This window comes from Flavobacterium sp. CG_23.5, from assembly GCF_017875765.1.
In the GTDB taxonomy this organism is placed as follows: Bacteria; Bacteroidota; Bacteroidia; order Flavobacteriales; family Flavobacteriaceae; genus Flavobacterium.
Genome location: NZ_JAGGNA010000001.1, coordinates 3555142 through 3612812, shown reverse-complemented (window position 1 = coordinate 3612812; position 57671 = coordinate 3555142). Strand labels below are relative to the sequence as shown.

The 57671-nt window shown below is 32.7% G+C and carries 59 protein-coding genes and 1 pseudogene (2 of these 60 only partly in view); 46 read left to right on the top strand and 14 right to left on the bottom strand.

Going from position 1 to position 57671, the window contains the following annotated elements; genetic code table 11:
- A protein-coding gene (locus tag H4V97_RS15540; RefSeq protein ID WP_209550205.1) for a metallophosphoesterase crosses the window boundary here: on the top strand, positions 1–890 show its 3' end. The gene continues 2239 nt to the left of window position 1, outside the view; the window shows 890 of its 3129 coding nt (coding positions 2240–3129); the start codon falls outside the window, past its left edge; the stop codon is at positions 888–890.
- A gap of 172 nt (positions 891–1062) precedes the next feature.
- Here the strand turns inward: H4V97_RS15540 and H4V97_RS15535 are convergent, their stop codons facing one another.
- Positions 1063–1374 carry a hypothetical protein gene (locus tag H4V97_RS15535; protein ID WP_209550204.1) on the bottom strand — a complete coding sequence of 104 codons (312 nt, stop codon included), beginning with the start codon at positions 1372–1374 and terminating at the stop codon, positions 1063–1065.
- Between the two features lie 94 nt (positions 1375–1468).
- Here H4V97_RS15535 and H4V97_RS15530 point away from each other — a divergent pair, with 94 nt between their 5' ends.
- The 3 genes from H4V97_RS15530 (at position 1469) to H4V97_RS15520 (ending at position 3968) form a co-directional block, all read left to right on the top strand.
- Positions 1469–1783 carry a transposase gene (locus tag H4V97_RS15530; RefSeq protein WP_196851622.1) on the top strand — a complete coding sequence of 105 codons (315 nt, stop codon included), beginning with the start codon at positions 1469–1471 and terminating at the stop codon, positions 1781–1783.
- The gene (locus H4V97_RS15525) at positions 1780–2865 is read left to right on the top strand and encodes a DDE-type integrase/transposase/recombinase (protein ID WP_209550203.1); all 1086 of its coding nucleotides are present in this window, start codon (positions 1780–1782) and stop codon (positions 2863–2865) included. Before H4V97_RS15530 ends, H4V97_RS15525 begins: the two co-directional genes overlap by 4 nt.
- A gap of 257 nt (positions 2866–3122) precedes the next feature.
- Complete coding sequence (locus H4V97_RS15520) at positions 3123–3968, top strand: RteC domain-containing protein (RefSeq protein ID WP_209550202.1); 846 nt, start codon at positions 3123–3125, stop codon at positions 3966–3968.
- A gap of 1052 nt (positions 3969–5020) precedes the next feature.
- Here H4V97_RS15520 and H4V97_RS15515 read toward each other — a convergent pair.
- Positions 5021–5662 (bottom strand): hypothetical protein, encoded by a 642-nt coding sequence (locus H4V97_RS15515; protein ID WP_209550201.1) that lies wholly within the window; start codon positions 5660–5662, stop codon positions 5021–5023.
- Between the two features lie 372 nt (positions 5663–6034).
- On the opposite strand from H4V97_RS15515, the gene H4V97_RS15510 reads away from it, so the two are divergent.
- Positions 6035–7702 (top strand): helix-turn-helix domain-containing protein, encoded by a 1668-nt coding sequence (locus tag H4V97_RS15510; protein ID WP_209550200.1) that lies wholly within the window; start codon positions 6035–6037, stop codon positions 7700–7702.
- 236 nt (positions 7703–7938) lie between these two features.
- Here the strand turns inward: H4V97_RS15510 and H4V97_RS15505 are convergent, their stop codons facing one another.
- Complete coding sequence (locus H4V97_RS15505; protein WP_209550199.1) at positions 7939–8205, bottom strand: hypothetical protein; 267 nt, start codon at positions 8203–8205, stop codon at positions 7939–7941.
- A gap of 121 nt (positions 8206–8326) precedes the next feature.
- Between H4V97_RS15505 and H4V97_RS15500 the strand changes: the two genes are divergently transcribed.
- The 18 genes from H4V97_RS15500 to H4V97_RS15415 all read left to right on the top strand — a co-directional run bounded on the left by H4V97_RS15500 (position 8327) and on the right by H4V97_RS15415 (position 30259).
- Positions 8327–8614 carry a helix-turn-helix domain-containing protein gene (locus tag H4V97_RS15500; RefSeq protein WP_209550198.1) on the top strand — a complete coding sequence of 96 codons (288 nt, stop codon included), beginning with the start codon at positions 8327–8329 and terminating at the stop codon, positions 8612–8614.
- 70 nt (positions 8615–8684) lie between these two features.
- Positions 8685–9515, top strand: coding sequence for a transcriptional regulator (locus H4V97_RS15495; protein ID WP_209550197.1), 831 nt, complete (start codon positions 8685–8687; stop codon positions 9513–9515).
- 205 nt (positions 9516–9720) lie between these two features.
- Complete coding sequence (locus H4V97_RS15490; protein ID WP_245345249.1) at positions 9721–10341, top strand: ATPase; 621 nt, start codon at positions 9721–9723, stop codon at positions 10339–10341.
- A gap of 136 nt (positions 10342–10477) precedes the next feature.
- A complete protein-coding gene (locus tag H4V97_RS15485; RefSeq protein WP_209550196.1) occupies positions 10478–11104 on the top strand; it encodes a hypothetical protein in 627 nt (208 codons plus the stop codon).
- A 498-nt stretch (positions 11105–11602) separates the two neighbouring features.
- Positions 11603–14335 carry a PAS domain S-box protein gene (locus H4V97_RS15480; RefSeq protein WP_209550195.1) on the top strand — a complete coding sequence of 911 codons (2733 nt, stop codon included), beginning with the start codon at positions 11603–11605 and terminating at the stop codon, positions 14333–14335.
- A complete protein-coding gene (locus H4V97_RS15475; protein ID WP_209550194.1) occupies positions 14332–14733 on the top strand; it encodes a response regulator in 402 nt (133 codons plus the stop codon). Before H4V97_RS15480 ends, H4V97_RS15475 begins: the two co-directional genes overlap by 4 nt.
- 136 nt (positions 14734–14869) lie before the next feature.
- On the top strand, positions 14870–15631 hold the full coding sequence (locus tag H4V97_RS15470) for a LytR/AlgR family response regulator transcription factor (protein WP_209550193.1): 762 nt from the start codon (positions 14870–14872) through the stop codon (positions 15629–15631).
- 104 nt (positions 15632–15735) lie between these two features.
- Positions 15736–16146 carry a response regulator gene (locus H4V97_RS15465; RefSeq protein ID WP_209550192.1) on the top strand — a complete coding sequence of 137 codons (411 nt, stop codon included), beginning with the start codon at positions 15736–15738 and terminating at the stop codon, positions 16144–16146.
- 766 nt (positions 16147–16912) lie between these two features.
- Positions 16913–17272 carry a hypothetical protein gene (locus H4V97_RS15460; protein ID WP_209550191.1) on the top strand — a complete coding sequence of 120 codons (360 nt, stop codon included), beginning with the start codon at positions 16913–16915 and terminating at the stop codon, positions 17270–17272.
- A gap of 241 nt (positions 17273–17513) precedes the next feature.
- Entirely contained in the window at positions 17514–20687 is a 3174-nt protein-coding gene (locus H4V97_RS15455; protein WP_209550190.1) for an Eco57I restriction-modification methylase domain-containing protein, read from the top strand.
- Positions 20688–20696: 9 nt separating this feature from the next.
- Positions 20697–22748 carry a hypothetical protein gene (locus tag H4V97_RS15910; RefSeq protein WP_245345248.1) on the top strand — a complete coding sequence of 684 codons (2052 nt, stop codon included), beginning with the start codon at positions 20697–20699 and terminating at the stop codon, positions 22746–22748.
- Between the two features lie 489 nt (positions 22749–23237).
- Positions 23238–23729: a hypothetical protein gene (locus H4V97_RS15445; RefSeq protein ID WP_209550189.1), complete on the top strand. Its 492-nt coding sequence runs from the start codon at positions 23238–23240 to the stop codon at positions 23727–23729.
- Between the two features lie 86 nt (positions 23730–23815).
- The gene (locus tag H4V97_RS15440; RefSeq protein ID WP_209550188.1) at positions 23816–24574 is read left to right on the top strand and encodes a metallophosphoesterase; all 759 of its coding nucleotides are present in this window, start codon (positions 23816–23818) and stop codon (positions 24572–24574) included.
- A 122-nt stretch (positions 24575–24696) separates the two neighbouring features.
- Positions 24697–25686, top strand: coding sequence for a MarR family transcriptional regulator (locus tag H4V97_RS15435; protein ID WP_209550187.1), 990 nt, complete (start codon positions 24697–24699; stop codon positions 25684–25686).
- Entirely contained in the window at positions 25680–26444 is a 765-nt protein-coding gene (locus tag H4V97_RS15430) for a hypothetical protein (RefSeq protein WP_209550186.1), read from the top strand. Before H4V97_RS15435 ends, H4V97_RS15430 begins: the two co-directional genes overlap by 7 nt.
- A 14-nt stretch (positions 26445–26458) precedes the next feature.
- Positions 26459–26761: a hypothetical protein gene (locus H4V97_RS15425; RefSeq protein ID WP_209550185.1), complete on the top strand. Its 303-nt coding sequence runs from the start codon at positions 26459–26461 to the stop codon at positions 26759–26761.
- 948 nt (positions 26762–27709) lie between these two features.
- Complete coding sequence (locus H4V97_RS15420) at positions 27710–28135, top strand: DUF6943 family protein (RefSeq protein ID WP_209550184.1); 426 nt, start codon at positions 27710–27712, stop codon at positions 28133–28135.
- A 309-nt stretch (positions 28136–28444) separates the two neighbouring features.
- Positions 28445–30259: a DNA/RNA non-specific endonuclease gene (locus H4V97_RS15415; protein ID WP_209550183.1), complete on the top strand. Its 1815-nt coding sequence runs from the start codon at positions 28445–28447 to the stop codon at positions 30257–30259.
- Positions 30260–30666: 407 nt separating this feature from the next.
- On the opposite strand, the gene H4V97_RS15410 is transcribed toward H4V97_RS15415, so the two are convergent.
- The 4 genes from H4V97_RS15410 to H4V97_RS15395 are packed head-to-tail and all read right to left on the bottom strand — an operon-like array spanning position 30667 to position 32331.
- Positions 30667–30846: a hypothetical protein gene (locus tag H4V97_RS15410; protein ID WP_209550182.1), complete on the bottom strand. Its 180-nt coding sequence runs from the start codon at positions 30844–30846 to the stop codon at positions 30667–30669.
- Positions 30833–31111: a hypothetical protein gene (locus H4V97_RS15405; RefSeq protein ID WP_209550181.1), complete on the bottom strand. Its 279-nt coding sequence runs from the start codon at positions 31109–31111 to the stop codon at positions 30833–30835. The genes H4V97_RS15410 and H4V97_RS15405 overlap by 14 nt, the downstream gene beginning before the upstream one ends.
- Before the next feature lie 7 nt (positions 31112–31118).
- Complete coding sequence (locus H4V97_RS15400; RefSeq protein ID WP_209550180.1) at positions 31119–31574, bottom strand: DUF5675 family protein; 456 nt, start codon at positions 31572–31574, stop codon at positions 31119–31121.
- A 1-nt stretch (position 31575) separates the two neighbouring features.
- Positions 31576–32331, bottom strand: coding sequence for a hypothetical protein (locus tag H4V97_RS15395; RefSeq protein ID WP_209550179.1), 756 nt, complete (start codon positions 32329–32331; stop codon positions 31576–31578).
- 1009 nt (positions 32332–33340) lie between these two features.
- Here H4V97_RS15395 and H4V97_RS15390 point away from each other — a divergent pair.
- From H4V97_RS15390 to H4V97_RS15370, 5 genes are all read left to right on the top strand, one after another.
- Positions 33341–34561: a site-specific integrase gene (locus tag H4V97_RS15390; RefSeq protein WP_209550178.1), complete on the top strand. Its 1221-nt coding sequence runs from the start codon at positions 33341–33343 to the stop codon at positions 34559–34561.
- A gap of 62 nt (positions 34562–34623) precedes the next feature.
- Entirely contained in the window at positions 34624–35622 is a 999-nt protein-coding gene (locus H4V97_RS15385) for a hypothetical protein (protein ID WP_209550177.1), read from the top strand.
- Positions 35623–35709: 87 nt separating this feature from the next.
- The gene (locus tag H4V97_RS15380; protein WP_209550176.1) at positions 35710–35970 is read left to right on the top strand and encodes a hypothetical protein; all 261 of its coding nucleotides are present in this window, start codon (positions 35710–35712) and stop codon (positions 35968–35970) included.
- A gap of 23 nt (positions 35971–35993) precedes the next feature.
- Positions 35994–36308 (top strand): transposase, encoded by a 315-nt coding sequence (locus H4V97_RS15375; RefSeq protein ID WP_196851622.1) that lies wholly within the window; start codon positions 35994–35996, stop codon positions 36306–36308.
- Entirely contained in the window at positions 36305–37390 is a 1086-nt protein-coding gene (locus tag H4V97_RS15370; RefSeq protein WP_196851621.1) for a DDE-type integrase/transposase/recombinase, read from the top strand. The genes H4V97_RS15375 and H4V97_RS15370 overlap by 4 nt, the downstream gene beginning before the upstream one ends.
- A 263-nt stretch (positions 37391–37653) precedes the next feature.
- Here H4V97_RS15370 and H4V97_RS15365 read toward each other — a convergent pair whose 3' ends face one another.
- Together H4V97_RS15365 and H4V97_RS15360 are read right to left on the bottom strand one after the other, a co-directional pair.
- Positions 37654–37836, bottom strand: a complete 183-nt coding sequence (locus H4V97_RS15365) for a hypothetical protein (protein WP_209550175.1) — start codon at positions 37834–37836, stop codon at positions 37654–37656.
- Between the two features lie 362 nt (positions 37837–38198).
- On the bottom strand, positions 38199–38987 hold the full coding sequence (locus H4V97_RS15360) for a hypothetical protein (protein WP_209550174.1): 789 nt from the start codon (positions 38985–38987) through the stop codon (positions 38199–38201).
- Between the two features lie 219 nt (positions 38988–39206).
- Between H4V97_RS15360 and H4V97_RS15355 the strand changes: the two genes are divergently transcribed.
- Both H4V97_RS15355 and H4V97_RS15350 read left to right on the top strand, forming a co-directional pair.
- A complete protein-coding gene (locus H4V97_RS15355) occupies positions 39207–39521 on the top strand; it encodes a transposase (RefSeq protein ID WP_196851622.1) in 315 nt (104 codons plus the stop codon).
- Positions 39518–40603, top strand: a complete 1086-nt coding sequence (locus H4V97_RS15350) for a DDE-type integrase/transposase/recombinase (protein WP_196851621.1) — start codon at positions 39518–39520, stop codon at positions 40601–40603. The genes H4V97_RS15355 and H4V97_RS15350 overlap by 4 nt, the downstream gene beginning before the upstream one ends.
- Before the next feature lie 263 nt (positions 40604–40866).
- On the opposite strand, the gene H4V97_RS15345 is transcribed toward H4V97_RS15350, so the two are convergent.
- Together H4V97_RS15345 and H4V97_RS15340 are read right to left on the bottom strand one after the other, a co-directional pair.
- A complete protein-coding gene (locus H4V97_RS15345; protein ID WP_209550175.1) occupies positions 40867–41049 on the bottom strand; it encodes a hypothetical protein in 183 nt (60 codons plus the stop codon).
- A 362-nt stretch (positions 41050–41411) separates the two neighbouring features.
- The gene (locus tag H4V97_RS15340; RefSeq protein ID WP_209550174.1) at positions 41412–42200 is read right to left on the bottom strand and encodes a hypothetical protein; all 789 of its coding nucleotides are present in this window, start codon (positions 42198–42200) and stop codon (positions 41412–41414) included.
- A 219-nt stretch (positions 42201–42419) separates the two neighbouring features.
- On the opposite strand from H4V97_RS15340, the gene H4V97_RS15335 reads away from it, so the two are divergent.
- Both H4V97_RS15335 and H4V97_RS15330 read left to right on the top strand, forming a co-directional pair.
- On the top strand, positions 42420–42734 hold the full coding sequence (locus H4V97_RS15335; protein WP_196851622.1) for a transposase: 315 nt from the start codon (positions 42420–42422) through the stop codon (positions 42732–42734).
- Complete coding sequence (locus H4V97_RS15330) at positions 42731–43816, top strand: DDE-type integrase/transposase/recombinase (protein WP_196851621.1); 1086 nt, start codon at positions 42731–42733, stop codon at positions 43814–43816. The genes H4V97_RS15335 and H4V97_RS15330 overlap by 4 nt, the downstream gene beginning before the upstream one ends.
- An 85-nt stretch (positions 43817–43901) precedes the next feature.
- On the opposite strand, the gene H4V97_RS15325 is transcribed toward H4V97_RS15330, so the two are convergent.
- From H4V97_RS15325 to H4V97_RS15960, 3 genes are all read right to left on the bottom strand, one after another.
- On the bottom strand, positions 43902–44360 hold the full coding sequence (locus tag H4V97_RS15325; RefSeq protein WP_209550173.1) for a hypothetical protein: 459 nt from the start codon (positions 44358–44360) through the stop codon (positions 43902–43904).
- On the bottom strand, positions 44354–44647 hold the full coding sequence (locus H4V97_RS15320; protein WP_209550172.1) for a hypothetical protein: 294 nt from the start codon (positions 44645–44647) through the stop codon (positions 44354–44356). The genes H4V97_RS15325 and H4V97_RS15320 overlap by 7 nt, the downstream gene beginning before the upstream one ends.
- Positions 44648–44860: 213 nt before the next feature.
- Positions 44861–44995: a hypothetical protein gene (locus H4V97_RS15960; RefSeq protein WP_262897381.1), complete on the bottom strand. Its 135-nt coding sequence runs from the start codon at positions 44993–44995 to the stop codon at positions 44861–44863.
- Between the two features lie 805 nt (positions 44996–45800).
- On the opposite strand from H4V97_RS15960, the gene H4V97_RS15315 reads away from it, so the two are divergent.
- The 14 genes and pseudogenes from H4V97_RS15315 to H4V97_RS15245 form a co-directional block, all read left to right on the top strand.
- Positions 45801–46295, top strand: coding sequence for a rhodanese-like domain-containing protein (locus tag H4V97_RS15315; protein WP_196849248.1), 495 nt, complete (start codon positions 45801–45803; stop codon positions 46293–46295).
- The gene (locus tag H4V97_RS15310; protein WP_196849247.1) at positions 46285–46887 is read left to right on the top strand and encodes a TIGR04282 family arsenosugar biosynthesis glycosyltransferase; all 603 of its coding nucleotides are present in this window, start codon (positions 46285–46287) and stop codon (positions 46885–46887) included. Before H4V97_RS15315 ends, H4V97_RS15310 begins: the two co-directional genes overlap by 11 nt.
- Before the next feature lie 135 nt (positions 46888–47022).
- Positions 47023–47802 carry a DUF1223 domain-containing protein gene (locus H4V97_RS15305; RefSeq protein ID WP_196849246.1) on the top strand — a complete coding sequence of 260 codons (780 nt, stop codon included), beginning with the start codon at positions 47023–47025 and terminating at the stop codon, positions 47800–47802.
- Between the two features lie 18 nt (positions 47803–47820).
- The gene (locus H4V97_RS15300; RefSeq protein ID WP_196849245.1) at positions 47821–48270 is read left to right on the top strand and encodes a YHS domain-containing (seleno)protein; all 450 of its coding nucleotides are present in this window, start codon (positions 47821–47823) and stop codon (positions 48268–48270) included.
- Between the two features lie 4 nt (positions 48271–48274).
- Positions 48275–49332, top strand: a pseudogene (locus H4V97_RS15295) (bifunctional methionine sulfoxide reductase B/A protein).
- 277 nt (positions 49333–49609) lie between these two features.
- On the top strand, positions 49610–50254 hold the full coding sequence (locus tag H4V97_RS15285; RefSeq protein ID WP_196849243.1) for a transporter: 645 nt from the start codon (positions 49610–49612) through the stop codon (positions 50252–50254).
- A 15-nt stretch (positions 50255–50269) separates the two neighbouring features.
- A complete protein-coding gene (locus tag H4V97_RS15280; RefSeq protein ID WP_196849242.1) occupies positions 50270–51142 on the top strand; it encodes a sterol desaturase family protein in 873 nt (290 codons plus the stop codon).
- Positions 51143–51208: 66 nt separating this feature from the next.
- Positions 51209–51964 carry a DUF547 domain-containing protein gene (locus tag H4V97_RS15275; RefSeq protein ID WP_196849241.1) on the top strand — a complete coding sequence of 252 codons (756 nt, stop codon included), beginning with the start codon at positions 51209–51211 and terminating at the stop codon, positions 51962–51964.
- Entirely contained in the window at positions 51957–52649 is a 693-nt protein-coding gene (locus H4V97_RS15270) for a TIGR04283 family arsenosugar biosynthesis glycosyltransferase (protein ID WP_196849240.1), read from the top strand. The genes H4V97_RS15275 and H4V97_RS15270 overlap by 8 nt, the downstream gene beginning before the upstream one ends.
- 64 nt (positions 52650–52713) lie before the next feature.
- Positions 52714–53469 carry a DUF6503 family protein gene (locus H4V97_RS15265; RefSeq protein WP_209550171.1) on the top strand — a complete coding sequence of 252 codons (756 nt, stop codon included), beginning with the start codon at positions 52714–52716 and terminating at the stop codon, positions 53467–53469.
- A gap of 82 nt (positions 53470–53551) precedes the next feature.
- A complete protein-coding gene (locus H4V97_RS15260) occupies positions 53552–54847 on the top strand; it encodes an NAD(P)/FAD-dependent oxidoreductase (RefSeq protein WP_196849238.1) in 1296 nt (431 codons plus the stop codon).
- A gap of 1 nt (position 54848) precedes the next feature.
- Positions 54849–56441 (top strand): 4Fe-4S binding protein, encoded by a 1593-nt coding sequence (locus tag H4V97_RS15255; protein WP_196849237.1) that lies wholly within the window; start codon positions 54849–54851, stop codon positions 56439–56441.
- A 72-nt stretch (positions 56442–56513) separates the two neighbouring features.
- Positions 56514–57203 carry a glycosyltransferase family 2 protein gene (locus tag H4V97_RS15250; RefSeq protein ID WP_196849236.1) on the top strand — a complete coding sequence of 230 codons (690 nt, stop codon included), beginning with the start codon at positions 56514–56516 and terminating at the stop codon, positions 57201–57203.
- A gap of 1 nt (position 57204) precedes the next feature.
- Positions 57205–57671 carry the 5' end (the start) of a cellulose synthase family protein gene (locus tag H4V97_RS15245; RefSeq protein WP_196849235.1) on the top strand. The gene runs 1015 nt beyond the window's last position, so only the first 467 of its 1482 coding nucleotides appear in the window; the start codon lies at positions 57205–57207; its stop codon lies off the right edge, out of view.

The window sequence follows — 57671 nt, the reverse complement described above, 5'->3', positions numbered from 1 at the left end:
TTTTGTTCACGCAAGAAAAACTAAATGTCGCATTTTCAGATTTTAATGACGATATTCGAGAGAACTATGTTAAAATAGATTCTGTTCTAGAATCAAAAAAAGAAAAATCACTAACATTTCATATTGATGAGAAAAGATCAAAAACAAAATTTGACGAAAAAAAATTAGATCAAATTTTTGATAGAACCTTGTCTAGAACCCCAATAGAAAAAGACATTCCTAAGAAATCAAATGATAATTTCACTGCATCACAGAATAATTTAGAAACCAAAAAGAATATTGATACTATCTTAAAATTAGCGAGTGTGGTACTTAAAAACTCTGAAGATATTGATGATTTTGAGGTAAAATTACAATCATACAAAAATATCTTAGAAAGTTCAATTTCATTTTTAATGCAATATCGAGATTCGTTGATCACATTTTATCTAAAGCATAAAAAAGAACCTGATTTTTTTCCAAAGAATATTGATTTCAATCTATTCATAACTGTTTTACCTGTTATGCACCAAAATGTTATGCACAAATGGATGGGAAGTCAAAAAATGAGACCAGTAATCGAGGACAAAATAAAGAATGATATACTCACTCTTAACATTTCTGAATATGAAAAATTTATGTCTGTTTTTTTATATGGTGATATTAAAGGAAATAATTACCCTGAAATTATTAAAGTATTTGTAAAAAAGTCAAGCTATAATTACATAAAGGATTTGTCATTCCTAAAAATAATGTCTTACTACCACTTAAGAAAAAATAGCCCTCAAGTTGATGAACTTTATTTAAAGCTGATGGCTGAGATAAAAATGAAATTAGGAAAATTAAAAAGTAAAAACAAAGGAGAATTTATTAAGCAGATTGTAGAAAACAAGAAAGGTAAATTAAAGTGATTTTGAAAATTAATTTAAGATTGTCCAGTAACAGTGATACCCCGTTGGCGCGGAATTGCATTCCGTGACTGTCCCTAAACATTAACCCGTAGGCGCAAAATAAATTTCCTCGTTTTCCAATTCATGGTGTCTATCCAAGACATTATTAATCAATCTGAATCTGTACATAAGTTTATAGTAGCTGTGGCTTTTTTTTACTCATAAAAAAAAGCCCTGTGAAATCAAATTTATTCTTGTCTGCACTCATATCTGCAATTCCTACCCACACATCGGCATCTAACTGATTGAATTTATACTGGCAATATTGGTATAGTTTTAAATCCAATTCATTCTTATTTGCACTTGTCATATGCGTCATCCCAAGGTTAAGTATGTCATTATACAATGACCCATCATGCAATTGTCTGTCTTTGCTGAAATCCTTTTTTGTAATTTTTACCCGATCCATAAAGCTTTTGATAGAACCATTATCAAACTGGAGCATAATTAATGCTACTTTTACCCTATGCTTTAGCGTGGTGTTTCAGCCCCTTAAATAATCGGACACAATTATAAATAGAAATCTATAATTTTGTACGATGGAAAAGAGAAAATTTACCAAAGAAGAGAAGCTAAAGATCATAAAGGAAGCTTCAGAACAAGGTGTTAAACCTACATTAGAGAAATATTCGGTATTTCCTGCGAGTTATTATTCATGGAAGAAGAAGATGGATACTATGGGCGAAGAGGGCTTTGCGCATGGAATGACCCCCGCACAGCTTAAACGAATCAGAGAACTGGAAAAAGAAAACAAGCTACTCAAAGAAATTGTTATTCAAAAAGAGCTTGAAGGCAAGTTAAAAGACGAATTGCTAAAAAAGAAATTTGCCTTGGAGAAAAAAAGGAACTCGTGAGAGGCTACATTTTTCAGGGCTTGAAGAAAGAAGTGGCATTTCAAATTTCAGCAATAACCAAACACCAGTATTATTATCAAAACAAGCGGACTAATCAAGGAAGAAGTCCCTCTACGACGACTTTTTACACTGACAAGTACGGGCAAAAATTTGAAGTTTCAAATGATGTGATTATTGAAGAAATAAAGCAAGCTCATCAAGATCTCGACACAGATTATGGTCATCGGAAAATGGAAACTAGTTTACAACTGATGGGTTACAATATTAATCATAAGAAAGTATATCGATTGATGAAAGGCGCACAATTATTGAAGGAACAACATCAAAAGCCTAGTAAAACCAGGGTAAAATACCGTAAGGTTTTTCCAAGTCAGCCCTTTGAAGTTTTGGAAATGGACATTAAATTTGTGTGGGTCGAGGAGTATAAAATGCATAGCTATGTGCTAACAACTATTGACACTTTTACCAGACTTGTTTTGCATTGGACGGTTGCCTATTCCATCAAAAAAGAAGATGTTAAAAGGGCATGGGAACATATTATAATAAATCATTTACAACCAAATAATTGCCTAGAAAAAGGGATTCATATTGAGGTTCGCAATGATAATGACAGTCGATTTTCGGCAAAAATGATTCAAAATTTCTTCAAAGATAACTACCTGAATCAAGTCTTTACACATCCATATACCCCACAGGAAAATGGACATATTGAGAGTTTTCATGCTATTTTAGCAAAAAAACTAAGACCTTTTCATTTTTGGACAATCGATGAATTGGAAGGTGTTTTGACCATTTTTTATGAGAAATACAATAATGAACGTCTACATTCCTCAGTTTGTAATTTACCTCCAAATATCTTTTTAGAATGCTGGAATAAAGGGCTAATCGAACAAAAAAGAGATGAAATAAAACGAAAAATAACATTCAAACTCAAAATCCCATACCAACAAATATCGGGCAATACGAGTCTGAAGTGCAGTTCCTTGCAAAATTTAGAGATTCCGCCTTTTTTTGTGGGTGAACTAAATTTTAGTGAAATCGAAATGACCAGGCCTGAAACATTTCTACAAACATCGGTGTAAAACTCGCCTTCGTTTGTTCCTTGCAAGACAAAGATATTGACTAATTGCGTATGTTTGTAAAACTTAAAATGTTAAAGTCCGATTATTAGGGGGCTAAACCAGTTGTCGTCCAATATTTCACTCAAATTACTAGTATGCAATTCGGGAATTTCACTATTCAATTCGGGAATACAACACTAGATAATTTGCACCGAATACAATCACCCTATAGATTTGTTTCTGATTCAATCAAGATCACACAATCTAAAAGTCCTGCAATGAAATTATTTTCTCAATCCCTCCAGTCGGAATTAGACCGACAATTAGAATTGATACCTGTAGAATGTCCACATACAGTTCATTATTACGAAGAGGCCATAAAAATCATGATTGCGGGTTTAGAAAAATTAAAAACCTTCTTTATAAAATACAAATTCCAAGATAAAAATGAAGAGATTGAATTTTTCCGAAATATCAAACCTATTTTTGCGGGAAAGCTCATTTACTATAACGAAATTTATAATATTGAAACCAATAAACCCTACGGTTCTAAAAAAACACTTCGTAAATACTACAACTCTGAATTGTTAAAATTAAAAAACTTCTTCGACGAAAATCAGGAATTTTACCGGTACTACCGCACAAATAATCGATGCCTTGACAAAAGGTATTTTATAAGAGGTAAGTATGATATTAAACTCACATTGGATAGTTTTTACTTTCAAGCAGATCAGAGTTTCTCAACTTCACATGACTATAAATTGGCAAAAATCATGGCCAATGATTTACTTAAAAACAGCTTGGAATCTGAAATTGTAAAACTAGAGAATAACACAGAGCAGATGCAGTCCGCTACTCTTCTATCAAAAAACCAAAAATGGACTGGCTCAAAAGTAGAGCTAATCGAATTAATTTATGCACTTCATACAGAAGGTGTTCTCAATAATGGGGCATCAGGACTAAAAGAAATCGCAAGCTTCTTCGAATCCGCTTTTGAAATTGATTTAGGTCAATTTCACCGGGTTTTTCTCGAAATCCGAAACAGAAAAACGGAAAGAACTAAATTCCTGAACACCCTCAAAAACAAACTCATCACCCGCATGGACGAAGCAGATGAGAATTAAAATCAAAAAACACTTCTAAGTTTTTCCACCCGCCCTGCTATTTTAATCTCTAAAATCACCAGTTTAGATTCGCCCTTAAATTAAAAACGTAAAAAAACAATGAAAAAACGGAGTGGCAGCAGTCCGCGAGTTGAGGCTGAAAGGCGAACAGCTCGGGCTGTGGAACAGAGTTTTGAGGTAGTTCTTAAGTTTTTAATTTTCAGGCTTGATCTTTTGTTTCCGTCCTCCTGAGCGCAGTCGTAGGATGTATCAAGACAAAAAAAGAGATTATCTTAATGAAAACTACTCGCTATCAGTAACCAAGATTCGTAAACCCGCCCTTAAATTCAAAACGTAAAAAACAACGAAAAAACGGAGTGGCAGCAGTCCGCGAGTTGAGCCTGAAAGGCGAACGGCTCGGGCTGTGGAACAGAGTTTTGAGGTAGTTATTAAGTTTTTAATTTTCAGGCTTGATTTTTTTGTTTATTTTTTGATCAAGCAAAAAAGAAAAGAATAACCTCAAGAAAACCACTCGCCATTCAATACCCTTAAACCCGTACTTAAATTAATAAAGTAAAAAACAACGAAGAAAAGGAATGACAGTGCTCCGCAAGTTGAGCTTGAAAGACGAACGGCTCACCGCACGTAATATTTGAAATTAAAAAGAGGACAGCCAGCGGTTGTCAGCTTAATTACAAAAGACAGTTTTTAAATTTTTAAGTTTCAAGCATGTGAGATCGAAGATTCATGAATACAAAAAAACAATAATAAACCGTGAATATTTTTTTGTTACTGTGACCCTGAGCGGAGTCGAAGGGTTCATCAAGGCAAATCGAAGATTCAGACACCCGAGCGAAGCGAACAGGCGAAGCAAACACCAATAAAAATAAAAGTCAAGTGAGCTAAAAAAGTAAAATCTAGAATCAGAGCCCATTCGTTATTGAAGATACAAATCAAAGATCCTGCGAACACCATTTGAAATAAAAATCTAACAAACTAAGAAAAGGCTGCCCTATCGGACAGCCCTTTAAACCTACTTATTTAAAAATAAAATTTATGTTATAAACCAACAGCTAATACCTTTTTGATGAACTTACTTCCCTAAAAAGTATAGTCCAATCAGGATCTTTATTCTTTGGGGGTGTTATTGACTCTTCATAAGTTTCAAACCGAACAACGGATGAATTCGTTAGCATAACTTCTTTATCCTTTTCCGAATATGTCTCATTAGTCAAAATACTCGCTTCATAATCGACTATAAAATCATATAGAATTTCATATTGTTCTTCCGTTTTTGAAAGAAACAGCAAGGAATTAATAAACCGACTAAAACTTAATTTGGCTTCTGCTGTTGCATCCCAATTAGCAATTGTCTCAGACAGACTATCCGCAAGAATGGACGATACTTTGCCTGAGGATAAAGAAGGCGTATCACTACTCTTCACTCCGCTGATTACGCTACCTTTTTGAAGGTTTTGAATAACCACATAAGACTTTTGCTTATATAGTCTTCTTCCTGCCTCATCATAAGGATTAGCGTTATTGGCTGGCATTGTACGACTACTTTTTGTGCTGTAATTAGGTTTGTGGGTTCTCTTTTCAAAACTATTGGGTATTTTGTCAATAGTTGATTCAGCATCGGTACTACAAGACTGCAGGACAAGCGAAATGGAATAGCACATTAAAATGGCTAGGAATAAAAATATTTTTTTCATTATTGTTAATGTTTTAAATGTTACTGATTACTTTTTTCATCAGTTCTTTTCACCCGGGGTAATGGGAACAGTGGCGATTTTGCTCATAACAAAACCAATTGAATTCAGGGCAAAACTAAATGTGTAGTCCGTAACAAACAACGCAACTGCTGTTCAATTCGGGAATTAAACATGTGTAATTCCCGAATTGACAACAGTCAATTCATAAACAATTCATACATAGCCAATAACTTAACATTCAAAAAATACATTTTGGGTCTCTCACGGTTACTATCCTTTATATTGAAGTTTTTTAGCTACATTTATTCCTGATAAATGCAGACATAACTGCGTTAATTTATTTTAAAACGCTATAATTTCCATTTTTAGAACATGAAAAAAAATTACTTAATCCTACTATTTCTTTTGTTTTTCATGGGCTTAAACGCTCAAAAAAAGTTTATAATTCCAGATAGTCTCTCAAATAAAGACTGCAACTACTTCAATGAAAAAATAAATTATAAGGAAAGTGATAGTATTAAAGAACGCTTATATGCACAGTCCTGGTTAGCTAAAGCTAAATCCGAAAAAAACTATAAGCAAATGGCTCTTGCCTATAAATCCTTAATCTATAAATTCGATAAAAAACTCCGATACCTGTATGCTGACAGTTCGGTTACTGCGGCTAAAAGAACAGCCAATCCAGAATTGATTGGATCCGCTTACATGACAAAAGGAATAGTGTATTATGATCATAAAGAGATGATGAAAGCACTGGATAATTACCTCATCGCAGAGGATTATATTTTTAAGACAAAAGACGAATATCTCATTTACAAATTAAAATACTGCAAAGCGCTGACTAAATATTACCTTGGATTTTATCACGAGGCAATAGCTTTATTCAAAGAGTGCGTTACTTATTTCAAAGAGCAAAATGATCACGCCTACGTCAATTCATTATATTCTTTGGGTCAGAGCTATAGCAGAGTTAATAAATATCAATTATGCAGTCAAATAAATCAAATAGGAATAAAAGCTGCAAACCAATTTGAAATTTTTAGAATGAAATCATACTTTCTATTTTCTGAAGGTGTAAACCAATCTTTTAAACACAACTATGTCGATGCTATAAAAAAATTATCAATGGCATTACCGGATCTTAAGAGTAATAAAGATTTTGCAAATGAAACGCTCGCCTATTTTTATATAGGTAAAAATTACTGGTCTCAAAACCAAAAAGAAAAAGCGGTATTCTATTTCAAAAAAGTAGATATAATTTTTCAACAACAAAACTATATAAGTCCCGAATTAAGGGAGGCTTATGAACTAATGATCGATTATTATTTAACTAAAAATGATACAAAAGCACATTTATACTATGTTAACAGACTACTAAAGGCAGATCAATTATTAGAACTCAATTACAAATACCTTTCAGGAAAAATAACTAAAGTATACGATACCGAAAAACTACTGCAAACGCAACGTAATTTAGAAAACTCCAATAATTCCATAACTGTAATTGCCATTAGTACAACAGCAATCTTGATATTAATAATTTCATTCCTTATTTACAGACATTTTAGATCTAAAAAATTATTCGATGAGCTGATGAACCGCCAACCGGAAACTTCCAAACAATTTGTACCAAACGTGAGTAAAGATTCCTTTCTTGATTTAAGCCCTGAAGTGGTTACAGCAATTCTAAAAAAATTAGAAAAATTTGAATCCAATAAAAAATATCTCGAAAAAGAGATGAACTTGTTCAAATTGGCTTCCTTATTAAATACAAATACCAAATATGCTTCAAAAATCATTGCAAAGTACCGTGACAAAGGAATCATAGAATATATCACTGATCTTAAGATTGATCATATCATAGAACTGCTTAAAAGTGAAAATAAGTACCGGAATTACACAAACAAAGCACTAGGAGACGAAGCTGGCTTTGGTTCTACTCAAAATTTCACAAGAGCATTTAAAACCCGTACGGGCATATCCCCTACCTACTTCAGTGAGAAATTAAACAAATCAGTTTCTATGGCAACTTTACAATAATATTTTTAAAATCATTTTGTTTGCACTCGAAACAAAATATAATATAAACCCTGGCTCAGATATCCCTTAAATTAAAAACGTTGGAAAACAACGATAAAAACAACGATAAAACGAAATGGTAGCAGTCCGCAAGGTGCCTTTGAAAGGCAACCGGCTCGGGCTGGAACATTAGAGATTTAGAGGAGGACTGCCCGTGGCTGTAAATTAAATTAAAACTCGTTTTTAAGTTTTAAATTTTAAGGGATTTTTTTGTTACCGACACCCTGAGCGAAGTCAAAGGGTTTATCAAGAAAAAAAGTAAAATTAAAATAAACACCGTCTTCGATTCGCCCTACTATTTTTATACCTGAAAATCGCGGCGCGGATTTTTTGCATTGGCCGGCGGGAGTGACCCCGGAGACGAGGAGGAACGACGAGCGGTTGGCGTCACGATAGAAAAAATTTGTCCGATGATTTTTGGGATAAAAATCGTCAAGCAGTGATTTTTTTGTTACTTTTTTCATCAAGGAAAAAAGTAAAACCTTCGATAATTCCACTTTTTTCTATCACAACTTGTGAACCCTTGTGATATAAAAACAACCAAAACCTACAATTTTACACCATAACAATTTAAAAACTCAAGTTATGGCAATCGAAATCCTTACCAAAGAAGACCTACAAGAATTCCATAAATCTCTTTTAGAGGATATAAGGGAATTACTTAAAGGCACAAATGAGCAACCCAAAAAGTGGTTGCGCTCAACCGAAGTCCGTCAACTGCTGAATATTTCAAATGGAACACTCCAAAATCTTCGCATCAACGGAACACTTTCCTATACAAAGGTTGGCGGTATCATATATTATGATAATTCTGCCATTGATAAATTATTAATTGGAAACAAGATCCATGCACAACCTACTCTTTTTAAGTAAACGATCATTGTGAGAGCAAAACCATCTTAAAAAGTCTTAATACTTAATACTCCAATCTTAATACTTCCGAATGAATTACATAAAACACCTAACCGGATTTTTTGATAAAGTGTCAAAAGACAAAATACTCAATCCAACACACGTTAGTTTATACATTGCATTATTCCAATTTTGGAATTGCAATCGATTCAAAAATCCAATAAGCATTTCTCGTGATGAGGTGATGCGAATCAGCAAAATTAGTTCCAAAGCAACTTATCACAAGTGCTTAAAAAACTTGCATGCTTTGGGCTACATCAATTACGAACCGTCATATAATCCATTCAAAGGAAGCCAGGTGTACCTATTTAATTTATCTGACGAATTAAAACCAATGCCCAAAAGCGAAAAAAATACCAGTTCAAATACTGAACCTGTTTTTAAACCAGTTGATGAACAAGTAGTGAACAAGTCCTGTACTAGCAGTGGTACAGGCACTGAACAAGCGATGGTACCTTATATAAACAATACAAACATTACAAACAAACCAAACATTTTAAATATTGTAAACTTGGATGAGCAAGCACAAAATTTTGAAAATGATAATTTATTCACAAAAGAAAAAATAGAAGAAGAAAAAAAGTTGCGCGAAAAAAAGAAGAATATCTCAACTCCGACAAATGACGAAGTCAAGGCGCATTTTCTCGAACAAAGCTTCCCGGAACTCGAAGCACAAAAATTCTTCAATTACTTTTCCAGCAACGGATGGCTGGTCGGTGGCAAAAGCCCAATGGTCGATTGGAAGGCAGCAACACAAAACTGGATGTTAAACGCACCTAAATTCATTCCAAATGTAGAACTTCCGCACAAGGCAAAACAGCTGACCACATCTACAGACAAAGACTACGGAGAGCCTCTGTAAATACTGAAATTTTTTAATGCATGCCCTTAAATAAAAAGGGTAAAAAAACAACGAAGAAGTATAGTGGCAGCAGTCCGCGAGTTGAGCCTGAACGGCGAACGGCTCGGGCTGCGGAACGGAACTTCAAGGTAGTTTTCACCCTTTTTATTTATCAGGCTTGATTTTTTTGTTTCTTTTTTTATCAAGAAAAAAAGAAAAGGAAATTATGAACGAAATAAAATACCAACACAATTATCCGGAAATAATCCTTTGGCTCGAAAAAAAAGGTGTCGAATTATACGGAAATCATTTTAAAATCTTAGAAAGCGACCATCCTATAATTTTCAAACTCATTGCCTATTTCCTAAAAGATGAACAAACTTGTTTTCAATTCAATATAAATCTTAATAAAGGAATTATGCTTTCGGGTCCAGTGGGTTGTGGCAAAACCTCTTTGATGAATATCATGAAACACCTCACTCCTATCGAACATAAATTTTATGTAAAGCCGTGCCGTGACATTAGTTTCGAATTTATCCAGGACGGTTATGAAATTATCCATAAATATAGCAAGGGCCGCCAATATCAATCCGAAGCCAAAACAATTTGCTTTGACGATTTAGGTATAGAAAACAATCTAAAATACTTTGGCAACGAATGCAATGTAATGGCAGAAATACTATTATCTCGTTATGATTTATTCACTTCCAAAAAACTACAAACCCACATAACCACCAACCTTTCTGCATCAGAAATCGAAACCCATTACGGTAATCGAGTCCGCAGCCGATTGCGCGAAATGGTGAATCTGATTGCTTACGATAAAACGATTAAAGACAAACGATAATGTCATCGAAAGCAATGTCTAGAAGTCACCGTCAGTTCAGTTTATCCCGAACTTGCTTCGGGAAGTATTTTTTGTGCAGTGAAACGAAACAAAAAATGTATCGAGAACAATCCATAACTCATAACCATAACTCAAAATGAAAAAAATCAACACCTTCTGGAACTGGTTCCAAGACAACCACCACGCCATAAAAAATATCGTCAACGAAACTCCTAAGAACCAAAAGCATATCGCTTTTTGGATAAACAAAAACCTCAACTACTATTGCAGGGAAATAGATTTTATAATTGTCTTTCCAAAGAACTTAACATCTAAATCCGAATTCATTATCACGGCCAATGGCAACCTCGACTATTTCAATCAGGTAATTACTTTAGTGGATAACGCTCCTCAATTAAAAACTTGGAAATTCACCGCCTTTATTCAGCCAACAGCTGAAGTTGATAAAATTATTGATGGTCTGGACGAGCCCTATATTTTTGAAGACCTCACGCTAAAAATCAGTGACCTCAAATTTTTGACATTGAATTATGATGAAAACACGGCTAAAACAGACATAATAATTTTTTTAAAAAACTATTATATTTATTGCGATAGTAAAACACTTCCCCAAGCCATTTTCATAATAATGCAAGACCTTCTGGGAGAAAAATCATTGTTTCAAAACATTAATTTTGTTCAACTGGCACAAATGCCTGAAAATGATGAAAATTTAATTCATATCTATGATTTACAATATTTTATTGACGAAATGATCAATTGAAAAGGTAGCACTATCGTAGAAAGTATTCAAAAATTATAGGTTACCAACTCCTAATTATGGTTAAATCGAAATGATGGGCAAAGCTATCAGTAGTTAAAATAGTGAACTCTTCATTGTAAAAAGAAAAATATGCTTTACATGATAATGAAAAAGAGCGCTTGGTCTTCATGATCACTCTAATTTAATTTCCAAAAAATTACATTTTTTAAATAAAATTTCAACGCCATACTTACATTTCAACACACTTATTCCTTAAAACCCCATAGTTATTACTTTTAACTTTCTCTTAAGGAAGGAGTAAGATAATTTTGTACTATTTAGGTTAATTTTCAACATTGCATAGTATTTTATTCGTTGACAAAAAAAAACTACTCTTGATATAAATAAATAGCTTTACTTATATTTGAATTTATTAATTCAATAAAAAAATTTAGTTTTAACTTCGTCAAAGTTGCTTAGAGTTTTAAAATCAATTATCAATACTGATAAACTTACATTATGATAACTAAAATAGCAATTTTAAAAAGTGCCTCTTTCGAAATTAGTTTGATTAATCAAGAATTAGATCGTACCGGTTTCAACTACACATGCGTAAATATAGAATCTATCGATGACTTCGAGAGTACATTGCAAATTTTCCACCCTAATATTATAATCGCTGGCTATTCTTTGCTCGACACCACTTGGAAAAAAGCTTTAAAATTTAGAAATAAACGCTATCCATTAATCCCAATTATTTTTTTTTCAGATAACATAGATGCGGAAAATGGTATTAAACTCATCAAAAAAGGCGTGTCGGATATCGTATTTAAACATAACATTTCTGCTCTAGATCAAAAAATTTCTCAAGCATTAAAAGAAGTTTCGCTAATAAAATCCAATGTCCTCTCCCAGCAAAGTGAAGAAGTTTTTAAGGATGAACTATGGCGAAATGAATCAAAATACCGTAGTTTAATCGAGAACAGTATGGACGCAATTCTCCTTACTGTAAAGGATGGACAAATACTTGAGGCCAATGCTGCGGCCTGTGGAATTTTTAAAATGACACAAGAAGAGATTTGCAAATCGGGAAGATTTGATATTGTTGACATTACAGATCCACGATTAGCAATACTTTTATCGGAACGCAATAATACGGGACGAGCGAAGGGCGAACTTACTTTTAAACGTAAAGATGGTAGTTGCTTTCCCGGCGAAGTGACCTCAGTGGTATTTAAGGATGTGAATGGCTGTGAAATGACTTCGATGACCATTAAGGATTTGTCTGAACATAAAAAAGCGGAACAACAATTAGCAAAAACAGCCTTAGAGTTACAAGAAGCCCTCAACGGTTTGCATAAAATATTGAACGCTTCAATGGATCTAATTTGTTCCATTGATGCAGAAGAAAGAATAGTACAGATAAATGCAGCCTCAAAAAGCATTTGGGGATATGAACCGCATGAATTAATAGGTAAAAAATATAGTGAATTTATACATCCGGAAGATCAAGAAACTATATTTAATATTGATCAGGATGTTAGAAATGGCAATCCCGTGAAAATATTCGAGACCAGAATTATCCATAAAAATGGAGCTATTGTTTACATTCTGTTGAGCGCTCAATGGGATGAAGTTGACAAATTGATTTATTGTACCGCTAAGGATATCACCGAGAAAAAAAAATTAGAAAAAGCGTACCTAGTAGAGAGACAGCGATTTCTAGACATATATGATCAGGCGCCCTCCGCAATGGGTATTATAAAAGGTCCTGATTATGTATATGAATTGGCAAATCCATTGTATTTAAAATTAATTGATAAAAAGGACATTATTGGTAAAACAATTATGGAAGTATTACCTGAATTAAAGAGTCAGGGAATTTTTGAACTTCTAGATTCCGTTTATAACACAGGAGAACCATTCATCTCCAACGAAATGCTGTTTAAATTCGATTTTCTAGGCAATGGAAACCTTGTAGATAAGTATCTGAATATTCTGTATCAAGCGCACAGAGATTCGGATGGTTCGATTGATGGTATTTTATTTTTTGCGGTAGACGTTACAGAACAAGTATTATCACGCATGAAAATTGAAGAAAGTGAAAAACTATATCGAGAATTGATAAGAGAATTGCCTGTGGCAGCATACTCTTGCGATGCCGAGGGGAAAATAACAATTTTTAATAAGGCAGCAGCTGCTTTATGGGGTAGAGAACCCGAAATAGGAAAGGATTTGTGGTGCGGTTCATGGAATATTTTAAGTAATGCTGGGCAAGAAATACCTTTAAATTTATGTCCTATGGCAATCGCAATGAAAGAAGGTAGGACCATGTCTGGTATGGAGATTATTATCGAACGAGAAAATGGAGAAAGACGTTATGTGCTTCCCCATGCCGTTCCCTATATCGATGCTGCTGGCAAGGTTACAGGCGCTGTAAATATGCTGACGGATATCACGGAAAGCAAAGAGGTACAGCAAGCATTGGAACTTCGTAACGAAGAACTCGCCTTTCAACACGACGATCAGGAAAAACAAGCCGTAGCATTAATCCTAGCTAACACGGACCTACTAAAAACGAACAAAGAATTAGACCGTTTTGTATATAGCGTCTCTCACGATTTACGTTCCCCCTTAACGTCAATTCAAGGACTCGTTTCAATCATCGAGGACGAAAGTAAAGAACCGGAAACGCTGGCGCACGTACAGATGATTAAAAGTAGTATCAACCGTCTCGATGAATTTATCAGAAAAATTTTAATTTATTCGCAAAACAACCGGACAGGTATAGAAGTAGAGACAATCACAGTAAAAAAAACTATTATGAATATTGTCGATTCACTTCAAAACATGGAGCAAGCTAAGGGGATAAATTTTGAAATTGACATTCATGAGGATACCACTTTTTCTTCGGATCAGTTACGTTTCAATACAATTCTGGAAAACCTTATTTCCAACGCAATTAAATACCATAAACCTATTGACACCGAAAGATTTATTAAAGTGATAGGAAAGGTAGATGAAGAAATGCTTCAACTCCAAATATCTGATAACGGAATAGGTATTGCAACAAAGTATCAGGATAAAATATTCGATATGTTTTTTCGAATATCCAGTAAATCAGAAGGTTCTGGAATTGGTTTATATATTGTAAAGGACACTGTCGAAAAATTAGAAGGATCCATTCAGGTTCATTCTCAAATTAATGATGGTACCACTTTTGATATCATTTTAAAAAATTTTACTTTATGACAGATATTAAATCAAAATTTCAAAGAGTGATGCTTATCGATGACAATACTATTGATCTGTATGTTACTTCCGCGATGATTAAAAAAAATAATTTTGGAGAGATTATTGACAAGTACACCTCTGCTAAAAAAGCGTTGAAGTTCTTAAAAAGAAATCAAGACAATTTTACAGAATTGCCACAAATAATTTTTGTAGATATCTATATGCCCCGAATGTCAGGATTTGAATTTATGGTAAAATACGATAAACTATCTTCTGATTTAAAAAAACATTGTAAAGTATATATTATTTCGTCTTCGATTGATGAAAACGATATTAAACGTGCCAACGATGATTTAAATGTTGTTGCATTTCAGGTCAAAACTATTACAAAAGAATTTTTGAATAACATTTCGTAAATAGTAATACGGAGTGTCATCCTAAAATATTTAGTCAGGAAAAAAGAATCGACTTCGCTTTCTTGCAATACACCCAAAATAATAAATAAGAACCAAGCGTTATTATAATATTCTCGAGATAAAATAAAACCAAAATATGATTCAAATCAATGCCATAATTATTTACGAGAATAAAGATACTTTAACACTTTTAGAAAAATTTGTTGAAGAAAACTTTATGATTATGAAAATAATTGGGGATGCGACTTCGGCAAATGAGGGAATAAACTTAATTAAATTAAAAAAACCGGAAGTTGTATTCCTAGACCTATCCTTCAACGACGATTCTTTTTTTGAAATGCTACATCAGTTAGAATTCAATAGTCCCAAATTGGTATTTATATCTGAACAGGAACATCATGCAGTCAAAGCATTCAAATACAATGCTATAGATTTTATATTAAAACCAATAGAATTCAATAACGTTATATTGGCAATTTATAAAGTGATTAAAATAATTCAAATGGAACGTAGTTTTCAGGATCAAAAAATCAACAACATCAATATTCTGAATGAGCAAAACCAGAGTAATGAATATATAGCCGTTTCATCATTAGATAAAATTGAATTGATTCGAATGTCCGAAATCATTTTTTGCAAAGCAGATGGAAAATATACGTGTTTTCATCTAATAGATGGTAAAATGATAATGTCAAGTAGAAATTTAGGAGAATACAGTGGGATTCTAGACAATAATTATTTTTTCAGAATTCATCATTCGTACATTATTAACCTTCGGCAGATTGCGAAAATCTCCAAAAAAGATGGGTACTTTTGTGAATTTTCAAACGGAATTATTTTGCCAGTAGCGAAAAGACGACAAGAGGAATTTAACAAATTTATAAAGCTGAAAGATTAGAAAACACAATAATAAAAAGTTCAAAAATTACAAGGTTTAATTAAGGTTCTCTCTAAAAAAAGGAATTTTAATTAGTGTTTTTAGTAAAAATAAAAATAAAAATTATGATAGCCGAATTACAACCAAAATTTAAAAAAGTGATGATCATTGATGACAACCTCACAGATCTCTATATTTCATCGCGCATCATTATTAAAAATAACTTTGGGAAAAAAGTTTTAGAATATTCCTCCGGAAAAGAAGCATTAAAATACCTTCAGGAAAATCAGGAAAATGTTCAATTACTACCAAAAGTAATTTTTATAGATATATATATGCCAGGAATGTCCGGATTTGAATTTTTGGAAGAATACAATAAACTTTCCCCCACTTTAAAAAAATACTGCAAGACATTCATTATATCATCAACTATCGATGATTATGATATTATACGCGCACGAACCAATCAAAACGTAGTTTTCTTTCATGTAAAACCAATTACAAAAGAATTCCTAACTCGTATTATTGCTGATTAGACCTCAGTTCGCAAATTATTTTTAAAAATAGGATTTTAAAACACAACGTTTTAGACTTAATTTCCTATTCCTATTGGTAAAGTCATTTTTCCTAAAAAAGCGCATAATTTACTCATTGCAATACTATACACATTTGACAGTGTATAATTGACTTTCCGTTACCCTTAAAACCGCAATTAGGAACCATTTATTCCCCTAAAGTTTCAGTTATTACTTCTCGTTTTACATTTCAAAAACAATCCTCGTAATTTGTTTTTAGTTACTATTAGTTAAGCAATATTACGCTCAAATTGCTTGCTCACTAAGAACTTAAAAAGAATTCTAAATATTGATTTCGGCGATAAATTAAATAAAATAAGAGATGCTAATTTGCGATCCAACTTTAACCTTCGGTATGAAAAAATCTAACACTTTCGCTATTCACAAATTAGTAATATTTCTCACAATAGCGCTTTTGTCTTCTACAAAATCTTTCACGGCCCCGTTCCTTTATTCCGAACCTCCTCCTCCTGGTTTAGTAGAGCCAACAGCGGTACCTATTGATTCCTATCTCGTGCCAATGATTATTATAGGGGTTTTATTTGCTGTTTATATATTTAAAAAAAATCATGGGAATTAACATTTTGATTTAAGGTTAAATTAGATATATGTGAGTTATTTTAAAAAAATTTGAATTAAATAAACTAAGGACTTTAAACCCATTTTTTTTTAAAAGCTTCTATACTTGGAAAAGCATATCTCTGTTCAAATTATAAAAAGAAATACTATGAAAAAAAAATTGACTATTTGGATGGATCACTCAATTGCGTATATCATGGTATGCAAACCCAATCATTTTGAAATTGAAACCATTGAATCAAAATTCAGAAATAAGGAAAAAAAACAAGTTTTAGATAACTTACAACAACAACAACAACTTTCCCTCTATTATAAAAATATAAGTGATATAATTAAAAATTACAACCAAGTTATACTCTTTGGTCCCACTAATGCAAAAATAGAACTTTTTGATATTTTGAGTGAAGATAATCGTTTCGTTAAAATTAAAATTGAAATCAAAAACAATGATAAAATAATAGAAAATCATAGACATAATTTTATCAAGGAGTATTTTTCAAAAACGTAATTTTTGAACCTTTATAACTTATCGCAATTTAAATAGCTCGAATTTAATTCAAGAATTTAGCTATTATTCCAAAGGCTGATACTTTATTGATTACGAAACAAGTTGTTGCAAATCAACAGTTCATTTTAGTAATTAATAATTGTAATTTAAAATTTCATAAACCTGTTCAAAACTCACGACAATCAACCCAATATTATTCAGAAAAAATCCCTAATTTCCACTTTTAATAAAAGTGTTCCAAATGTCATTATTCCAGCCTTCTGTTCTCAAAAAATATTTAAGTCAACAAAGTTCGGATCAAGTTCTGAAAGCATATAAAAAATACATCAAGTATTTCCACAATACCTCTATTCAGGAAAACATACGCAACAGTAAAGAGGAACAATTCCAGGAGGGATTTATGCGGGAATTATTTGTGGATATTTTGGGATATACCCTCAACCCTAGCCCAAGATTCAACCTCACAACCGAACTCAAAAACATAAAAGGTTCCAAGAAAGTAGATGGTGCCATCCTGAAAGACGGAAATGCATTGGCAGTTATTGAACTCAAAGGAACCAATACCAAAGATCTCGAAAGCATTCGCCAACAAGCATTTGATTACAAAGCCAACCAAACAGGTTGTATCTATGTCATTACATCCAATTTCGAGAAGTTAAGGTTATACATCAACAATGCCGTGGACTATGAAGAATTCAATCTCTTTACATTAACTCATGTTGAATTTGAAATATTCTACCTCTGTCTGGCCAAAGACAATATTCTTTCAAACAAACCGCTGAGTATAAAAGAAGCATCAATTGTAGAAGAGGAAAATATTACCAAAAAATTCTATGCCGATTATTCGCTCTTCAAACGCGAATTATATAGGGATTTAGTAAAACAAAACAGGAATAATGTGATGTTAATGGAGTTACCGGAGAAGACTTCTAAACTAATGCTTTTTAAAAAGTCACAAAAACTCATCGACCGTTTTCTTTTTATTCTCTTTGCCGAAGACCGTGGATTACTTGCGCCAAACTCTATCGCTACTATATTAAAAGAGTGGAAAGCATTGGGAGACTTGGATATGACTGTTCCTTTATATGATCGCTACAAACAATATTTCAATTATCTCGATACCGGTCGCAAAGGCACCGACAAAAAAGAAGAAATTTTTGCCTACAACGGCGGACTTTTTCTACCTGATACTATTTTGGACGCCATTATCATAGACGATGATCTACTCTATCGTCATACCAAAAAATTATCGACTTACGATTTTGAAAGCCAAGTTGACGTGAATATTTTGGGACACATTTTCGAGCATTCCCTAAACGAAATAGAAAGTGTCAATGCAGAGATTGAAGGCGCTGATTTCGACAAACAAAAATCCAAACGCAAGAAAGACGGTGTTTTCTATACCCCGAAATACATTACCAAATACATCGTAGATAACACCGTTGGTAAATTGTGTACAGAGAAAAAACTAGAACTCGGCATTATAGACGAGGAATATGCCAAGGGACGAAAAAACCGTCAGGCAACCATCATTATAAAACTGGATCAGCAGCTCAAGGACTACCGCGAATGGCTTTTAGACCTTACTATTTGTGACCCTGCTTGCGGCTCTGGTGCGTTCCTGAATCAAGCATTGGATTTCCTGATAAAAGAACACGGTTATGTAGATGAACTTACTAAACAACTTTTTGGTGGTGGATTCACCTTTCCGGATATCGAAAACCAAATCTTAGAACATAATATATACGGTGTAGATCTTAATGAGGAAAGTATAGAGATCGCGAAACTCTCTTTGTGGCTACGCACTGCCCAACCCAAACGAAAACTCACCAGCCTGAACAACAACATCAAGTGTGGCAACTCGCTGATTGAAAGCAAAACCGTTGCTGGCGACAAAGCCTTTAACTGGAAAGAAGAATTCCCTGAAGTATTTGCCAAAGGTGGTTTTGATGTGATTATTGGTAATCCGCCTTATGTCAGAGCGGAACTTTTAGGAGATTACAGAGATTATTTTAGTAAAAACTTTAGTGTGTTTCATCCTGCAAGTGATTTGTTTGCTTATTTCTATGAATTGGGTGTTTCCATTATAAATAAAACGGGAAGTATGGGATTCATTTCAAATACATTTGATAAAACTAATGCAGGGAATGTTTTAAGAAATTATCTCCAACAAAATATTTCGTTCAAAAAATATATCGATTTTACAGAAGTACAAATATTTGAAGGAGCAACAACTTATCCTGTAATTATAACTCTAAATAAAAATACTTTATCGAATACTAATAAATTTGAATATATAAAAATTCCAAAGTTAAGTCAGTCAAAAATAATTGATATTGAATTTCATAAAAATGTAATTGTAGATCAAAATACGCTTTCAAAGGATACTTGGTCTTTTTCTTCTTCAAATGAAGCTGTATTCTTAAAAAAAATATCAACTTTCCCATCTGTAAGACAAAAATTTGGGAAGTGTTATTACGGTGTTAAAACTGCTCTTAATGAAGCATTCATAGTAGATGACAAAATAGTTGCAGAACATATAAAACCTATTTTCGAAGGGAAAGAAATAAAAAAGTGGGTAGTTCCTGCTGCTGCACAACAATTGATTCTGTTTAAAAGTAAATGGACAAAATCAACCTACGGAAATGATATTTCTGAACAAGAAGCTTTGACGATTTTAAAAAAAGATTTTCCTCAAATTATGAATCATCTTTTACCTTTTGAAAATTTGGCAAAAAAACGATTCGATAAAGGAGATTTTTGGTGGGAATTGAGAAATTGCGCCTATTACGATTTATTTGAAAAACCAAAGATTATATTTCCGAACCTTCAAAATTCAAACAAATTTGCTTTAGACTCAGAAGGTGTTTACATAAATGCTCCAGCAGTATTTTTACCTAATTCAAGTAAAACACTTTTATGTATTTTAAACTCAAAAGTTGTATGGAAATTTCTATTGTCTATTTGTGTAGTTCGAAGTGGTGGCTACATTGAAGTGAAACCACAATATTTTGAACAAATCCCAATACCTGAATTTAAAAACGAAATTGAATTTGAAAATATAGCTGATTTAATGATTGATTATATCTCATCTTTTCAACAGTTAGAATCTAAATTTCAAAAATACTTTTCTTCAAAGTTTTCTTTGGACAAACTCTCAAAAAAACTCCAAAACTGGCACCTATTATCCTTTGCTGATTTCATTACAGAACTCAACAAAGCCATTAAAATAGCTGGACAAACGCCACTCACCAAAAAAGACGAGTTCGAATGGTTGGATCTATTTGAAGAAAACAAAACCAAAGCCCAAACCCTAAAATCACAAATAGAAACCACTGAAAAAGCAATTGATAAAATGGTGTATGAGTTGTATGGGTTGAGTGAGGAAGAAATTGGGATAATAGAAAATAATTAGAAAATAAATATGAAATTAAAAGAACTTTATAAACATAGGACAGATTTTACAATAATTGGACTTACTGGCAGAACTGGTTCAGGATGCTCACAAATTTCAGATTTATTGAGTAAAGATTTTAATAATTTGAGCAATGGTCTAAGAGAAGCTAATAGTTTTTCAGACCCAGTATTTAAAAGAAAATTTGAGATTACTAAGAATTATTTATCCTATGGAAACAATTGGCAACAATACGATATTATTGAGTACAAAAAAGTTTTATTATTATACATTGTAAAAAAAACAGGAAGTGATTTTTTTAAAATTAGGAATCTTTTAAATAAATATTATAGACAAAGTAACGCTGAAGACAATAAAGAGTTAGTTAAAAAAAAATTTGTGAAATTAGAAGAAACTTTTGTTAAGCATAAAACTTTATTAGAGAATATTAACAAGTTAGTAAGTTTTGAAAACATAAAGAACACTGAAAGTTTATTGCTATTAAATAAGATTTTTTTTGGTGAAGAATTTATAGAATTTACAAATGATTTTATGCAAATTCTAGAAGCTGAAGGAAACTATTTTAGAAGGACCTGTTTATTTCATTCTGTTTCATGTAACATTCGAAAATCTAGAAAATCGGGTATTGAAAACAATACCGATCCTAATAATGTTTATACAATTGCTGAGTTAATAAATAAAATAATAAAAGCAAGAAAGAAATTTAATAGTACGGAATCTAAATCTACAAAAATTGTTATTGATTCACTTAGAAACTCATTAGAAATTACTTTTTTCAAAGAACGTTATTCTGCATTTTATATGGTTGCAACTAAAGATATTCTTGAGAACTCAAAGGAAAGGTTAGATGAAAGATTTTTCAATAAGATAACTAATGAATCTGAACGTTTAGAATTAGTAGAAAAATTAATTGACTTAGATGAAACTGAATATAAAAATAAAGATTTCTCAAAAGGAATATTTACTTCACCAAACGTAGAAAACTGTATTCAAAAAAGTGATTATCATATTTTTAACCTTAAAGTTGATCAAATTGATTCTTTTTTAGAATTATTTGAAAAAGATCATGGAGCAACCATTATTGAAAAAGAAAAAATTTCTAATACTTTCTTAACAAGAGAAGAACAATTGATGAAACTAGTTTCTCTTATTTATCAGCCGGGATTAATTACACCTAGCGCTAGTGAAAGAAATATGCAGATAGCTTACACTGCAAAATTAAATTCTGGATGTATTTCAAGACAAGTAGGTGCAGTGATTACTGATAAGAATTTTATTGCAAAGTCTATTGGTTGGAATGACGTAGCAAAAGGGCATACACCATGTAATCTTAGAAATGTTGAGGATTATTTTAATGGCGCCATAGTGAATAGTGTTCATTACAGTGAATTTGAGAAAGGAAACATAACAAGTACATCTGATTACAAATATAAAGACACTTCCGTTTCCACTTTTAAAGACGCAATCGTTGATTACTTCGAAGAAGATTATAAACTTAAAAAAGATGAGCTTAATGGTAAAAATTGCTCATTTTGTTTTAAATCTATCCATAATCATTATGAAGGAGAATCAAATCAAGTTCATACAAGATCATTACATGCCGAAGAAAATGCTATGTTGCAACTTACTAAATCAGGTGGATTAGGTGTTGAAAATGGTATTCTTTTTACAACTGCTAGTCCTTGCGAACTTTGTTCAAAAAAAGCATATCAATTAGGTATTAGAATTATTTTTTACATTGACCCTTATCCAGGAATTGCTGTTGACCAAATACTTCATGGAGGAAGAATTAAACCAATTTTATTTCCTTTTTCAGGCGCTATTGGTAATTCGTATCATAAATTATATGAACCTTATTTATCCCCTAAAGATGAAATAACTATGACTCTAGAAATGGATAATAAAAACATCAACATAAATCAATTTAAAAATATACTAAAAAAAATATATCCCAAATATGAGTTAATTAAAAACATAAAAACATTAGAAGATGTTGAATTGATTATAAATCAAGGCCTTTCAAATTTTGAAAATATTGAGGATGAAGTTGAAAATTCATAAAGTAGAATTTAAAGTATAAACGCAATAATGCAAAATCTATACAAATTAAAAGATATGAATTATATGGTATAATTAAGCAAAAATGAATGAGCGTTTTTCTATTCAAATCAAGAATTATCGATTCTTAATTTACACAATTTAGATTTTAAAATTGGCTACAAACATCACATCCTTCAGGGCGCTTACATAGCCAATAAACAAAATGTAATAGATCAAAAAACTACGGTTATAGAATTGAAGAGTAGATCAAATTCAATGCAAATTCAATATTGCGACCAAATAAATATTATTTCAAATCAATAGAATATCAGTACCAATTATTAACATTAAAATTATCATAAGGAAATAATATTATTTACAACATGAAAAGTAAAAAAGGAAATTGCCGTTTATGTGGAGAATTCAGAGAGCTTACATTTGAACATATTCTACCAAAATCCTAGATGGAGCTGATCTATAATCCGTTCCAAAATCATAAATTAAACAGCTATGTCACGCCTAGACAAAACCAAAAACTTACCCATCTATCAAAAAGCAATGCTGATTTACCAATTAGTGGAAAGCTTGATGGCTTCTTTACCTGAAGAAGATGAATATATTCAAGACACCAAAGAATTGATACGAGCCGATGCAATGATCATTCCGGCTAAAATAGCTGGGGCCGAAGGGGGTGATCTATACAGCATTCGCATGCAAAACGCCGCTCTCATAAGAGAACACGCGATGCATTTGTATGTGCAAGTGGGTAGTTTACGATTTCATGAAAGCTACAAAGATTTAGAATATGTAACGCTCATCCGAAAAGAACTCGATGAATTCCGGGTGCTATTCCTAGACTGGGTAAATAGTTTTGACACCAACAATCACATCTGGGACGAATGGGGTTTATTCAATCCACCCGGTGCTATCCGTTCTACAGAGATTGATGGTTTTGAAGAAGATGATTTTAATAGTGATGACTTTTTTGATGAAGAAGACTAAAGAATTTTGATTCAGTAAAGTATTTTAAATCCTGTATTTACGAAATGAAAATTTCTTATTTATTGAAAACTAAATAATACCTCCGTATGAAGATCCAATATTGTTCAGACCTACACCTAGAGTTCCCAGAAAATAAAAAGTTTATCCTTCAAAACCCTATTAAGCCAAAAGCGGATATTCTAATTTTAGCTGGAGATATAGTACCGTTTGCCATAATGGATAAACATCAGGATTTCTTCGATTATATTTCAGAGCATTTTAAAATGACTTTTTGGATACCTGGAAATCACGAATATTACTATTACAACATTGCAGAAAAAAGTGGCGTCTTAGAGGAGCAAATCCGTGACAATATTTTTTTAGTAAACAATTGCGTTAAAGAAATTTCAGGTGTCAATCTGATTTTTTCAACTTTATGGTCAAACATTTCTCCCTCAAAACAGTGGCTTATAAAAGAAAGTCTCTCTGACTTTAAAGTAATTAAATACAAGAATCGCTTATTCAATCCGGATGACTATAATCTGCTGCATCAAGAAAGTTTGGCATTTATAACAAAAGCAGTACAAGAAACTGCTAATAAGAAAACAATTGTAGTAACACATCATACGCCAACATTTATCAATTTCCCTGAAAAATATGCCGACAGCAAAATCAATGAAGCCTTCGCAACAAACTTAGATGTCTTTATAGAAAACAACACTATCGATTATTGGATTTATGGACATCATCATTGCAATGTTGGTGATTTTGAAATTGGAAACACAAAACTGTTAACCAATCAATTGGGATATATCAAATACAATGAAAATATGGGATTTAATGACAAAGCTATTATTTCAGTATAAATAAGTTGATGTTTTATACATTAATCACTGTATTTATACATTAATAAATTGACATTTAGTATAATAAACCTATATTTGCATAATAAACCTATCAAGTTTATTATAAATTTTATTAGTTTATTATGGAAAAATTAAAAGAATATATCCAGCAAATACTTGGCGAACAACTTGTTTTAAAAGAGTTGCCAAAAGAAGTTTTGAATAAATTGCCTTTTATATTCAAGAACAATTATACTTTTTATACTACCCTATTATTTAATCGGGAATTGATACTATTAGAGCTGAACAAAGAAGAAGCGCTTAATGCTGCACAATTGCGAAAACAACTTGTTAGTATTCAAAATGCCATAGATAAAAGAATTGTAGTTGTTACGGATGATATTACAGCAATAAATCGAAAAAGACTAATCGACCAAAAAATTAGTTTCATCATTCCTGGCAAACAAATGTACCTGACAGAACTTTTAATTGATATTCAGGATTTTAATAAAGGCAAAGAATTTCAAAAAGAATTTTTATTGTTGCCTTCAGCACAATTAATCTTATTATACCACATTTTACATAGGCAAGATGATTTAAGCCACTATACATTCAAGGAACTGGCAGAAAAATTCCAATACACACAAATGGGAATTACCAAGGCAATAGAAAATTTGAAACGATTGGCTATCGTAGAAGTTGAAGGGACAAAAGAGAAGAATATCATATTCGAAAAAGACATTCAAAAACTTTGGAAACAAGTAGAAAAGCAATTAGTTAATCCAGTGATGAAAACGGTCTATATCGATGAAAAACCAAAAGGATTATTAAAATCTAATACAACAGCATTAGAAGAATATACGGATATGAACCCCAGCAAGTTGGATTATTTTGCCATAGAAAAAAACCAATTTTATGCATTGGAAAAAAATAATCAGTTAGTAAACCTAAATAATGAAAATGGCAACTATGCATTAGAAGTTTGGAAATATAATCCGGAACGAATCACAAAAGGAATAACGAAGAAAAATAATGTAGATCCATTGTCTTTATATTTAAGTTTAAAAGACGGATTTATTGATGAACGAACAGATATGGCATTAGACCAAATAATAGAAAAATACGTATGGTAAGAGGTTTAGAAATTTTCAGACAGCATTTCAAAGAATTCACAGATAACTACATCATCATTGGTGGAACTGCTTGTGATATTGTAATTGATAATGTTGGGCTTACACCAAGAGCAACAAAAGATATTGATATAATTTTAGTCATTGAAGCATTAAGCCCGGAATTTGTAACTCATTTTTGGGAGTTTATCAAACAAGGAAATTATGATGTCAAAGAGAAAAGTGAAGAAGACAGAAAGTACTATCGTTTCCAAAAACCACAAGCAGAAGAATTTCCATTTCAAATAGAATTATTCTCAAGAATCCCCGATTTATTAGATTTAGCGGAAGGAACACATTTAACTCCAATTCCAGTAGATACAGAAATTTCAAGTTTATCGGCCATACTGATGGATGATGATTATTACAACTTCACGATCAAACACAGCCAATTAGATAACGGTATACATCTCGCCAATAGTGAAGCTTTAATAGGATTAAAAGCCAAAGCATTCCTCGATTATAAAACGCGCAAAGAAAACGGAGAAAAAATTGATGAACGACAATTAAGAAAACATAAAATGGATGTTTTCAGATTGTTATTACTACTAGCTCCCGAAGATAATTTTACAATTCCAACAAGCGTAAAAACGGATATAGCAAATTTTGCTGAAGCAGTAAAGAATGATTTGCCAGACAAACAAATTTTTAAAGAAATGGGTGCAGGAAATGTGAATGTAAAGGAGTTATTTGAACAATTAATTAGTGCTTTTAATATTTAAAAATAAAAAAATAAATGGGAAAGTATTTAGGACTTGATTTAGGCACAAGTTCAATTGGTTGGGCTATAATTGACAATGATACAAATCATACGATTAATTGTGGAGTGAAAATTTATAACAATGGTTTTAAAAATAAACAATCAACTCCAGTCAATAAAGTTAAAAAACGACAAAAAAGTAGTATCGCATTATTGACTATCGCTACTATAGTAATAATTGTAAGCATCATAGATCTTTCAAATTGGCAGTTTTGGCTCAATATATCGTTGACAACATACATTTCAGTTCTGACACATAATCTCCAAAGCAAAAAATAATAGAATTTAGAAACAATGACGAACACGATTATCCAATTTAACTCAAGATTAGAAAAATTTCTATAAGGTAATTTAGCGAATCACCACTACGGGCAATCAATAGGTCTCCCTACGGTCGCTTCCTTTGTTCCGCTCCGCGGTTCCAGTCGGTCAACCATATATTTTCATAACATCTTTCAGGGTATTTTAGGCATACTTTTTTTCATAAGAAGCAATATAGGTTCCCCTCCATTCCACCGCCGCAATATGGCCACAACAAAAACAGCAGTCCCGGCAAAAGGCAGGACAGCTGTTTTTATTGCGCCATCTCGCTCCTCGTCTTCACACGGTCACTTCCTGCGTTCGGTCGGGCTACCATAACCACAATACCGCTTCATTCCGTTTCGCTCCGTTCCTCCGCTGCACTGCATTCCAGCCATATTCTGGTTATAGCCCTCTGTTTTTTCAGCGGTTGCTCCTTCGCACAGCTATCGGGGTTGGCTCCGTTCGGTAATAACCTCACTTTGCCCTAAATCAAGGATAGCCAAAGGCTGTGTCATATTTCTTCCCCGCCGTTTCACGCTCATACCTGCTCCATTTCGCTACGTTCCTTCGCTCAATTCCCGCATTTATGGTAGCTGTTCGATTGCCGCAACACCGCCAACTTCGCTCCTCGAAAAACAATAATTTCCGCTTTCGCTACAATTATCATTTTCTGCGGTGCTTGGGGGTGTTTGATTGCTGTTTCCATAAGAAATTCTTCAAAAAGAATCCAGAACGACCCTGAATTTTATCGAAAAGAAAGAGATAAAAAACCAGCAATATTAGCGTCCATTCCTCACTTTCAGTCGGTCGTTCCTCCCTCCATTTCCGTTCGTCATTTCCGCTTTTTAGATGGCTTTCTTTTTTTCTCTTTTTTCTTTTCGAAAAATTTCAGCATAAAAAAAGTATAACCAAAACAACAAAGCCATGCCAAACTTTATAATTAAAACACATCAGAAAGACACCTGTTACAAAGGCGAACAAATCTTTATCCTTAACAAAGGGTTGAATAGTGGAAAGCCTCAAAAAGAACCGTTCACCAATAGTTTTGTGATTATTTTCGCAAACAAAGAGGATACTGAAACAGTATATTGGCTGGCCTATAGCCTTTGGAAATCCAAATTCTGGCACCAATCCCTTTATGGTTCTGTAATTCCTTTTTTGCGAATTCAAGATTTTAAAAAAGATTTCTCGACTAAAGTCAATGAAATGCTACACGATTTTGAGCAGCATCAAAAAGAAGTTAAGGCGTTGAGGTTGCTGGAACAACAAGAAAATCATTTCCATCAGAATATTGCCTTAATTTCTGAAATGAGAAGGGTTATTTTGCATCGCTATTGCAAGAAACATTGATGCTTAACTTATAAGCGATACTAATCAGCTTATTTTTAATATTCCAATCCGACAGTTGGAAATCAAAAAAGTCCAAATGTATATACACTGCCCCTAAAAAGTTAGACGCTATTTGGGGGTATTTGTTTTACTCCATTGAATGTAAGTACAATACATTAATTATTGGAATGCTTTTCAATTTACTGCTGCAATCAGTAGGTTGATTACAGTAAAGACTTTAAGAATATGTTAAAGATATGTTAACGATTTAGTAATCGCTTCGCTCCACTGTTACTATAATTTTGGACCAATAAAAATCAACAAACAATTATGAAAAAAATTAAATTATTAGTTAGTATAGTTCTTTTTGGGCTTCTCGCTAATTCGTGTGCAACCGAGGATCTCGATTATTCAGTTCCTAAAGCTAAAACCTCAAGCCAAACTTTAAAAATTTATACCGGCTTTCCTGAAACGTTTGAATCAGCCATTAAAACTTCTTACACAGCCGCAGATGTTACTTTGCCAACAGGTATCTGGAATTTGAACAATGCTTTAATCGGTACTCTTTCTGGTGATAGAAAAAATGGTACTAAGTCAGTTCGTATTCAGAATACGGGTACTTTAACTATGAAGTTTAATAGTAGTAATGGTGCAAGTAGTGTCTCTGTTTTACATGCGAAGTATGGTACGGATGCTTCTAGTACGTGGCAGCTCTGGTATTCGACCAATAGTGGAAGCAGCTGGACTCAAAGCGGTGGTACAATTACTACTTCTTCTACCACACTGCAAACTGCAAACTTTCCAATGATGATCACCGGAAATGTCCGTTTTGAAATCAGAAAAATATCAGGTGGCACTAATCGTATCAATATTGACGATATAACTATTAACGACAATGGCACTGTTATAAGCGGTTCTTTTCCTGAAACCTATGAATCCGCAAGCAAAACATCTTATACTGCTGGGGCTGTGATGCTCTCTACAGGTAGCTGGTATTTCGACAATGCATTACTAGGAACATCTGCAAGCGATATGAAGAACGGCCTTAACTCAGCAAGGATAACCGACACTGGTAAAATAACCATGCAGTTTGATGTTACAACCGGTGCTTCAAGTGTGGATATTAAACATGCTAATTACGGAACTGATGCTTCTAGTACATGGCAGCTTTGGTATTCCACTAATAGCGGAATTAGCTGGACTCAAACAGGAAGTACAATTACTTCATCTTCCACTACATTGCAAACTGCAACTTTTCCAATGAGTGTTCAGGGAAATATTCGTTTTGAAATCAGAAAAATTAGCGGAATATCTATTCGTATTAATATTGACGATTTTTCAATTACAGCTTATAATGGTGGTGGAGGTACTGGTGGAGGCGCTGGTGGCCTTGATGGAGACCACATAGCTATGGGTAACCCTAGTGGTGCAACTGCAGATATAACCAATGAAAATAATTATTTAATGGAGAAAGTCCAGTTTAAACTTTCATACAATCGTTCAAAAGCAACTGCTAACTGGGTAAGCTGGCATTTAGACCCGTCATGGATAGGAACTGCAACACGCCAGGATGATTTCAGAGCTGATAATACTTTGCCCGCAGCTTGGTATCACGTAGGTTCTACAAGCTATTCTGGAAGCGGTTTCGACAGAGGCCATAATTGCCCTTCAGCGGATAGAACTAGTTCTGTGGCTGATAATTCAGAGACTTTCCTGATGACGAACATGATTCCTCAGGCACCTGTTAATAACCAACAAACTTGGGCTAACCTGGAAGCTTATGGAAGAACACTTGTAAGCCAAGGTAATGAAGTATATATCATTATGGGTTGTTATGGTACAGGTGGAACAGGTTCTGCCGGTAGTGCAAACACAATTGACAATGGTAAAATCACTGTTCCAAGCAATATTTGGAAAGTACTTGTTGTAATTCCACAGGGTACCAATGATGTTAGCAGAGTAACTTCAAGCACTCGTGTAATTGCAGTTAATACTCCTAATATAAACACTACCGGCGCATGGGGAACCTACCGTACAAGTGTAGATGCAATTGAAGCTACAACAGGATATGATATATTGAGTAACTTGTCGACTTCTATTCAAGCCGCTATTGAATCAACTGTTGATAACGGACCGACAAAATAATCAATGTCGAAATACATAGGTTCAAAAATCCACATAATTTTCATGAGGTCATGCAAAAACAGCCCGTATTTTGATTAGAGTCGATTTTTAAGCAACAAAAAAAACGCTTGTAACAGGATTTTAAAGATCCGTTATAAGCGTTTTTCTTTTTATCACTGTTTCTTATTGTCGGTTGTATGAGTCAACATCTCGATAAGTGGCTAATTCTCATTCCTATTTTTTCTAAAATTGTTTTTCTCTTTTACGTAACTTATGCTGCAGCAACTAAAAAATAATCTTGTGCTTCCTTCCACGATACTTAGCACCGAAATATAAACAAAAAAAGCCTGATCTCGCGATTAGGCCTTCTTTTAAATTCAGGAAAAGGTTACCAATCCAAACCCGAATTATTTTACGCTGAATTTATTTCAGTGTTTCTTTTTAAATTTTGTCAATCCTTTTAAAAGGAGCGAAATAATGAAACTAATAATAGCTCCAATTACCGCTAAGATAATCGTTTTTAGAATATCTTCAGAAACAATATTTGGCATCACACTTAATAAAGTTCCGGATGCGGTTCCGATTTGCAAGGTGTTATTTGATTCCATCTCGCGGTAAATTTTGATTGTCTTTTTTCAACCGATTCACTATGACTTGCTCTCGGTTCGCCGTATCGTCAACCGTGATCTGGCTGATTACCGAAATGACACCTCCCGCAAGGGCTGCATAACCGGCAATACTGACAACGGCTACAGGTAAAACTACCGGTGCTGCAATAATACTACCACTGATAGCCAATAGAGCCATTCCAATACTTCTCAAAACCCTAAAAAACTTTGGGGTTGGTGCTTTCGCACGTTCAATTATATTCATAATTTCTTTACTTTTTTACCTTGTCATCCTGAGCAAGCCTGTCCTGATCTTGTCGAAGGATCGAAGGGTTAGTTTGGATTCTTATTTTTACTTCTTCATTATAGGTCATAGCTTTATAAACTATAGCCTTTAACTTTTCTAACGCTTTTCGGGAAGAACTGCCCTTCCCTATTCCGGTGTGCAGTGTTACAGTTGCGATACAGCCCAATAATTCGGTTTTAGCGTCATTGGCGGGATGGATTAATATCAAATCTCTTCCCGGAACATTTCTCAAATGCAAGTGCCATTGGAACTTGGGGCTAAATCGCTTCTGCAAAAGATATTCTCCTTCGGGAATACAAGAAATACGCTTTTGGTTTCCCAACCAGGGCAATTCGATGGTATAACAAACTATTGTGCCGTTCCATTCCAAAACCCCTTGCGTTCCCTCGGGAAAATAAGTTCTATTCAACACTAAAACCATCTTACAGACCGCTTACCTGCACCAATGCTAATGGATTGTATGACCCGTTTTTCAAAGGATACATTCTTCCATTTACCTCTTGATAAAATTCAATTCCCAAAGCCAAAAACAATGGTTTTGTACTGCCCGGAGTAACTGAATTGATATGATTGATATCGACGGTTTGATTCGAATCCCACGCAAGAATATCCGTTTCCGAAGTCGCAACCACAAAGGTTTCCGCTTCAAAATCAATTTCCGCACCTGCAGATATGATTTTGAAATGCGTGGTTCCGCTGGCAGCCGCAATCATGTTCGCAGGAACAAACGGCACCAAATCAACCATGATGTCACCCGAAGCACGGTCAATTGTCCCCACAAAAGGAGCAAATAAAGAAGTGCCCAGTTTGCCTCTAATGTTGAATTCGAAACCGGCAAGCAATTCTGCCTCTCCATCAATCACATTACGCAATCCACGTTCACTTACCAGATCCGCCTGAATGACTTTAATCATAGATTGAGTTAATCGGCTTACCATTCTGCTATCAGCAGAATTAATGAGCAAAGTTCGCATTGCAGTTCGTAACGTTTTACCCGCCTTCCCAGCTCTTCCAAATTCGGCTCCATTCTCGCGGGTTCTTTGAAATGCCGGATCGCTGGCAATTCTGCTTGCATCGATACCTCCTTTTTCTCTGGCCAAATGCCCGTCTTTCGTTTTGTAAAAAGTAATATCCCCGATAGTACCTTTCAATTTAATTATACCTTTCTGTCTTGCCATAATTCCTAAAATTTAGATTAATATTTGTTTTTAAATCGTCTTTCAGTCCACTTTCCGTTGCAACGATTCCGATGGATTTCAAAACAAATTTTAGCTAATTAAATCGCATAAAAAAGACTCCCCTATTCCATATGTCAGTATCAGACATAAATGGCATAAATCGTCTTAAATGACACTTTTAAAACCTCAAAATTGAAATAAATCACTGCTTCTGAATGAAAGATATTTTTTACTAATTTTATTGAATTCAATAAATTGGATAACAGGAGCTTCAAGTAAGTCAAAGCCTAATCAAAGCTATAGATAGAGTATGAAAACAGAAAACAAGAGATTGTGTATCTACCCGAAGGACATACAACGCATAACCGGGAAGAGTTATCGACAAAGCATTAGAATGCTGCAAAACATCAGAAAGGAGCTCAACAAGCTTCAAAATGAATTAGTATCAATAGAAGAGTTTTGCCAATATACAAGCCTAAAAATGGAACAGGTTGAACCATTAATTATTGGATAAAAACTGTGATTAACCTATTCAAATTTTGAACTTTACATGTTCAAATAATAATAGTAAACCAGTTCAAATTTTATTAATAAAAGGATAAATTCTCTTTGATTAAACGGCTAAAATCACTACTTTTACGGGGATAAGATTACATGATTTTTGCGCTAAAATTTACAGGAGCAAAATCGAGACCCTAGTTTTAAACAGCTTCATAACAAGCTATATATTAGCACATTAAGTAGGCGATGCAAATCCCTCTTTCTCCGCTGATAAAGATGTCAAATGACACTTTAAAAGTCAAAACCCTTTAAACATAAACGTTTAGAGGGTTTTTTGTTTTTGGTATATAGTCAAAATACACATTATATATCAAAGCTAAGTTACCCTATAGGTTACCCTTGAAATTATTCAAAATTAGGGTAACCGAATTTCTGGGGAATCCTTGGGAATCCCTCGGCAACCTTTTGTTTTACTGATAATTTTACAACAAATTAAAAATGTAACATTATGATTAAGACTTTTTTTTATCTGAAAACTGACAAGCAAAATAGTGAAGGAGAATCTCCTATTTATGCTAAAATTAAACTACAAGGTAAATCCACAACCTTATGTACTGGTAAATTTATTAGCAGAGAAAGATGGGAATTCACAAATAAACTTAGAAATAAACTTCGTTTAAATAGTGAAGTCAACTGCAAAATAGCAATCGATATACTCGAAAATAAGATCGAGTCTATTTATTTTGAACTGACTCGCCACAACCATAATACAACCCTTTCTGATGTAAAAGATAATCTAAACGGAAAATCATCAAAAACTGGAGAGTATGATGTTCTTAAATTATTCAAAAAACATAATGATTATTTTAAAAAGAAATCCGAAGTTGGTGAACGCAGTAAAGCCTCACTTCAAAAATATAACAGAGCAAAAGATTTATTATCCAATTTTATTAAAATAAAACATGGTAAAACATCATGTAATATCAATGAAATAGACAATGGCTTTATTTATGATTTAGAAAATTTTTTAAAGTACGATTCCTCTTTTAATAACAAATTAGGTATAAGTCATAATTCTGTGGTTAAATATTTTCAATGCTTCAAAACTGTATGCATATATGGAATCAAAAGAAATATAATTACTACTAATCCTTTTCTGTGCTATGATGAAAAGTTAGTAATTAAGGATGCTATATTCCTAACTAAAGATGAACTTGAAAGAATCGAGGCTAAAGAATTTAGTACAGAACGTCTTAATAAGGTCAAGGACATTTTTTTATTCTCGTGCTATACTAGCTACGCTCCTATAGATGTTGAAAACCTAACTAAAAAAAATATTATTAAAGATAATAAAGAAAATTACTGGATAGTAACGAATCGTGCCAAAACAAAAACAAAGTCAAATGTTCCCGTATTACCACCAGTTAAAAGAATTATTGACAAATACTCTAGTTTAGATAGTGATAAACTACTTCCAAATATCAGTAATCAGAAAATCAACGAATATCTTAAAGAGATAGCTGATTTGTGCGGTATCGATAAAAAGCTTACCCATTACGTAGCCAGACATACGTTTGCAACTACAGTTACCCTAGGTAATGGTGTTGGAATTGAAAATGTTTCCAAAATGATGGGACATACAAGAATTACAATGACCCAACACTACGCCAAAGTACTAGATATTAATGTAATGGAAGACATGGATAAATTGAAAACTAAATTCGTTTAATCAAATATTTTATTTATTTTAGAAGCCCTCTTAGTAGGGCTTTTTTTTAAGAAAAAAATTATATGCTAAAACTAGTCAAACTCAATCAAAAGATATCCGAACTACTTAATTTCGATATTGATTTTAATGAATCCATTAATAATTTCTCATACAACAAAATGTGGGTTAATGAAATTCCATCAAATTATTTCAAACCAACTATCTCGAAAATTGAAAAATTAATCGATAAGAATATTGATTACAATGACGAACAAAACATTTACTTCATTGAAAGTGTTTTAGAAGATATTCAAGAATTAATTAAATCCTTAAACAATCGTTTATTAAATTATTCTTCCTATGATTTTTCAAAAATTGAATGGTCTGTTTCTTTTGATTTTCCAGATAATCCTCCTGAAAATTTAACGACTGAATTACCTACGCCCTTACCAAGTAACAATTCAGAATCTAAAACACCTGTAATTCTTCAAATAGTTAGGGAATTTTTCAAAATAGAAGATACATTAGACGATAGTTTAATTGATGTTTTAATAGAAAAAAATATAGTTACTGGTTATGACGATTACGAATTAGAATTAATTTTCGCAAAAGCACATCTAGTTTATGCACTGATTTTACACCTAGAAATGATTTATGAGGTAGCTGGATTTTTTGACAGTATAATTCAAACGTACAAACGCAGAAAAGCTCAGGTAGAAGAAAAGTTAATTAGTTTTATACCTGAAGATTTGAAACTGGAATTTAACCTTTCTAAAACTAACCTAGGACATCTATTTTACAATCTATATGAAATTGGAATAATTGCTAAAGATAAAAAAGATGTAAAAGATGAGAGAACAAATCTTAAAAATTATATTAATCACGCCAATATCTATTATTTCGATAAGTCAACATTCACGAAGGTACAAAAAATGACTAGAGCCATGCCTGTCGACAGAAATCTAGATTCTAAACTTCTTGAAAACGAAATCACTTTTCTTAATGACATGGTTGAAAAACTAAGTCAGAGAATTGATTCGTTAACAAAAATCAAAGCAGAATTAGTCAAGAGGGGTCACTAATTGCAATGTTGGGAATCCCAAGGAATCCTTCGATATACTTGAGGAAACCCCATAATTTTGCTTTATAATAATTATAAAAAGCATCTTATGGAAAACAATAATTCACAATTAATTTTACTTTCAGTGGAGAAACTTGAAAGTATATTACATCCTATTTTCAATAAAGTAAATAGTATCGAGGAAAAACTCAAAAAAGAAAAAGCAAAGCATGAAGATGACTATTACAGAAATACCGACCTTAAAGCAAAATTTGGTCTTTCACCTAATACTATAATCAAATATAGGGAATCTGGAATAATACCCTATACCATGTGTTTCAGCCCCTTAAATAATCGGACACAATTATAAATAGAAATCTATAATTTTGTACGATGGAAAAGAGAAAATTTACCAAAGAAGAGAAGCTAAAGATCATAAAGGAAGCTTCAGAACAAGGTGTTAAACCTACATTAGAGAAATATTCGGTATTTCCTGCGAGTTATTACTCATGGAAGAAGAAGATGGATACTATGGGCGAAGAGGGCTTCGCACATGGAATGACCCCCGCGCAGCTTAAACGAATCAGAGAACTGGAAAAAGAAAACAAGCTACTCAAAGAAATTGTTATTCAAAAAGAGCTTGAAGGCAAGTTAAAAGACGAATTGCTAAAAAAGAAATTCGCCTTGGAGAAAAAAAGGAACTCGTGAGAGGCTACATTTTTCAGGGCTTGAAGAAAGAAGTAGCATTTCAAATTTCAGCAATAACCAAGCACCAGTATTATTATCAAAACAAGCGGACTAATCAAGGAAGAAGTCCTTCTACGACGACTTTTTACACTGACAAGTACGGGCAAAAATTTGAAGTTTCAAATGATGTGATTATTGAAGAAATAAAGCAAGCTCATCAAGATCTCGACACAGATTATGGTCATCGGAAAATGGAAACTAGATTACAACTGATGGGTTACGATATTAATCATAAGAAAGTATATCGATTGATGAAAGGCGCACAATTATTGAAGGAACAACATCAAAAGCCTAGTAAAACCAGGGTAAAATACCGTAAGGTTTTTCCAAGTCAGCCCTTTGAAGTTTTGGAAATGGACATTAAATTTGTGTGGGTCGAGGAGTATAAAATGCATAGCTATGTGCTAACAACTATTGACACTTTTACCAGACTTGTTTTGCATTGGACGGTTGCCTATTCCATCAAAAAAGAAGATGTTAAAAGGGCATGGGAACATATTATAATAAATCATTTACAACCAAATAATTGCCTAGAAAAAGGGATTCATATTGAGGTTCGCAATGATAATGACAGTCGATTTTCGGCAAAAATGATTCAAAATTTCTTCAAAGATAACTACCTGAATCAAGTCTTTACACATCCATATACCCCACAGGAAAATGGACATATTGAGAGTTTTCATGCTATTTTAGCAAAAAAACTAAGACCTTTTCATTTTTGGACAATCGATGAATTGGAAGGTGTTTTGACCATTTTTTATGAGAAATACAATAATGAACGTCTACATTCCTCAGTTTGTAATTTACCTCCAAATATCTTTTTAGAATGCTGGAATAAAGGGCTAATCGAACAAAAAAGAGATGAAATAAAACGAAAAATAACATTCAAACTCAAAATCCCATACCAACAAATATCGGGCAATACGAGTCTGAAGTGCAGTTCCTTGCAAAATTTAGAGATTCCGCCTTTTTTTGTGGGTGAACTAAATTTTAGTGAAATCGAAATGACCAGGCCTGAAACATTTCTACAAACATCGGTGTAAAACTCGCCTTCGTTTGTTCCTTGCAAGACAAAGATATTGACTAATTGCGTATGTTTGTAAAACTTAAAATGTTAAAGTCCGATTATTAGGGGGCTAAACCACATGATTGGGGAATTATACTTGTATCCTAAAGCTCAATTTGACATCATCCTTAAAAAGAACTCTAACTGGGATTTATTCCAAAACAAACCTAGTTAGAGGTCATTTATCAAACATTTGTACCAAATATTTTAAAAACTTTATTACCCATCGTTTATAAGCAACTAAAATTCTGGAGTTAATTGAGTTTTTCTTGAATAAGATGAAGCGACATCCTTGGTTATGATATATCCAACTTCAACCAGATTGGATATTGTTTCAAGTATAATTTTTCTGGTTATCCAAAGTTCTTTAGCCCTATCTCCAGCTCTTAGATTGAATAAAGCAATAGGAGGAAAATCTAGCATAAGCATCTAAGGATTAGTCAAATCAATAAAGTATCATCAACGTCAATATATATTAGACCAGTTGGCATATATATTGAAAGAGGTGATTAAAATAGTCCAGAATTAATGTGAATCGGTTATTATTGTTTGCCATATTGTTTTAAAGGTAACAAACTGAATTTTAATGGGCTAAGGTGGGACGAAAATTCGCTCCACCTCTTTTTTTTAGGGATTGGATGAAAAATAAGTATAGTATAATTACCATCGTAAAAAAATCGTAAACAATTATATTTTCTATTTTACAGTTTCTAGTTAAGGATTAGTTTATTAAAAATTCAATTTTTGATAAAATTTATCTTAATGTTGATGAATGCATATCTAGACTAATTGTCTTCTTTTTTATTTTCATACCGATCAAGGAATAAATTTAAATCTTCTGGAGAATATTGATCTGATATTTTTTCCATTTCTGTAATATCATTGTAATCTTCATAATGTTTATTTTTGGCCATCTTGCGTTTTACTATATCAAATCTTTCTTCTAATTCTTCTTTAATTTTTTTATCACTTTTAACTTCCGTCAGAAGTAGTGTTTCTTCAGTAGATATTTTATTATTAGTAACTGGAGCAACTTCCGTAACGGTTGTGATTTCTTCCTGAGTGCTTAATGTTTTATCTGTAGTAGAGGTAAGTTTTTCAAATTTTAATGGTTCAATTATTTCTGCTGTGATGACTGGATCAATCTCATCACTATCTATTATTGCAGTTTTACTTAAAATTTCTGTAGGAATTGATGAGGTGATGTCTATCTTAGAATTCGTTAAAATATATTCGTCATATAATTTTTGAATAAAATCCCAATCTAAATTAATAGTGCGTTTTGATTTAAAACCCAATCGATCATTATATTTTTTTAATTCGGAAGTTATGTAGCCCATTTTCCTTATTTCTTCAATAGCGTCTTTAACGGTTGATTCAGCCAGATATATATGCTTAGCTATATCTTTGTTCTGGAAGGTAATATTTTTATCCATTTTTTCATAGTGGACTAATTTAAGGAGAATCTTAAACTGCGTTGGGTTGATATGAAATACTTTTCCTTTATTTTGGCGAGCTGATGCCATAAATAGGACATCATGGTAAAACTTTTTAACTTGTAAATCTTGTTTCATTATATTTTTTTATTGGGTATTCTTTATTAATAGTGGTTAAGTCTGTAACCCACGCTGGAGGAGCAACCCTCCAGCAACAGAATTTTGATGAGTTAATTCTCTTTAATTCTTGAAAATGAAAATTTTAATTGATTCCACTTTTTTGAAACATAATAGTATTTGTTTCAGCCCCTTAAATAATCGGACACAATTATAAATAGAAATCTATAATTTTGTACGATGGAAAAGAGAAAATTTACCAAAGAAGAGAAGCTAAAGATCATAAAGGAAGCTTCAGAACAAGGTGTTAAACCTACATTAGAGAAATATTCGGTATTTCCTGCGAGTTATTACTCATGGAAGAAGAAGATGGATACTATGGGCGAAGAGGGCTTCGCACATGGAATGACCCCCGCGCAGCTTAAACGAATCAGAGAACTGGAAAAAGAAAACAAGCTACTCAAAGAAATTGTTATTCAAAAAGAGCTTGAAGGCAAGTTAAAAGACGAATTGCTAAAAAAGAAATTCGCCTTGGAGAAAAAAAGGAACTCGTGAGAGGCTACATTTTTCAGGGCTTGAAGAAAGAAGTAGCATTTCAAATTTCAGCAATAACCAAGCACCAGTATTATTATCAAAACAAGCGGACTAATCAAGGAAGAAGTCCTTCTACGACGACTTTTTACACTGACAAGTACGGGCAAAAATTTGAAGTTTCAAATGATGTGATTATTGAAGAAATAAAGCAAGCTCATCAAGATCTCGACACAGATTATGGTCATCGGAAAATGGAAACTAGATTACAACTGATGGGTTACGATATTAATCATAAGAAAGTATATCGATTGATGAAAGGCGCACAATTATTGAAGGAACAACATCAAAAGCCTAGTAAAACCAGGGTAAAATACCGTAAGGTTTTTCCAAGTCAGCCCTTTGAAGTTTTGGAAATGGACATTAAATTTGTGTGGGTCGAGGAGTATAAAATGCATAGCTATGTGCTAACAACTATTGACACTTTTACCAGACTTGTTTTGCATTGGACGGTTGCCTATTCCATCAAAAAAGAAGATGTTAAAAGGGCATGGGAACATATTATAATAAATCATTTACAACCAAATAATTGCCTAGAAAAAGGGATTCATATTGAGGTTCGCAATGATAATGACAGTCGATTTTCGGCAAAAATGATTCAAAATTTCTTCAAAGATAACTACCTGAATCAAGTCTTTACACATCCATATACCCCACAGGAAAATGGACATATTGAGAGTTTTCATGCTATTTTAGCAAAAAAACTAAGACCTTTTCATTTTTGGACAATCGATGAATTGGAAGGTGTTTTGACCATTTTTTATGAGAAATACAATAATGAACGTCTACATTCCTCAGTTTGTAATTTACCTCCAAATATCTTTTTAGAATGCTGGAATAAAGGGCTAATCGAACAAAAAAGAGATGAAATAAAACGAAAAATAACATTCAAACTCAAAATCCCATACCAACAAATATCGGGCAATACGAGTCTGAAGTGCAGTTCCTTGCAAAATTTAGAGATTCCGCCTTTTTTTGTGGGTGAACTAAATTTTAGTGAAATCGAAATGACCAGGCCTGAAACATTTCTACAAACATCGGTGTAAAACTCGCCTTCGTTTGTTCCTTGCAAGACAAAGATATTGACTAATTGCGTATGTTTGTAAAACTTAAAATGTTAAAGTCCGATTATTAGGGGGCTAAACCACATGATTGGGGAATTATACTTGTATCCTAAAGCTCAATTTGACATCATCCTTAAAAAGAACTCTAACTGGGATTTATTCCAAAACAAACCTAGTTAGAGGTCATTTATCAAACATTTGTACCAAATATTTTAAAAACTTTATTACCCATCGTTTATAAGCAACTAAAATTCTGGAGTTAATTGAGTTTTTCTTGAATAAGATGAAGCGACATCCTTGGTTATGATATATCCAACTTCAACCAGATTGGATATTGTTTCAAGTATAATTTTTCTGGTTATCCAAAGTTCTTTAGCCCTATCTCCAGCTCTTAGATTGAATAAAGCAATAGGAGGAAAATCTAGCATAAGCATCTAAGGATTAGTCAAATCAATAAAGTATCATCAACGTCAATATATATTAGACCAGTTGGCATATATATTGAAAGAGGTGATTAAAATAGTCCAGAATTAATGTGAATCGGTTATTATTGTTTGCCATATTGTTTTAAAGGTAACAAACTGAATTTTAATGGGCTAAGGTGGGACGAAAATTCGCTCCACCTCTTTTTTTTAGGGATTGGATGAAAAATAAGTATAGTATAATTACCATCGTAAAAAAATCGTAAACAATTATATTTTCTATTTTACAGTTTCTAGTTAAGGATTAGTTTATTAAAAATTCAATTTTTGATAAAATTTATCTTAATGTTGATGAATGCATATCTAGACTAATTGTCTTCTTTTTTATTTTCATACCGATCAAGGAATAAATTTAAATCTTCTGGAGAATATTGATCTGATATTTTTTCCATTTCTGTAATATCATTGTAATCTTCATAATGTTTATTTTTGGCCATCTTGCGTTTTACTATATCAAATCTTTCTTCTAATTCTTCTTTAATTTTTTTATCACTTTTAACTTCCGTCAGAAGTAGTGTTTCTTCAGTAGATATTTTATTATTAGTAACTGGAGCAACTTCCGTAACGGTTGTGATTTCTTCCTGAGTGCTTAATGTTTTATCTGTAGTAGAGGTAAGTTTTTCAAATTTTAATGGTTCAATTATTTCTGCTGTGATGACTGGATCAATCTCATCACTATCTATTATTGCAGTTTTACTTAAAATTTCTGTAGGAATTGATGAGGTGATGTCTATCTTAGAATTCGTTAAAATATATTCGTCATATAATTTTTGAATAAAATCCCAATCTAAATTAATAGTGCGTTTTGATTTAAAACCCAATCGATCATTATATTTTTTTAATTCGGAAGTTATGTAGCCCATTTTCCTTATTTCTTCAATAGCGTCTTTAACGGTTGATTCAGCCAGATATATATGCTTAGCTATATCTTTGTTCTGGAAGGTAATATTTTTATCCATTTTTTCATAGTGGACTAATTTAAGGAGAATCTTAAACTGCGTTGGGTTGATATGAAATACTTTTCCTTTATTTTGGCGAGCTGATGCCATAAATAGGACATCATGGTAAAACTTTTTAACTTGTAAATCTTGTTTCATTATATTTTTTTATTGGGTATTCTTTATTAATAGTGGTTAAGTCTGTAACCCACGCTGGAGGAGCAACCCTCCAGCAACAGAATTTTGATGAGTTAATTCTCTTTAATTCTTGAAAATGAAAATTTTAATTGATTCCACTTTTTTGAAACATAATAGTATTTGTTTCAGCCCCTTAAATAATCGGACACAATTATAAATAGAAATCTATAATTTTGTACGATGGAAAAGAGAAAATTTACCAAAGAAGAGAAGCTAAAGATCATAAAGGAAGCTTCAGAACAAGGTGTTAAACCTACATTAGAGAAATATTCGGTATTTCCTGCGAGTTATTACTCATGGAAGAAGAAGATGGATACTATGGGCGAAGAGGGCTTCGCACATGGAATGACCCCCGCGCAGCTTAAACGAATCAGAGAACTGGAAAAAGAAAACAAGCTACTCAAAGAAATTGTTATTCAAAAAGAGCTTGAAGGCAAGTTAAAAGACGAATTGCTAAAAAAGAAATTCGCCTTGGAGAAAAAAAGGAACTCGTGAGAGGCTACATTTTTCAGGGCTTGAAGAAAGAAGTAGCATTTCAAATTTCAGCAATAACCAAGCACCAGTATTATTATCAAAACAAGCGGACTAATCAAGGAAGAAGTCCTTCTACGACGACTTTTTACACTGACAAGTACGGGCAAAAATTTGAAGTTTCAAATGATGTGATTATTGAAGAAATAAAGCAAGCTCATCAAGATCTCGACACAGATTATGGTCATCGGAAAATGGAAACTAGATTACAACTGATGGGTTACGATATTAATCATAAGAAAGTATATCGATTGATGAAAGGCGCACAATTATTGAAGGAACAACATCAAAAGCCTAGTAAAACCAGGGTAAAATACCGTAAGGTTTTTCCAAGTCAGCCCTTTGAAGTTTTGGAAATGGACATTAAATTTGTGTGGGTCGAGGAGTATAAAATGCATAGCTATGTGCTAACAACTATTGACACTTTTACCAGACTTGTTTTGCATTGGACGGTTGCCTATTCCATCAAAAAAGAAGATGTTAAAAGGGCATGGGAACATATTATAATAAATCATTTACAACCAAATAATTGCCTAGAAAAAGGGATTCATATTGAGGTTCGCAATGATAATGACAGTCGATTTTCGGCAAAAATGATTCAAAATTTCTTCAAAGATAACTACCTGAATCAAGTCTTTACACATCCATATACCCCACAGGAAAATGGACATATTGAGAGTTTTCATGCTATTTTAGCAAAAAAACTAAGACCTTTTCATTTTTGGACAATCGATGAATTGGAAGGTGTTTTGACCATTTTTTATGAGAAATACAATAATGAACGTCTACATTCCTCAGTTTGTAATTTACCTCCAAATATCTTTTTAGAATGCTGGAATAAAGGGCTAATCGAACAAAAAAGAGATGAAATAAAACGAAAAATAACATTCAAACTCAAAATCCCATACCAACAAATATCGGGCAATACGAGTCTGAAGTGCAGTTCCTTGCAAAATTTAGAGATTCCGCCTTTTTTTGTGGGTGAACTAAATTTTAGTGAAATCGAAATGACCAGGCCTGAAACATTTCTACAAACATCGGTGTAAAACTCGCCTTCGTTTGTTCCTTGCAAGACAAAGATATTGACTAATTGCGTATGTTTGTAAAACTTAAAATGTTAAAGTCCGATTATTAGGGGGCTAAACCAATAGCATTCCAAATATTTTTTTTACCAATAAATTTTCTTGTATCAGTTTGATTAAAATAAAAATATAAATCATTGAAATGTTCTTTGCCTAAAATTTCATTTCCTTTTTTCATCTCATTTCTTAAACTGTCAATATCATTTTCCAAATAAAGATCCTTATTCGGATTTGAAATTGTCATCAGTCCATTTAATCTTTTATTTTTAAATTTAAGTTCTGCGCAATAGCCACTTAAACATATCATTCCGTATATGTCCATCTTATTCCATAAAATATTAAGGTCTGAATTAATCATGTCGGTAGTCGGCTTATAGCTAAGTGCATTTACCATTCTGCTTCCATCATCTGTTAGTGAAATTAAATCAATATTATATCCGTATATGTGATAGATAATTGCGTGTCCAGCCTCATGAATTGAGGCTATTTTTTTTTCGTTAATTAACATAGGTTCTTTTTGTTTAAATTATTATCTACTAAATCTGCAAATCCAGATTGCATTGCAGTTTCTAATATTTCGATTCTTCCAAAATAATTATTTTTTGAAAAAAAAGTAAAGCATCTTATTAGGTCTTGTTTACTTGTTGCCCAGACACTGTTAATAATTCCTTCGGAGTCTTTTACATATATTATATAGTTTAATTTAAGCTCTCTGGCCATTACCAAAAATTCTTTTAATTGAGTTTTCTCTTTCATCCAAATAATTGGATCATGTTTTTTAATTTTTGTTTTCATATTTTTATTTATTTATATTGTGCTATATCCATTTTTGATACTAATAGTTGTTATTTTTTTGTGTTCAGATTAAGTCATTAACCCATTTATTAAGCTTTTTTAAAGTTGCTAGAATTGGTCTTTCATTTTACAAGAAATCTTTAATTAATTCGTTTAGAAAATCAGTTTGGAAACAAACATCTACTTTGTCTGTTTCTCGTTGGTGCATTTTGCTTATTTCTTGAAAATAACTAACGGAAATTGATAACCATAAGCTTTTGTGTGATTAATGTACGATATTGAATTACTATATTCAAATAGTGCTCTATCCAATTTGTCTTGTGTCCACTCGATACTTGTCTTACTCATTTTTTTTTTACATTTTTAAATTAACATTGCAAAATTCTGAGTTTTTATAAGGAATAGCGAGGGATTCCCAAGGATTCCCTACAGCACATTGGAACAATATTAAAACTAATTTAATGTGTGGTTGATTAATTTATATATTTGTAACATGAAATAAATATTAACATAAATTAATAGTAAAACAAAATGAGAGTTACTCTATGGATTACCCTATAAAAGTAACCTCTGGGAAGTATAGTAAACGTTAACGTTTTAAGGTAGGTGGAAGAACCTCTTTCTCCGCACAGTAAAAACCCTAACAACTGTAATGCAGTAAGTTAGGGTTTTTTTATTTTACTCCTAGTCCACATTTAGCCCACAATAGAATTTAATATAGTAGAAATGGGTTTAACCTAAGTCTATTATTAAGATTTAATTGTTTTAGTAACGATTTCAATGCATTCTGATTGTATGTTGTAGTTTTGAGGTAAGAGATGGTAATAAGCGTATTCTTAATTCTCTTTTTTCAATCCATAAGAATTAGTCTTTCATATCCCCTTTCGAGCTATAGCCGCTAGATCAAATAAATTGCTATTTACTACCCATGCTAAAATCACAGGAATATCATTAATAAATATTTCAATACATTCTTCCTTTCTATTATCCTTAAAAATTGAATAATTTATACCTACGTCTTGAAGTTCGATTATCTTTGAATAAAATTAATATAAATCTGACTAACAGCCAAAAATTTAAAAAAATCAATATTTTTTGTCAGGAATTTGCATTTCCTTCGTCTCACATTATACAATCATATAAAGCAAGCACTATGAAATTTCTGATTACGATACTTACAATAGTAGCAACCACTCTTTGTTTGGCACAAAATACTATTCCAAAAGCACTAGATAAACTAAACAAAAAAACGGTTCCCTACATTACAGTTGCACAACTTCCCGAAAGAGCCAGAATTGTTTTATTGGACGCTAGAGAAACTAAAGAGTTCAATGTAAGTCATATCAAAAATGCAATTAATGTTGGGTTTGATCATTTTGATAAAAATGGTATTTCTATGAAAATACCTAATAAAGATGCAACCATAATTGTATATTGTTCCATCGGAGTTCGCAGTGAAAAAATTGGAGAAAAACTTCTCAAAATGGGTTACAAAAATGTTTTTAATCTTTATGGTGGTATTTTTGAATGGAAAAATAATGGCGGTAAACTAATAGACAATAAAGGAGTCGAGACCAATAATGTTCATACTTTCAATAAAGAATGGAGCCAATATTTAAAAAAAGGAAATAAAGTTTATGAAGACTAATGCACTAATAATTTTTATCCGAAATCCTGAATTAGGAAAAGTAAAAACCCGTTTAGCAAAAACCATTGGCGAAGAGAAAGCATTAGAGGTTTATAGGGATTTATTACAACATACTTTTTCGGTGACCCAGAGTTTAGAATGTGACAAATTCGTTTTTTATGATAATCAAATACTTAAAAATGATATTTGGAAAAATAATATATATCACAAAAAACTGCAAATCGGAAATGATTTAGGGGAACGAATGCAAAATGCTTTTCAAGAATTATTTCATTTAGGGTATAAGAATTGCATAATTGTAGGAAGTGATTTATTCGACCTCCAATCCAAACATATCAAGGAAGCATTCGCTAATTTAGAAAGTAATGATGTAGTGATAGGTCCGGCAGAAGATGGCGGATATTACTTATTAGGGTTAAAGAAAATAATTCCCGCATTGTTTACAAATAAAAATTGGGGAACAAAAACTGTTTTAGAAGACACGGTAAACAACTTAATGACTACCAAAGTCGATTTTTTAGAAATTTTAAATGACATTGATACCTTCGAAGATTTAGAAAAAAGTAATTATTATACTCCTAAAAAAGTATAACGATTGTGACTTCATAATTCTTCCATATGTTAATATTTAAATAAAAAAACAGCAATTGCAAACTAGATGACATTTTCATCATCCTCACTTTTATAAATTTGTTTCAGAATAGTTTAATACGCAAAACAAAATCTTATGAAAAAATCATTTTATATAATAACTCTGTTTTTAATTATTATTTCCATTGGTTTTTGCATTTCAGGTTTCACTACCAGCAATGCTAAAACTCAAAAAAAAACTCATTCTGATTCACAAGGAATTGTAATTCTAGAACTTTTTACATCTCAAGGTTGTAGCAGCTGTCCTCCGGCTGACAGGGTCTTAGAAAAATATGTTTTAACTAACAATCCCAATATTATTCCGATAGCTTTTCATATTGATTATTGGAATTATATTGGTTGGAAAGACCCATTTAGCAGAGCTGAATTTACTAATAGACAAAGAGATTATTCGCGAAATTTCAATTCTGGTACCATTTATACTCCTCAATTAATAATTAATGGAAAATATCAAGTGGTTGGCAGCAATGAAAATTCGATTAAAACGCTTGTTAATCAAGAATTATTAATTAAAAACCCCGCTAGAATTGATATTTATGCAATAACTCTTGTAGGAAATAAATTAGTTGTAAAATGTAGCACAACTGATTTGTCTGCAAATAAAACAGTAAACGTGGCGCTAGTAAAAAAGAAGGAGTTTACAAGTATAAAGCGAGGAGAAAATACTGGATTAAAACAAACAAGTTATAATATTGTATATGATTTTAAAAGCAAATCGTTAACTAATGGTACTGAAAATCAAACAATTTTTGACTTTAAAAGTGACTGGAAGGCTTCAGATTTTATGATTGTGGTGTACTTGCAAAACAATAGCAATGGAAAAATAATTGCCGCTTCAAAAAAAGAAATTAATTAAACATAACACTAAATAAAAATGAAAAAACAAATTTTAATACTAGTAATGACTCTTTTATCTGCAGCAACATTTGCACAAACCGCCAAATACAAAGAAGCAAAAGGAAAGGACGATAAAGTGGCTATTAAAGGATATGATCTTGTTGCCTATTTTACAGAATCGAAAGCAGTGATAGGGAAAAAATCTATCGCTTCAATTAAAGGAGATAAAACGTATTATTTTTCATCAGAAAAGAACAAAGCTTTATTTTTGAAAAACCCCACGGCTTACGAACCTCAATATGGTGGTTATTGTGCCTACGGAATATCCGAAAACCATAAAGCACCTATACAACCTGAACAATTCTCTATCGTGGATAACAAATTATACTTAAACTACAATTCAGAAGTAAAAGGAATGTGGCTTAAAGACCAAAAAAAACTTATCAAAACTGCCGATGCAAATTGGATGAAAATTGAAAAAAAATAGAAAAATGGAAACACTAAAAAAGACACTATTATCCCTTTTTACCGCGTTCAGCATTTTAAGTTGTACTCAAAGCCCTAAAAAAAATACTGATTTAGCTGCCACTTTATCATCTTATTCTATAATAATTGATACAAATTGGACGCAAAAAATAATTAAAACAGATGCACAATGGAAAGATATTTTAACCCTCGAACAATACAAAATAACAAGAGAGCAAGGCACTGAACCGCCATTCACGCATGAATTTCATGATATAAAAGAAAATGGAATTTTTGTTTGCGTTTCTTGTAATAATCCTCTTTTCAGCAAAGACACAAAATTTGATTCTGGAACAGGTTGGCCAAGTTTTTTCAAGCCTTATTCCAAAAAAAGTATCGCTGTAAGTACTGATAACTCTGATGGAATGACCAGAGATGAGGTAAGTTGTGCCAGATGTAATGCTCATTTAGGCCATGTTTTTAACGATGGTCCTCAACCAACAGGCTTGAGATATTGTATGGATGGAGTAGCTCTAAAATTTATACCTGAACAGAAATTAGAAAAAGTAGTTTTTGCAGAAGGTTGTTTTTGGTGTACCGAACATATTTTTGAATCAATCAAAGGAGTAAAAGAAGTAATATCTGGATATTCAGGTGGCGATGAACTAAACCCGACGTATGAAGAAGTGGGTGGCGGTAGCACTGGGCATGCTGAGTCAATTGAAGTACTATATGATCCTGCTAAAATTTCATATGAACAATTACTAAAAGTATATTTTAATTCAGGAGATATTACTCAGGTTAATGGGCAAGGAAACGACATTGGAAGACAATATAGATCCATAATTTTTTATAATAATCTTGAACAAAAAAATTAGCCGAAGATTACATAAATAAATTAAATAAGTCTGGAATATATTCTAATAAAATAGCTGTTGAAGTAGTTGCACATAAAAAGTTCTATTCTGCGGAGCAATATCATCAAAATTATGCAAATCTTCATCCAGAAGAAGAATATATCAAAGGAGTTTCAATTCCACGGTATAAAAATGCAATTGAAAAATTTCCTGAATTGTTGAAATAAATTATAGTTATAGATACACTACTCATTTTATTGTAAATTTTAAATGTAGAATTTAATTTATCGAAATAATAAATAGCGATAGTAAAAAAACATAAAAATTAATAAACGAATAATGCCATGAAATTTATAATTTTACTTCTAGTTACCAGCATTTCAATGGCACAAAGCCCTTGGACAAAAGAAAAAGGAAAATCTTATCTGCAACTTGGTTTTACAAGTTTAAATTATAATTCCTTTCAACTTGATGGAAATAAGGTAGAGAATTTTGGAAAAATAAGTGATCTCAATTCAAGCTTATGCTGAATATGGGATTACTGATAAATTAGAAGCACAAATAATAGTGCCATATAAAATTATCCATTATGATAATACAAATTTGAATACCTCTCAAAATTTGTCAGGAATTGGCAATACTACTTTAGGTTTAAAGTACAAAATATATGACAAAAAATGGAAAGTTAGTTCGGGAGTTTCATTTTCTGTCAATTCAATAAAAATTGATGAAGCAATAGGATTATCAACTGGGTTTAATGCCACAACAATAGTACCGTATGTTGCTATTGGATCAAGCAATACAAAAATGTACTATTATGGTAATATTGGATATGGTTATATGAATAATAACTATTCTGATTATTTAAAGGCTACTTTTGAAGTAGGATACGAAGTTATTCCTAAAGGACATCTTATTTTTGTTTTAGATACGAGAAATATTATTTCGAAAGAGAGTGCATTTAATAATGACAATGCACAATGGGCATCTTATTTAGACAGACAAACTTATAATGCAATTGGACTAAAAACAAATTATGAATTTAAAAAAGATAAATTGGGTGCTAATTTTGCAATTATTGGTGCAACAGGAATAAACAATGCCCCATTAGCTCCCACATTTAATTTAGGGCTGTATACAAAGTTATAAAACTCTTACGCTTACATGGACAAATATATAGAAATCATTAAAAACTCCTACAGTGGTTATTTCAATTACTTAATTGATGAAATTTTGTATTGGAAATGGGATAACTATTTTTATGGATTAATTGCCATTTCTTTGTTCGTATGGTTACTCGAAATTATTTTTCCTTGGCGAAAACAACAAGCTATTTTTCGCAAAGATTTCTGGCTAGATTTGTTTTATCTCTTTTTCAATTTTTTCTTGCTCAATTTAATTCTTCTCATTGCATTATCTAATATTGTGGAACAGTTTAGTAATAATGTACTCCAAGTATTTGGGCTCGAATTAACGACTATTCAGCTGTTTTCTATATCAACATTACCAAAACCCTTGGCTTTATTCATTTTCTTCATCATTAGCGATTTCATTCAATGGAATGTACATCGTTTATTGCATACGATTCCTTTTTTATGGAAAATTCACAAAACCCACCACAGCGTAAAGGAAATGGGTTTTGCGGCACATTTTAGATACAATTGGATGGAACCTATTGTTTACAGATCCATACTCTACATTCCAATCATTCTTATTGGAGGTGTCAACCTTGAAGATGTCTTTATTGTCCATTTTATGTCTATAGCCATAGGTCATTTGAACCACGCTAATTTGGGCTGGGACTACGGCTTTTTAAAATACATATTCAACAATCCCAAAATGCATATTTGGCATCACAGTAAAAAAATACCAACCAAATATGGAGTCAACTTTGGAATTTCATTAAGTATATGGGATTATATTTTCAAGACCCACTACATACCTAAAGACGGACGAGATATTGAACTTGGATTTGAGGATGAAAACGAATTTCCGAATGATTTTATAAAACAAGAAATCTATCCATTAATAAAATAGTTTCTTTTTTTTGTCAGGAATTGCTTCTATCACTGTCTATACTTGTATAATTTAAAAATAGTACCCATGAAAAAATATTTTTTAGCCCTACTCCTTTTGCCACTGCTTTCTTGTGGAAAAAATAAAAATAATACTGAAATTCCAACTGCAGCATACCAAACTACTACAGCGGTCGAACAGACTATGAATCATGCTAAATGGAATGCCTTATTGCAAAAGAACGTTTCTAAAAACGGAAAAGTAAATTATAAAGCCTTTCAAAAAGACAGCAACCAACTGCAAGGGTATCTTAATGAGCTATCGGCAAATGTTCCAGCAAAATCGTGGTCTAAAAACGCTACACTTTCCTATTGGATAAATGCTTACAATGCCTATACTGTGAAGTTAATTTTAGACAATTATCCAACCAAAAGCATCAAGGACATCAATGATCCATGGGGTAAAAAGTTCTTTTCTTTAGGAAACAAAAAATACAGTTTAGAAGAAATCGAACATGAAATACTTCGAAAAATGGACGAACCAAGAATTCATTTTGCTATCAATTGCGCTTCTTTTTCTTGTCCAAATTTACTAAATGAAGCCTATACTGAAGCGAAATTAGACCAGCAATTAACCGCTTCTGCAAAAAGTTTCATTAATGACAAAACAAAGAACACTATAACTGCAAACAAAATTGACATTTCAAAAATATTTGATTGGTTCTCAGGTGACTTTAAGAAAAAAGGGACGCTTATTGATTTTTTAAATCAATACAGTACCGTTAAAATTAGTAGTAAAGCAAAAGTAAATTACAAGGAATACAACTGGAGTTTGAATGAATAAAATTTCGATAATAATACCCATTTATAATGAAGTAAACAGCATCATCAAGCTGCTATCACATCTTGAAAATAAAACATTTCAAAAAGAGTCAATCGAAATAATCTTTGTTGATGGCTGCAGCACGGATGATTCGCAAGAAAAAATAAGAACTAATTCCAATGTAAAAATAATCCAAGCAGAAAAAGGGAGAGCCATACAAATGAATGCAGGAGCCAAAGCGGCAACAGGAAACATTCTTTATTTTTTGCATTGTGATAGTTTACCCCCGCAGCAATTTGACCGCATTATAAATGATGCAGTTCAAAAGGGAAATCTAGCAGGCTGTTTCCGAATGAAATTTGATTATAGACATCCTGTTTTAATGATTTCTCAATGGTTCACTCGATTCAATCATATTTCCTGCCGTGGCGGGGATCAGTCGCTGTTTATCACTAAACAATTATTTAAAGAAATAAAGTGCTTTGATGAGCATTTTATCATTTATGAAGATAATGAAATTATTACTAGGCTTTACGCTAAAAAACAATTTGTCGTACTTCCTGATTATGTAATTACTTCGGCTCGGAGATATCAGCAAAATGGGGTTTGGCGTTTACAATACCATTTTAGTATCATTCATCTTAAACGCAGATTAGGTCACTCTACTGAAAGTATGCTTCAGTATTATAAAAAAAATATCCTGTAAGCTTATCTTTCGAAAACAAATTTGACAGCTTAAAAACAACGACTACAAAATTAAATAGTTCCTGATGAAAAAAATTGCCCTCGTTTTAATAGTTTCCATTTTTATACTTATTGGATGTAAATCAAATGAAGAAAACTCAGAATTTACAGTCGAAGTTGAAGAGGCGCACCATAAAGAAGATTTTTTAACTAAAGAAGCGGTGCAGTTTAATTTAAAATTAGAGTTTGGCGGAAAAGAAAGAATGGAGGCCAAATTTACTATTCTTACCAATTCTACTAAAGGGGTAATTGAGTATAAAAATGGTGCGAAAATTATTTTTGATAAAGATAAAGTGTTCTATTCTTCAACAATTCCAAATGAAGAATCTGTTCGATTTGATGCTTTCACCTGGGAATATTTTTTCCTTTTTCCTTATAAATTGACTGATCCAGGAACGATATGGAATAAGTATGATAACAAAGAAAAAAATCAGAAAAATTACCTGACTGAAAAGTTAACATTTAAAAGAGGAACTGGCGATGCGCCAGATGATTGGTACGTGGTTTATGCTGATAAAACAACAAAATTACTGGAAAAAGCAGCTTATATTGTAACCATAAAAGCAGGTAAAGAAGCCGCTGAAAAAAATCCGCATGCGATTCAGTATTTAGAATATAAAGAAGTGGATGGTATTCCTATGGCGACAAAATGGGTTTTCTGGGGATGGGAAGATGGAAAAGGTCTTACCGATGAATTAGGACATGCAACGCTAACCGATATCAAATTTGTTAAAGCGGATACGGATTATTTTACGCCTGGAGCTAACTTTAAAATGAAATAGAGTAGTTTAATTTTAAATGTCTAACTTTAAAAGTCGATGGTGCAGCTTTTTATTGAAAATATAACGAACAAATTCATTTAATATGGAACGTATTGTCATTATAGGTAACGGAATTGCGGGAGTTACGCTTGCGCGTCACATTCGAAAAAAATCGGATTCAAAAATTATTATTGTCTCTTCTGAAACTGAGTTTTTCTTTTCTCGTACCGCTTTGATGTATGTGTTTATGGGACACATGAAGTTTGAGCACACGCAATCCTATGAAAATGATTTTTGGAAAAAAAATAAGATTGATCTCGTTCAAGGATTAGTTACGAATGTAGTTCCTGATTCAAAAGAAATTGTCTTACTGAGCAAAGAAAGAATTGCTTTTGATAAATTAGTAATTGCCACTGGATCAAAATCCAATAAATTTGGATGGCCAGGACAAGATTTAAAAGGTGTTACTGGTCTCTACCATAAACAGGATTTAGAAGCTTTAGAGAATTGGGCACCTTCCACTAAACGCGCTGTTATAGTAGGTGGTGGTTTAATTGGTATCGAATTAGCCGAAATGTTGCGTTCCCGCAATATCTCTGTCACTTTTTTGGTCCGTGAAAAAAGTTTTTGGGGCGGTGTTTTGCCTTTCGGCGAAAGCCAAATGATCAACCGCCATATTCTGGAACATCATATCGATTTAAGATTAGATACTAATTTGGTCGAAATTCTTTCGGATGAAAAAGGACATGCCAGAGCAGTCGTGACGGATAAAGGAGAAACTATTGATTGCGAGATTGTTGGTCTAACAACTGGTGTTTCACCAAACATTGATTTCTTAAAAGATTCCGGAATAGAATTAGGAAAAGGAGTGAAAGTAAACCGTTTCTTAGAAACGAATATCAAGGATATTTACGCTATAGGAGACTGTGCAGAACAGCATGAAGCCATTGATTTACGCCGACCAATAGAAGCCGTTTGGTATACTGGTCGCATGATGGGAGAAGTATTGGCACAAACATTAACCGGCACTCGGACCGCATATAAGCCGGGGCATTGGTTCAATTCGGCTAAGTTTTTAGACATTGAATATCAAACGTATGGATGGGTTTGGGCTAAAGCCAAAGAGGATGAGGAACAGTTCTACTGGGAACATAAATCGGGTAAAAAAGCAATCCGGATTTCATTTGACAAAAAAGAACGAACTTTTTTAGGAATCAATACTTTTGGGATACGGATGCGTCACGAGTTCTTTGACAAAGTCCTGACAAACAAAGAAAAGGTAGATTATGTTATTCATCATTTGGCTGAAGCTAATTTTGACCCAGAATTATTTACTTCTCATACCGAAGAAATCCAAAAGCAATTTATTAGCCAATTCGTTAGTGTAAAAACAATATAAAATGAGCAAATCAGTTAAAAATATATCCATCGCCTCTCACGAGAACCAGCAGATTGATGGAATCCAGAAATTAGGTATTACACTTGGGTTACTAGGCCTCTTCATTATGACATTAGCCTTATTTAATGTTTCTTTCCCTAATAAAGGATTTTGGCTAGCAGGATCTATCGTTGCCATTTTTACCGGAATTGTTGTCTATGCCAATAGAACTTACCTGAACCAACCAGAGGGAATAAAAAACAACGGCGTGTGGCATAAAAACTTTACTAATAAAGGAAGTTGGGCTTGGATGACGGGCATTATACTAACCTCTTTTTATATTGTATTGTACTGGTTTCCAAAATATTTAGGACTGAATCAAGACGGCGGAACAAACACTGGAATTGTTGGGTTTTTTGATCCTTTAAGTTACATTTTAAATGGAAAAGCAGCTAGCCAATGGTTTGTGTACGGAACATTATATACCGTTGCCATTCTGGGATTGGGCTATAAGTTTATTTTAAAATACCTTCATAATAAGTATCAGTTAGTACGTACGATTTCGGTTATGTTTTTTCAGTTGGGATTTGCTTTCTTAATTCCTGAAATACTCGAAAAATTGAATCCTGAGAAAGCTTATTTTGCCAAGGATTTGAAAAACATGTGGCCACTAAATTATTATTTTTTCAATGACTGGCATTTAAAGAATATGCTTCAAGGAGGCAATTTAGGCATGTTCATGTTGCTATTCGGGATAGCTATGATTTTTATCATCTCCCCTATTCTGACCTATTTTTATGGAAAACGTTGGTATTGTTCTTGGGTTTGTGGTTGCGGTGGTCTGGCCGAAACTGCCGGAGATAGTTTTAGACATCTATCCAGTAAGACTGCAACATCCTGGAAAATTGAGCGCTGGTTAATTCATTCTGTTTTGGCTTTTTCTCTGATTATGACAATTGCAGTGATCTATTCTTTTTTATCTACAAATCCTGAATTGAGTTTAGTAACCCGCAATCAATTCATTTGGGGGGTGGTAGTATTTCTATCGCTATTCACAAGTGCTATTTATATATTTAAAAGAAAAGAATTGGATACTGATGCGGTATACACGCTACTGACCCTAATGGTTATCATTATTGGTGCTATATTAATTAATTACTTTTCGGGGAATGAAAACATATTATTCATAAATACTAATTCGCTAAGAGAATGGTATGCATTCGCAATAGGATCGATTTTTAGTGGCGTAATTGGGGTAGGATTTTATCCTATTTTTGGAAATCGGGTGTGGTGTCGTTTTGGATGCCCCATGGCTGCAATTTTAGGTTTACAACAAAGATTATTTTCAAAATTTAGAATAACTACTAATGGTGGTCAATGTATTTCTTGCGGTAATTGTTCTACTTATTGTGAAATGGGGATTGATGTTCGCAGTTACGCTGAAAAAGGAGAAAACATTGTTCGTTCTTCCTGCGTAGGTTGCGGTATATGTGCGGCAGTATGTCCTAGAGGAGTATTGAAATTAGAAAATGATACACCAGCAGGCCGAATCAATTCGAATGAAATTCTGCTAGGAAACGATGTCGATTTAATGGATTTAATTAACCAAAAATAAGTATCTCCTTTTTTTTTATCCTTATTTTCGCCCAAGTAATCAGTCTTTATGTAAAAAGACTCAAAACACAATATGAAGAACATCAAAGTAATTATTCCTGCTTATAACGAAGAAAAATCCATAGGGCATGTCATTAAAGATATTCCTAACAGCGTTTCGGAAATAATTGTTATCAGCAATAATTCTACAGATAATACGATTCATGTAGCGAAGAATGCTGGAGCGACAGTACTATCTGAAAATAGAAAAGGGTACGGTTATGCTTGTCTCAAAGGAATGGAATACATTGCTCAGCTAGAAAAGAAGCCAGATATTATTGTTTTTTTGGATGGAGATTATTCTGATTATCCGGAGGAATTAACTCAAATCATTGCTCCCATCGTGAATGATAGTATTGATTTTGTTATTGGTGCCAGAGTAGCCCATCTAAGGGAAAAACATTCGATGACACCACAGCAGATTTTTGGAAATTGGTTGGCAACAACGTTAATGAAAAACTTTTTTAATGCTACATTTACTGACTTAGGTCCCTTTAGAGCCATTAAATATGAAAAATTAGTCGCCTTACATATGGAAGATAAAACCTATGGATGGACAGTCGAAATGCAGCTTAAAGTTCTAAAACAAAAAATGTCTTACGTAGAAATTCCTGTACGCTACAAAAATAGAATAGGAGTTTCAAAAGTATCAGGTACTTTAAAAGGAAGCATTATGGCTGGAATAAAAATAATAGGCTGGATTTTTAAATACGCATTTAAATAATATGTTACTACTTACTTATATTATTGTAATTCTATATGGCATTTCGATTTTGCTCTTATTTTTCTATAGTTTAGCCAATTTTAACTTACTGCTGAATTATTTAAAAAGTAAAAAGAGTACTGATCAGTCTATACAATATGACCTTTCAAATGCCAGCGAAGTTCCCTATGTAACCATTCAACTTCCTATTTTTAACGAAAAGTATGTAGTGGAACGCTTATTAACTACAATCGCACAAATGGACTATCCAAAAAACCGATTAGAAGTTCAAGTTCTTGATGACAGCACTGACGATAGTGTTCTAGAAACAGAAGTATTAATCCAGCAAATTTCAGAGTCTGGACTGGACATAAAGCACATTAGACGCACCAAAAGAAACGGTTTTAAAGCAGGAGCCTTGAAGGAAGGTATGGACAGCGCCAAAGGAGAATTTATCGCTATTTTTGATGCTGATTTTGTCCCTCAAAA

Bases quoted from the DNA above. Each gene is read 5' to 3' on its own strand.
- H4V97_RS15535 (WP_209550204.1), bottom strand. From the start codon at position 1,374: ATGCTCCAGTTTGATAATGGTTCTATCAAAAGCTTTATGGATCGGGTA.
- H4V97_RS15530 (WP_196851622.1), top strand. From the start codon at position 1,469: ATGGAAAAGAGAAAATTTACCAAAGAAGAGAAGCTAAAGATCATAAAG.
- H4V97_RS15520 (WP_209550202.1), top strand. From the start codon at position 3,123: ATGAAATTATTTTCTCAATCCCTCCAGTCGGAATTAGACCGACAATTA.
- H4V97_RS15515 (WP_209550201.1), bottom strand. From the start codon at position 5,662: ATGAAAAAAATATTTTTATTCCTAGCCATTTTAATGTGCTATTCCATT.
- H4V97_RS15510 (WP_209550200.1), top strand. From the start codon at position 6,035: ATGAAAAAAAATTACTTAATCCTACTATTTCTTTTGTTTTTCATGGGC.
- H4V97_RS15505 (WP_209550199.1), bottom strand. From the start codon at position 8,205: ATGAAAAAAGTAACAAAAAAATCACTGCTTGACGATTTTTATCCCAAA.
- H4V97_RS15500 (WP_209550198.1), top strand. From the start codon at position 8,327: ATGGCAATCGAAATCCTTACCAAAGAAGACCTACAAGAATTCCATAAA.
- H4V97_RS15495 (WP_209550197.1), top strand. From the start codon at position 8,685: ATGAATTACATAAAACACCTAACCGGATTTTTTGATAAAGTGTCAAAA.
- H4V97_RS15490 (WP_245345249.1), top strand. From the start codon at position 9,721: ATGAACGAAATAAAATACCAACACAATTATCCGGAAATAATCCTTTGG.
- H4V97_RS15485 (WP_209550196.1), top strand. From the start codon at position 10,478: ATGAAAAAAATCAACACCTTCTGGAACTGGTTCCAAGACAACCACCAC.
- H4V97_RS15480 (WP_209550195.1), top strand. From the start codon at position 11,603: ATGATAACTAAAATAGCAATTTTAAAAAGTGCCTCTTTCGAAATTAGT.
- H4V97_RS15475 (WP_209550194.1), top strand. From the start codon at position 14,332: ATGACAGATATTAAATCAAAATTTCAAAGAGTGATGCTTATCGATGAC.
- H4V97_RS15470 (WP_209550193.1), top strand. From the start codon at position 14,870: ATGATTCAAATCAATGCCATAATTATTTACGAGAATAAAGATACTTTA.
- H4V97_RS15465 (WP_209550192.1), top strand. From the start codon at position 15,736: ATGATAGCCGAATTACAACCAAAATTTAAAAAAGTGATGATCATTGAT.
- H4V97_RS15460 (WP_209550191.1), top strand. From the start codon at position 16,913: ATGAAAAAAAAATTGACTATTTGGATGGATCACTCAATTGCGTATATC.
- H4V97_RS15455 (WP_209550190.1), top strand. From the start codon at position 17,514: ATGTCATTATTCCAGCCTTCTGTTCTCAAAAAATATTTAAGTCAACAA.
- H4V97_RS15910 (WP_245345248.1), top strand. From the start codon at position 20,697: ATGAAATTAAAAGAACTTTATAAACATAGGACAGATTTTACAATAATT.
- H4V97_RS15445 (WP_209550189.1), top strand. From the start codon at position 23,238: ATGTCACGCCTAGACAAAACCAAAAACTTACCCATCTATCAAAAAGCA.
- H4V97_RS15440 (WP_209550188.1), top strand. From the start codon at position 23,816: ATGAAGATCCAATATTGTTCAGACCTACACCTAGAGTTCCCAGAAAAT.
- H4V97_RS15435 (WP_209550187.1), top strand. From the start codon at position 24,697: ATGGAAAAATTAAAAGAATATATCCAGCAAATACTTGGCGAACAACTT.
- H4V97_RS15430 (WP_209550186.1), top strand. From the start codon at position 25,680: ATGGTAAGAGGTTTAGAAATTTTCAGACAGCATTTCAAAGAATTCACA.
- H4V97_RS15425 (WP_209550185.1), top strand. From the start codon at position 26,459: ATGGGAAAGTATTTAGGACTTGATTTAGGCACAAGTTCAATTGGTTGG.
- H4V97_RS15420 (WP_209550184.1), top strand. From the start codon at position 27,710: ATGCCAAACTTTATAATTAAAACACATCAGAAAGACACCTGTTACAAA.
- H4V97_RS15415 (WP_209550183.1), top strand. From the start codon at position 28,445: ATGAAAAAAATTAAATTATTAGTTAGTATAGTTCTTTTTGGGCTTCTC.
- H4V97_RS15410 (WP_209550182.1), bottom strand. From the start codon at position 30,846: ATGGAATCAAATAACACCTTGCAAATCGGAACCGCATCCGGAACTTTA.
- H4V97_RS15405 (WP_209550181.1), bottom strand. From the start codon at position 31,111: ATGAATATAATTGAACGTGCGAAAGCACCAACCCCAAAGTTTTTTAGG.
- H4V97_RS15400 (WP_209550180.1), bottom strand. From the start codon at position 31,574: ATGGTTTTAGTGTTGAATAGAACTTATTTTCCCGAGGGAACGCAAGGG.
- H4V97_RS15395 (WP_209550179.1), bottom strand. From the start codon at position 32,331: ATGGCAAGACAGAAAGGTATAATTAAATTGAAAGGTACTATCGGGGAT.
- H4V97_RS15390 (WP_209550178.1), top strand. From the start codon at position 33,341: ATGATTAAGACTTTTTTTTATCTGAAAACTGACAAGCAAAATAGTGAA.
- H4V97_RS15385 (WP_209550177.1), top strand. From the start codon at position 34,624: ATGCTAAAACTAGTCAAACTCAATCAAAAGATATCCGAACTACTTAAT.
- H4V97_RS15380 (WP_209550176.1), top strand. From the start codon at position 35,710: ATGGAAAACAATAATTCACAATTAATTTTACTTTCAGTGGAGAAACTT.
- H4V97_RS15375 (WP_196851622.1), top strand. From the start codon at position 35,994: ATGGAAAAGAGAAAATTTACCAAAGAAGAGAAGCTAAAGATCATAAAG.
- H4V97_RS15365 (WP_209550175.1), bottom strand. From the start codon at position 37,836: ATGCTAGATTTTCCTCCTATTGCTTTATTCAATCTAAGAGCTGGAGAT.
- H4V97_RS15360 (WP_209550174.1), bottom strand. From the start codon at position 38,987: ATGAAACAAGATTTACAAGTTAAAAAGTTTTACCATGATGTCCTATTT.
- H4V97_RS15355 (WP_196851622.1), top strand. From the start codon at position 39,207: ATGGAAAAGAGAAAATTTACCAAAGAAGAGAAGCTAAAGATCATAAAG.
- H4V97_RS15345 (WP_209550175.1), bottom strand. From the start codon at position 41,049: ATGCTAGATTTTCCTCCTATTGCTTTATTCAATCTAAGAGCTGGAGAT.
- H4V97_RS15340 (WP_209550174.1), bottom strand. From the start codon at position 42,200: ATGAAACAAGATTTACAAGTTAAAAAGTTTTACCATGATGTCCTATTT.
- H4V97_RS15335 (WP_196851622.1), top strand. From the start codon at position 42,420: ATGGAAAAGAGAAAATTTACCAAAGAAGAGAAGCTAAAGATCATAAAG.
- H4V97_RS15325 (WP_209550173.1), bottom strand. From the start codon at position 44,360: ATGTTAATTAACGAAAAAAAAATAGCCTCAATTCATGAGGCTGGACAC.
- H4V97_RS15320 (WP_209550172.1), bottom strand. From the start codon at position 44,647: ATGAAAACAAAAATTAAAAAACATGATCCAATTATTTGGATGAAAGAG.
- H4V97_RS15960 (WP_262897381.1), bottom strand. From the start codon at position 44,995: ATGAGTAAGACAAGTATCGAGTGGACACAAGACAAATTGGATAGAGCA.
- H4V97_RS15315 (WP_196849248.1), top strand. From the start codon at position 45,801: ATGAAATTTCTGATTACGATACTTACAATAGTAGCAACCACTCTTTGT.
- H4V97_RS15310 (WP_196849247.1), top strand. From the start codon at position 46,285: ATGAAGACTAATGCACTAATAATTTTTATCCGAAATCCTGAATTAGGA.
- H4V97_RS15305 (WP_196849246.1), top strand. From the start codon at position 47,023: ATGAAAAAATCATTTTATATAATAACTCTGTTTTTAATTATTATTTCC.
- H4V97_RS15300 (WP_196849245.1), top strand. From the start codon at position 47,821: ATGAAAAAACAAATTTTAATACTAGTAATGACTCTTTTATCTGCAGCA.
- H4V97_RS15280 (WP_196849242.1), top strand. From the start codon at position 50,270: ATGGACAAATATATAGAAATCATTAAAAACTCCTACAGTGGTTATTTC.
- H4V97_RS15275 (WP_196849241.1), top strand. From the start codon at position 51,209: ATGAAAAAATATTTTTTAGCCCTACTCCTTTTGCCACTGCTTTCTTGT.
- H4V97_RS15270 (WP_196849240.1), top strand. From the start codon at position 51,957: ATGAATAAAATTTCGATAATAATACCCATTTATAATGAAGTAAACAGC.
- H4V97_RS15265 (WP_209550171.1), top strand. From the start codon at position 52,714: ATGAAAAAAATTGCCCTCGTTTTAATAGTTTCCATTTTTATACTTATT.
- H4V97_RS15260 (WP_196849238.1), top strand. From the start codon at position 53,552: ATGGAACGTATTGTCATTATAGGTAACGGAATTGCGGGAGTTACGCTT.
- H4V97_RS15255 (WP_196849237.1), top strand. From the start codon at position 54,849: ATGAGCAAATCAGTTAAAAATATATCCATCGCCTCTCACGAGAACCAG.
- H4V97_RS15250 (WP_196849236.1), top strand. From the start codon at position 56,514: ATGAAGAACATCAAAGTAATTATTCCTGCTTATAACGAAGAAAAATCC.